Source organism: Streptomyces sp. NPDC089919 (genome assembly GCF_040684615.1).
Taxonomy (GTDB): domain Bacteria; phylum Actinomycetota; class Actinomycetes; order Streptomycetales; family Streptomycetaceae; genus Streptomyces.
Genome location: NZ_JBFBGK010000069.1, coordinates 1 through 46,044 on the forward strand (window position 1 = coordinate 1; position 46,044 = coordinate 46,044).

The 46,044-nt window shown below is 74.1% G+C and carries 41 protein-coding genes; 18 read left to right on the forward strand and 23 right to left on the reverse strand.

Going from position 1 to position 46,044, the window contains the following annotated elements:
• Positions 1–196 precede the first annotated feature (196 nt).
• Positions 197–1,249 carry an MBL fold metallo-hydrolase gene (locus AB0O40_RS24805; RefSeq protein ID WP_365045708.1) on the reverse strand — a complete coding sequence of 351 codons (1,053 nt, stop codon included), beginning with the start codon at positions 1,247–1,249 and terminating at the stop codon, positions 197–199.
• 268 nt (positions 1,250–1,517) lie between these two features.
• On the opposite strand from AB0O40_RS24805, the gene AB0O40_RS24810 reads away from it, so the two are divergent.
• Together AB0O40_RS24810 and AB0O40_RS24815 are read left to right on the forward strand one after the other, a co-directional pair.
• Positions 1,518–2,987: an aldehyde dehydrogenase gene (locus AB0O40_RS24810; RefSeq protein ID WP_365045711.1), complete on the forward strand. Its 1,470-nt coding sequence runs from the start codon at positions 1,518–1,520 to the stop codon at positions 2,985–2,987.
• Positions 2,987–3,220, forward strand: a complete 234-nt coding sequence (locus AB0O40_RS24815) for a ferredoxin (protein ID WP_365045714.1) — start codon at positions 2,987–2,989, stop codon at positions 3,218–3,220. Before AB0O40_RS24810 ends, AB0O40_RS24815 begins: the two co-directional genes overlap by 1 nt.
• A 22-nt stretch (positions 3,221–3,242) precedes the next feature.
• Here AB0O40_RS24815 and AB0O40_RS24820 read toward each other — a convergent pair whose 3' ends face one another.
• From AB0O40_RS24820 to AB0O40_RS24835, 4 genes are all read right to left on the reverse strand, one after another.
• On the reverse strand, positions 3,243–3,737 hold the full coding sequence (locus AB0O40_RS24820) for a GNAT family N-acetyltransferase (RefSeq protein ID WP_365045717.1): 495 nt from the start codon (positions 3,735–3,737) through the stop codon (positions 3,243–3,245).
• Between the two features lie 61 nt (positions 3,738–3,798).
• Positions 3,799–4,347, reverse strand: coding sequence for a flavoprotein (locus tag AB0O40_RS24825; protein ID WP_365045719.1), 549 nt, complete (start codon positions 4,345–4,347; stop codon positions 3,799–3,801).
• Between the two features lie 71 nt (positions 4,348–4,418).
• On the reverse strand, positions 4,419–5,015 hold the full coding sequence (locus tag AB0O40_RS24830) for a dihydrofolate reductase family protein (RefSeq protein ID WP_365045722.1): 597 nt from the start codon (positions 5,013–5,015) through the stop codon (positions 4,419–4,421).
• A 143-nt stretch (positions 5,016–5,158) separates the two neighbouring features.
• The gene (locus AB0O40_RS24835; protein WP_365045724.1) at positions 5,159–5,782 is read right to left on the reverse strand and encodes a TetR family transcriptional regulator; all 624 of its coding nucleotides are present in this window, start codon (positions 5,780–5,782) and stop codon (positions 5,159–5,161) included.
• A 232-nt stretch (positions 5,783–6,014) separates the two neighbouring features.
• On the opposite strand from AB0O40_RS24835, the gene AB0O40_RS24840 reads away from it, so the two are divergent.
• From AB0O40_RS24840 to AB0O40_RS24850, 3 genes are all read left to right on the forward strand, one after another.
• Complete coding sequence (locus tag AB0O40_RS24840; RefSeq protein ID WP_365045727.1) at positions 6,015–7,331, forward strand: glycosyltransferase family 4 protein; 1,317 nt, start codon at positions 6,015–6,017, stop codon at positions 7,329–7,331.
• Positions 7,332–7,446: 115 nt separating this feature from the next.
• Positions 7,447–8,190, forward strand: a complete 744-nt coding sequence (locus tag AB0O40_RS24845; RefSeq protein ID WP_365045729.1) for a class I SAM-dependent methyltransferase — start codon at positions 7,447–7,449, stop codon at positions 8,188–8,190.
• Positions 8,187–9,269 (forward strand): prenyltransferase, encoded by a 1,083-nt coding sequence (locus AB0O40_RS24850; RefSeq protein WP_365045732.1) that lies wholly within the window; start codon positions 8,187–8,189, stop codon positions 9,267–9,269. Before AB0O40_RS24845 ends, AB0O40_RS24850 begins: the two co-directional genes overlap by 4 nt.
• A 100-nt stretch (positions 9,270–9,369) precedes the next feature.
• On the opposite strand, the gene AB0O40_RS24855 is transcribed toward AB0O40_RS24850, so the two are convergent.
• The gene (locus AB0O40_RS24855) at positions 9,370–10,290 is read right to left on the reverse strand and encodes a hypothetical protein (protein ID WP_365045735.1); all 921 of its coding nucleotides are present in this window, start codon (positions 10,288–10,290) and stop codon (positions 9,370–9,372) included.
• 71 nt (positions 10,291–10,361) lie between these two features.
• Positions 10,362–10,826 (reverse strand): peptidase inhibitor family I36 protein, encoded by a 465-nt coding sequence (locus tag AB0O40_RS24860; protein WP_365045737.1) that lies wholly within the window; start codon positions 10,824–10,826, stop codon positions 10,362–10,364.
• Positions 10,827–11,071: 245 nt separating this feature from the next.
• On the opposite strand from AB0O40_RS24860, the gene AB0O40_RS24865 reads away from it, so the two are divergent.
• The gene (locus AB0O40_RS24865) at positions 11,072–11,623 is read left to right on the forward strand and encodes a hypothetical protein (RefSeq protein ID WP_365045739.1); all 552 of its coding nucleotides are present in this window, start codon (positions 11,072–11,074) and stop codon (positions 11,621–11,623) included.
• 58 nt (positions 11,624–11,681) lie between these two features.
• Here the strand turns inward: AB0O40_RS24865 and AB0O40_RS24870 are convergent, their stop codons facing one another.
• The 10 genes from AB0O40_RS24870 to AB0O40_RS24915 all read right to left on the reverse strand — a co-directional run bounded on the left by AB0O40_RS24870 (position 11,682) and on the right by AB0O40_RS24915 (position 23,011).
• Entirely contained in the window at positions 11,682–12,323 is a 642-nt protein-coding gene (locus tag AB0O40_RS24870) for a GNAT family N-acetyltransferase (RefSeq protein WP_365045741.1), read from the reverse strand.
• A gap of 93 nt (positions 12,324–12,416) precedes the next feature.
• Positions 12,417–13,427 carry an LLM class F420-dependent oxidoreductase gene (locus AB0O40_RS24875; protein WP_365045742.1) on the reverse strand — a complete coding sequence of 337 codons (1,011 nt, stop codon included), beginning with the start codon at positions 13,425–13,427 and terminating at the stop codon, positions 12,417–12,419.
• A gap of 91 nt (positions 13,428–13,518) precedes the next feature.
• Complete coding sequence (locus tag AB0O40_RS24880) at positions 13,519–16,239, reverse strand: hypothetical protein (RefSeq protein ID WP_365045745.1); 2,721 nt, start codon at positions 16,237–16,239, stop codon at positions 13,519–13,521.
• Positions 16,240–16,346: 107 nt separating this feature from the next.
• Positions 16,347–17,237, reverse strand: coding sequence for a hypothetical protein (locus tag AB0O40_RS24885; protein ID WP_365045748.1), 891 nt, complete (start codon positions 17,235–17,237; stop codon positions 16,347–16,349).
• Between the two features lie 285 nt (positions 17,238–17,522).
• Positions 17,523–19,466 carry a S53 family peptidase gene (locus AB0O40_RS24890; RefSeq protein ID WP_365045750.1) on the reverse strand — a complete coding sequence of 648 codons (1,944 nt, stop codon included), beginning with the start codon at positions 19,464–19,466 and terminating at the stop codon, positions 17,523–17,525.
• A 208-nt stretch (positions 19,467–19,674) separates the two neighbouring features.
• Positions 19,675–20,685: an N-acetylmuramoyl-L-alanine amidase gene (locus AB0O40_RS24895; protein WP_365045753.1), complete on the reverse strand. Its 1,011-nt coding sequence runs from the start codon at positions 20,683–20,685 to the stop codon at positions 19,675–19,677.
• A 165-nt stretch (positions 20,686–20,850) separates the two neighbouring features.
• Positions 20,851–21,495 (reverse strand): class I SAM-dependent methyltransferase, encoded by a 645-nt coding sequence (locus AB0O40_RS24900; protein WP_365045756.1) that lies wholly within the window; start codon positions 21,493–21,495, stop codon positions 20,851–20,853.
• Positions 21,496–21,689: 194 nt separating this feature from the next.
• Positions 21,690–22,145, reverse strand: coding sequence for a DUF1801 domain-containing protein (locus AB0O40_RS24905; RefSeq protein ID WP_365045758.1), 456 nt, complete (start codon positions 22,143–22,145; stop codon positions 21,690–21,692).
• A 51-nt stretch (positions 22,146–22,196) separates the two neighbouring features.
• Positions 22,197–22,649: a pyridoxamine 5'-phosphate oxidase family protein gene (locus AB0O40_RS24910; RefSeq protein WP_365045761.1), complete on the reverse strand. Its 453-nt coding sequence runs from the start codon at positions 22,647–22,649 to the stop codon at positions 22,197–22,199.
• Positions 22,646–23,011: a VOC family protein gene (locus tag AB0O40_RS24915; protein ID WP_365045764.1), complete on the reverse strand. Its 366-nt coding sequence runs from the start codon at positions 23,009–23,011 to the stop codon at positions 22,646–22,648. Before AB0O40_RS24915 ends, AB0O40_RS24910 begins: the two co-directional genes overlap by 4 nt.
• 180 nt (positions 23,012–23,191) lie before the next feature.
• On the opposite strand from AB0O40_RS24915, the gene AB0O40_RS24920 reads away from it, so the two are divergent.
• Positions 23,192–25,999 carry a LuxR C-terminal-related transcriptional regulator gene (locus AB0O40_RS24920; protein ID WP_365045767.1) on the forward strand — a complete coding sequence of 936 codons (2,808 nt, stop codon included), beginning with the start codon at positions 23,192–23,194 and terminating at the stop codon, positions 25,997–25,999.
• Positions 26,000–26,012: 13 nt separating this feature from the next.
• On the opposite strand, the gene AB0O40_RS24925 is transcribed toward AB0O40_RS24920, so the two are convergent.
• Positions 26,013–27,263, reverse strand: a complete 1,251-nt coding sequence (locus AB0O40_RS24925) for a serine hydrolase domain-containing protein (protein WP_365045770.1) — start codon at positions 27,261–27,263, stop codon at positions 26,013–26,015.
• Between the two features lie 46 nt (positions 27,264–27,309).
• Positions 27,310–27,750: an ATP-binding protein gene (locus AB0O40_RS24930; RefSeq protein WP_365045773.1), complete on the reverse strand. Its 441-nt coding sequence runs from the start codon at positions 27,748–27,750 to the stop codon at positions 27,310–27,312.
• Between the two features lie 85 nt (positions 27,751–27,835).
• On the opposite strand from AB0O40_RS24930, the gene AB0O40_RS24935 reads away from it, so the two are divergent.
• Genes AB0O40_RS24935 through AB0O40_RS24950 form a run of 4 tightly spaced genes read left to right on the forward strand, consistent with a single transcriptional unit; the run spans position 27,836 to position 32,065 of the window.
• Complete coding sequence (locus tag AB0O40_RS24935) at positions 27,836–28,684, forward strand: helix-turn-helix transcriptional regulator (protein WP_365045776.1); 849 nt, start codon at positions 27,836–27,838, stop codon at positions 28,682–28,684.
• Positions 28,644–28,904: a DUF397 domain-containing protein gene (locus AB0O40_RS24940; protein ID WP_365045779.1), complete on the forward strand. Its 261-nt coding sequence runs from the start codon at positions 28,644–28,646 to the stop codon at positions 28,902–28,904. The genes AB0O40_RS24935 and AB0O40_RS24940 overlap by 41 nt, the downstream gene beginning before the upstream one ends.
• Positions 28,905–28,923: 19 nt before the next feature.
• The gene (locus AB0O40_RS24945; RefSeq protein WP_365045782.1) at positions 28,924–30,447 is read left to right on the forward strand and encodes a serine/threonine-protein kinase; all 1,524 of its coding nucleotides are present in this window, start codon (positions 28,924–28,926) and stop codon (positions 30,445–30,447) included.
• A 16-nt stretch (positions 30,448–30,463) separates the two neighbouring features.
• Entirely contained in the window at positions 30,464–32,065 is a 1,602-nt protein-coding gene (locus AB0O40_RS24950) for a serine/threonine-protein kinase (RefSeq protein WP_365045785.1), read from the forward strand.
• Positions 32,066–32,544: 479 nt separating this feature from the next.
• Here the strand turns inward: AB0O40_RS24950 and AB0O40_RS24955 are convergent, their stop codons facing one another.
• Positions 32,545–34,257 carry a hypothetical protein gene (locus AB0O40_RS24955; RefSeq protein ID WP_365045788.1) on the reverse strand — a complete coding sequence of 571 codons (1,713 nt, stop codon included), beginning with the start codon at positions 34,255–34,257 and terminating at the stop codon, positions 32,545–32,547.
• Positions 34,258–34,468: 211 nt separating this feature from the next.
• Positions 34,469–34,864 carry a DUF4259 domain-containing protein gene (locus AB0O40_RS24960; protein ID WP_365045791.1) on the reverse strand — a complete coding sequence of 132 codons (396 nt, stop codon included), beginning with the start codon at positions 34,862–34,864 and terminating at the stop codon, positions 34,469–34,471.
• Between the two features lie 171 nt (positions 34,865–35,035).
• Here AB0O40_RS24960 and AB0O40_RS24965 point away from each other — a divergent pair, with 171 nt between their 5' ends.
• From AB0O40_RS24965 to AB0O40_RS24980, 4 genes are all read left to right on the forward strand, one after another.
• Positions 35,036–37,234 carry an acyl-CoA dehydrogenase gene (locus AB0O40_RS24965; protein WP_365045794.1) on the forward strand — a complete coding sequence of 733 codons (2,199 nt, stop codon included), beginning with the start codon at positions 35,036–35,038 and terminating at the stop codon, positions 37,232–37,234.
• Positions 37,235–37,254: 20 nt separating this feature from the next.
• Positions 37,255–38,442: a lipid-transfer protein gene (locus AB0O40_RS24970; RefSeq protein ID WP_365045796.1), complete on the forward strand. Its 1,188-nt coding sequence runs from the start codon at positions 37,255–37,257 to the stop codon at positions 38,440–38,442.
• A 143-nt stretch (positions 38,443–38,585) separates the two neighbouring features.
• Positions 38,586–39,347, forward strand: coding sequence for a hypothetical protein (locus AB0O40_RS24975; protein WP_365045799.1), 762 nt, complete (start codon positions 38,586–38,588; stop codon positions 39,345–39,347).
• A 67-nt stretch (positions 39,348–39,414) separates the two neighbouring features.
• The gene (locus tag AB0O40_RS24980) at positions 39,415–39,798 is read left to right on the forward strand and encodes a VOC family protein (RefSeq protein ID WP_365045801.1); all 384 of its coding nucleotides are present in this window, start codon (positions 39,415–39,417) and stop codon (positions 39,796–39,798) included.
• Between the two features lie 21 nt (positions 39,799–39,819).
• On the opposite strand, the gene AB0O40_RS24985 is transcribed toward AB0O40_RS24980, so the two are convergent.
• Both AB0O40_RS24985 and AB0O40_RS24990 read right to left on the reverse strand, forming a co-directional pair.
• A complete protein-coding gene (locus AB0O40_RS24985; protein ID WP_365045804.1) occupies positions 39,820–41,841 on the reverse strand; it encodes an MFS transporter in 2,022 nt (673 codons plus the stop codon).
• Between the two features lie 187 nt (positions 41,842–42,028).
• The gene (locus AB0O40_RS24990; RefSeq protein ID WP_365045807.1) at positions 42,029–42,382 is read right to left on the reverse strand and encodes a DNA-binding response regulator; all 354 of its coding nucleotides are present in this window, start codon (positions 42,380–42,382) and stop codon (positions 42,029–42,031) included.
• 297 nt (positions 42,383–42,679) lie between these two features.
• Here AB0O40_RS24990 and AB0O40_RS24995 point away from each other — a divergent pair, with 297 nt between their 5' ends.
• The 3 genes from AB0O40_RS24995 to AB0O40_RS25005 are packed head-to-tail and all read left to right on the forward strand — an operon-like array spanning position 42,680 to position 45,612.
• Complete coding sequence (locus tag AB0O40_RS24995) at positions 42,680–43,534, forward strand: MaoC/PaaZ C-terminal domain-containing protein (RefSeq protein WP_365045809.1); 855 nt, start codon at positions 42,680–42,682, stop codon at positions 43,532–43,534.
• A gap of 17 nt (positions 43,535–43,551) precedes the next feature.
• On the forward strand, positions 43,552–44,628 hold the full coding sequence (locus AB0O40_RS25000; protein WP_365045812.1) for a Zn-dependent alcohol dehydrogenase: 1,077 nt from the start codon (positions 43,552–43,554) through the stop codon (positions 44,626–44,628).
• A gap of 42 nt (positions 44,629–44,670) precedes the next feature.
• A complete protein-coding gene (locus tag AB0O40_RS25005; RefSeq protein WP_365045815.1) occupies positions 44,671–45,612 on the forward strand; it encodes a 3-oxoacyl-ACP reductase in 942 nt (313 codons plus the stop codon).
• Positions 45,613–46,044: the final 432 nt, after the last annotated feature.

Here is a 46,044-nt window from a genome sequence, read left to right on the forward strand (position 1 = left end):
TTCGGGGCGCCGCCCCGGACCCCGCGCCTCAATCGCCGGCGAGGCTGGATGTGCCCGGCGGGGCTGGGATGTCCCCGGCGCCGCCGGACGCAGAGGATGGGCGGGGCCCAGGTTTCGGGGCGCTGCCCCGGACCCCGCGCCTCAAGCGCCGGCGAGGCTGGATGTGCCCGGCGGGGCTGGGGTTGCCCCGGGGGCGTCAGAGTGCTCGGTAAGTCTGGGGGGTGCTGCCGGGGACCGGTTCGGCGTGGCCTTGTTTCACCAGGCGGCGGAGGTGGGCTTCGGCTTCTGAGACGGCGATGTTCCGGGAGCCGTAGGGGATCTGCTCCCAGGGCCGGTTCCACTCCATCCGCTCGGCCAGCGCCCACGGCGTGAGCGGTTCGCGCAGGAGGGCGCGCAGGTCCTCGAGCCGGTCCTCGTGGTGCCGCAGCAGGTCCCGGACCCGCCCCGCCGCATCGGTGAACGCGTGCTGGTGCGCCGGCAGCACCTCCGCCGGCCCCAGCCGCCCGATCCGTTCGAGGGAGTCGAGGTAGTCCCCGAGGGGGTCGGTGACCCGGGTGTCCTCCGGGTCCTCGTACAGCCCGATGTGCGGGGTGATGCCGGGCAGCAGGTGGTCCCCGGAGAAGAGCCGGCCGTGGCCCGGCAGCTGCGCGGGGTGCTCCTCCTCCAGGTGCAGGCAGACGTGCCCCGGGGTGTGCCCCGGGGTCCAGATGGCCCGCAGCCGCCGCCCGGCCAGCGGCAGCAGCTCGCCCGGGACGATCTCCCGGTCCGGCAGGGCGGCCCGCAGCCCCGGCAGGGTCCGCAGCCGGCCGGCCTCGCGGGCCGCGCGCAGCGGTGCGAGGTGTTCCTCCGGGGCGCCGGCCGCTTCCAGCTTGGCGGCCAGGTAGTCGAGCCAGACCGACGGTTCGGCGCTGCGGGTGCGCTGGACCACCTCGGCGTCGGCGGCGTGCATGGCGATCCAGGCGCCGGAGGCCTCCCGGACCTTGCCGGAGAGGCCGTGGTGGTCGGGGTGGTGGTGGGTGATGACCACCCCGTGCACGTCCGCGACGGCGATGCCGAGGGCGGCCAGCCCCGCGACGAGCGTGTCCCAGGAGTCCGGGTCGTCCCAGCCGGTGTCGATCAGGACCGGGCCCCGGTCGGTGTCGAGGACGTGGACGAGGGTGTGGCCGAGCGGGTTGTCGGGGATGGGCACCTTGATGGCGTGGACGCCTCCGCCGTGGTCGGTCACCTGAGTCGCCGTCGCCTGAGTCATGCGGGCCCCCTGTCGCGCCGTTTCCGCCTCCCGCTCCCGACATTTCGAGAACGGGTTTCAGTAGTAGCCCAAGTCGACCATCCTCGGCTACTCCTGAAGGGGCGTCGGCTCGCTCTTGTGATCTTCGTACGGACCTCGGCGGGGCATGGCGATCGTCGATCTCCGTACCGCCCGTGGACTCCTGGAACTAGAACTGGTATCAGTTCTGAAACAGTGTCAGGGGTGTCAGGGAGTGACACAGCGACCGGGCCGCAGGAGGCAACCAGCCATGACCGAGCTCGTGGAACACGGAAAGCTGTTCATCGGCGGCGCATGGGCCGATCCGCTGGGCGGTGACACCATCGAGATCGTCTCGCCCCATACCGAGCAGGTCATCGGGCGCGTCCCGCACGCCTCCCGCGAGGACGTGGACCGCGCCGTCGCCGCCGCCCGCCAGGCCTTCGACCAGGGCCCCTGGCCCCGGATGGCGCTCGCCGAGCGGATCGCCGTGGTGAGCCGCATCAAGGACGCCATCGCCGTCCGCCACGAGGAGATCGCCCGCTCCATCAGCTCCCAGAACGGCTCCCCGTACTCCTGGAGCGTGCTGGCCCAGGCGCTCGGCCCGATGATGGTCTACGACGCCGCGATCAAGGTCGCTGAGGCCTACCCGTACGAGGAGCACCGGGCCGGGGCGCTCGGCCCGATCCTGGTGCGCCGGGAGCCGGTCGGCGTGGTCGCCGCCGTCATCCCCTGGAACGTCCCGCAGTTCGTGGCCGCCGCCAAGCTCGCGCCCGCGCTGCTCACCGGCTCCTGCGTGATCCTCAAGCCCTCGCCCGAGTCCCCGCTGGACTCGTACATCCTCGCCGACATCGTCCGCGAGGCCGGGCTGCCGGAGGGCGTGCTGTCGATCCTGCCCGCCGACCGCGAGGTGAGCGAGTACCTGGTCGGCCACCCCGGCGTCGACAAGGTCTCCTTCACCGGCTCGGTCGCGGCCGGCAAGCGCGTCATGGAGGTCGCCGCCCGCAACCTCACCCGCGTCACCCTCGAGCTGGGCGGCAAGTCCGCCGCGGTCATCCTGCCGGACGCCGACCTGACCTCCACCGTGGCCGGGATCATCCCGGCCGCCTGGATGAACAACGGCCAGGCGTGCGTGGCCCAGACCCGGGTGCTCGCGCCGCGCAGCCGGTACGACGAGATAGCCGAGGCGCTGGCCGCCGCGGCCGGCGCGCTGGTGGTGGGCGACCCGCTGGACGCGGCCACCCAGGTCGGCCCGCTGGTGGCCCGCCGGCAGCAGCAGCGCTCCCTCGACTACATCCGCATCGGCCAGGAGGAGGGCGCCAAGGTCCTCACCGGCGGCGGGGTGCCGGCCGCGCAGGAGCAGGGCTGGTACGTGGAACCGACCCTGCTGGGCAGCGTCGACAACTCCATGCGGGTCGCCCGCGAGGAGATCTTCGGGCCGGTGGTCTGCCTGATGCCGTACGGGGACGAGGAGGAGGCCGCGCGCATCGCGAACGACTCCGACTTCGGCCTCAGCGGCAGCGTCTGGACGGCGGACGTCGAGCACGGCATCGACTTCGCGCGGCGGGTGCGGACCGGCACCTACAACGTCAACACCTTCAGCCTCGACATGATGGGGCCCTTCGGCGGCTACAAGAACAGCGGCGTGGGGCGGGAGTTCGGGCCGGAGGGCCTGTCCGAGTACCTGGAGCACAAGATGATCCACCTGCCGGCCGGCTACCAGCCCGGGGCCGGTGCCTGATGGGGGACCGCTGGCACGTCGAGGTGGACCGCGGGGTCTGCATCGGCTCGGGCATGTGCGTCAACCACGCACCGGCCGGCTTCCGCCTCGACACGGCCCGGCAGTCCCACCCGGTGACCGCCGACACGGACGCCAACGAGCCGGTCCTGACGGCCGCCGAGGGCTGCCCGGTGGAGGCCATCACGATCACGCTGCGGGAGTCGGGGGAAGCGGTCTTCCCGCCGGAGGAGTAGGGCGTGTGCGGGGGCCGGCCTGCTAGCCCTCCGCGGTGAGGTCGCGTACGAAGCGCAGGCCCGGGCGGCCGGAGAGGTCGGGGACGGTGCCGGTGGGGCGGAAGCCGGTGCGGGCCAGGACGGCCTGCGAGGCCGTGTTGTCGACGGTGGTGACGGCGTGCAGGGTGGTCAGCCCGTACGCCGTCACGGCCAGTTCGCAGACCCGGCGGACCGCGGCGGTGGCCAGGCCGCGGCCGGTGGCGTGCTCGGCGATCCGGTAGCCGAGGTCGGCGCTGCCGTCGGCCGCGTCGACGAGGTTGACCCGGCCGAGCACCTCGCCGTCGGGGCCGGTCAGGACGTGGAAGTGGCAGATCCCGGCGTCCTGTTCGGCGAGCAGGGCGGCGAGGCGCGCCTCGAACTCGGCGAAGTACGCGTCGCCGCGGTCGGGCACGGAAGCGGCGAAGTAGGCCCGGTTGGCCTTCTCGAAGGCGAGGAGGGGGCCGGCATGGTCGGGGCGCAGACGCTCGATCTCGGGCACCTGCCGACCCTACGGTGCCCGGCCGGGGCCGGCACGCGGATATCGCCCGCCGGGCCCCGGGTCAGCTCGTGAGGGGGGACACCAAGGTGTCGGCGGCGTCGAGGGCGGCGCCCCAGGGGTAGTCGGGGACGTGGTCCTGGCCGGGGGCGACCGGGACGAAGCCGCCCTCGCCGTAGAGGACGCGGACGCCCGCGTTGTGCAGGGTGGCCAGGCTCTGGTCGAACTGCGGGTGCCGGACCTGCGCGGTGTTCACGCACGGCAGCACCGCCGCCGGGATCCCCTTGCCGATGGCCTCGGCGGCCACGCCGACGGTCCAGCGGTCGGTGATGCCCAGCGCCCACGCGTTGACCGTGTTGAAGGTGGCCGGGGCGAACAGCAGCGCGTCCGGGGCCGGCCACAGGTCCGGCTCGCCGGGGCGGCGGTAGCGGGACCGCACCGGGTGGCCGGTCAGGGCCGCCAGCCCCTCGATGCCCTCCGCCACCCACTCGGCCGCGGTCGGGGTCAGTCCCAGGCACACGTCCCAGCCGCGCGCCTGCGCCTCTTCGACCACCCACGCCACGTCGAAGAGGGGCGGGGCGGCGGATCCGAAGAGGTACAGCGTGCGCGTCATGGCGTCAGTTGATCACAGGGTCGTAGGACGATCACATGGTTGGGTCGGAAACCGGCCGTTCTGTACCCGCCTCAGCCCCGCCGCGTCGCCCGCCGGTACGTGCAGACGTTGGCCCCCAGCGGGCTGGTGGTCGTGGCGACCAGTTCCAGCGTCCGCAGCCCGCCGTCGGCCGGGAAGATCGACTTGCCGCCGCCGAGCAGGACCGGCATCACGATCAGGGTCAGCTCGTCCACCAGGTCCTCCGCCAGCAGGGTGCGGACCAGGCTCGGGCTGCCCATGACGACCAGGTCGCCGCCCTCGGCCGCGGCCAGCTCCCGCAGCCGCGGCACGGCCTTGTCGCCGGGCAGCAGCGTGGAGTTCCAGGTCATGTCCGCCTCGGTGAGGGAGTCGGAGACCACGTACTTCGGCAGGGAGTTCATCAGGTCCGCGAAGGGGTCCCCGGCCCGCCCGGGCCAGGCGTCCGCCATCACCCGCCAGGTGCGGCGGCCGAAGAGCAGGCCGGCGGCCTGCTGCGTGGCCGCGGCGAAGGCCCCGCCGACCACCTCCGGGTCGAAGAAGGGGTGCGTCCAGCCGCCGTGCGCGAACCCGCCGTCGGTGTCCTCCTCGGGGCCCCCGGGGGCCTGGACGACGCCGTCGAGGCTGATGAACTCACTGATGACGATCCGCATGGGGGCTCCCCGGTCCGCTGCCGTCCGGCCGCCGCGTCGGCGGCCGGCGTTACGCAATGAAGACCGTGGGATCCTCTCCAACTCATCGCCCTCGCGCGACCCGTTGCGTGTGATCTGAGTCACACGGGGCGACGGGTGTGCGGCTAGCGGGGCGCCTCCGGGGCCGTCAGGTCGATCAGGCGGCAGACCGTCTCGATGTCGATCTTGACCTGGGCGATCGAGGCGCGGCCGGAGAGCCAGGTGATCAGGGCCGAGTGCCAGGTGTGCTCGATGACCCGGACCGCGGAGAGCTGGTCGGCGGTGGGCGGGGCGGTCAGGCCCATCGCGTCCAGGATGATCGCCGTGGTCAGCCGCGAGACGGTGTCGACCTCGGGGGAGACGCTGCGGTCGGCGAAGGTCAGGGCCCGCACCATCGCGTCGGCCAGGTGCGGCTCGCGCTGGAGCGCGCGGAAGGCCCGCATCAGGGTCTCGGCGACCCGCTCCGAGGCGGACTCGCCGGCCGGCGGGCGTTTGCGGAGCGTGGTGTGCATGTGCTGGAGCTGGTCCTGCATGGTCGCCACCAGCAGGTGCACCTTGGACGGGAAGTACCGGTAGAGCGTGCCCAGCGCCACGCTCGACGACTCGGCGACCTCGCGCATCTGGACCGCGTCGAAGCCGCCCCGGCTGGCCAGTTGGGCACTGGCGTGCAGGATGCGGCGGCGCCTGGCCTCCTGCCGCTCCGTCAGGGGCGGGGATGCCGGCGTGACGGTCGCTCTCGCTTCTGACATAAGTCCCCATCCATGGCAATCGCCGGATCTGCCCGGACCCGGCCCTGCGGCGTGCTTCGCGACGTCAGCATGTCAGGGGCTCCGGTCGTGGCGCGAATCACCTGCTCCGCCTCTTACGGTGTGGTTTCCGGCCGGTAGATTCAGTGGTCTTCGACGGATCAAGTCTGAAACTTGTTCTACATTATCCGAGCGGTTACGCTCCGGCGAAAGTGCAGTGAGAAGGGGGCCGAGAGTGTCCGCTGAGGCCATGGTGACGAGCCCTTTCGCGGGTTCCGGCACTGACGGCGACCGCCCGTTGCGCATCGCACTCCTCACCTACAAGGGGAACCCGTTCTGCGGTGGCCAGGGCGTCTACGTCCGCCACCTGGCACGGGAGCTGGCCCGCCTCGGGCACACCGTCGAGGTCATCGGAGCCCAGCCCTACCCGGTGCTCGACCCGGAGGAGGGCCAGACCCTCACCGAGCTGCCGAGCCTGGACCTGTACCGGCACCCCGACCCCTTCCGCACCCCCAAGCGGGACGAGTACCGCGACTGGGTCGACCTGCTCGAGGTCGCCACCATGTGGACCGGCGGCTTCCCGGAACCGCTCACCTTCTCCCTGCGCGCCCGCCGCCATCTGGCCGCCCGCCGGGGGCAGTTCGACGTCATCCACGACAACCAGACGCTGGGCTACGGCCTCCTGGGCGACCTGGGCGCGCCGCTGGTGACCACGATCCACCACCCCATCACCGTCGACCGCAAGCTCGACCTGGCCGCCGCCAAGGACCGCAAGAAGCGCGCCTCGGTGCGGCGTTGGTACGGCTTCACGCGCATGCAGGGCCGGGTGGCCCGCCGGCTGCCCTCCGTCCTGACCGTCTCCGGCTCCTCCCAGCAGGAGATCGCCGACCACCTCGGCGTCCGGGACGAGCGCATCCACGTCGTCCACATCGGCGCCGACACCGGCCTGTGGTCCCCGGACCCGGCCGTCGCCGAGATACCCGGCCGGATCGTCACCACCTCCAGCGCCGACGTCCCCCTCAAGGGCCTGATCCACCTCGTCGAGGCGCTGGCCAAGCTCCGCACCGAGAACCCCGAGGCCCACCTGGTCGTGGTCGGCAAGCGCGCCGAGGACGGCCCGGTCGCCCGGGCCATCGAGAGCTACGGCCTGGCCGACCACATCCGCTTCGTCAAGGGCGTCACCGACGCCGAGCTGGTCGACCTGGTCCGCTCCGCGCAGGTCGCCTGCGTCCCCAGCCTGTACGAGGGCTTCTCGCTGCCCGCCGCCGAGGCCATGGCCACCGGCACCCCGCTGGTCGCCACCACCGGCGGTGCCATCCCTGAGGTCGCCGGCCGCGACGGCGAGACCTGCCTGGCGGTGCCGCCGGGCGACGCCGGCGCACTGGCCGCCGCCCTGGGCCGGCTGCTCGGCGATCCGGAACTGCGCACCCGCCTCGGGGCCGCCGGCCGCGAGCGCGTTCTGGCCAACTTCACCTGGGCCAAGGCCGCCGAGGGCACCGTCGCCCACTACCGCGCCGCGATCGCCGCCGCCCGGGGCGCCCGTACCCGCTGACCGCACCGCGCCGCCGGCGGCGCGTCCGGCGTCCGCCGGTCCGGCGCCCGGCGGCCACCCCGCTGCTCCGTTCCCCCCGCTCCACCCCACGACCCCGCGAAAGCAGGCCGCCCCCGTGCTGACCGTCGACTTCTCCAGGTTCCCGCTCGCCGCCGGCGACCGCGTGCTCGATCTGGGCTGCGGTGCAGGCAGGCACGCCTTCGAGTGCTACCGGCGCGGCGCCCAGGTCGTCGCCCTCGACCGCAACGGCGAGGAGATCCGCGAGGTCGCCAAGTGGTTCGCCGCGATGAAGGAGGCCGGTGAGGCCCCCGCGGGCGCCACCGCCACCGCGATGGAGGGCGACGCCCTCGCGCTGCCCTTCCCCGACGACTCCTTCGACGTCGTGATCATCTCCGAGGTCATGGAGCACATCCCCGACGACAAGGGCGTGCTCGCCGAGATGGTCCGGGTCCTCAAGCCCGGCGGCCGGATCGCCATCACCGTCCCGCGCTACGGTCCCGAGAAGATCTGCTGGGCGCTCAGCGACGCCTACCACGAGGTCGAGGGCGGCCACATCCGCATCTACAAGGCGGACGAGCTGCTGGGCAAGATGGAGGCGGCCGGCCTCAAGCCCTACGGCACCCACCACGCCCACGGCCTGCACTCGCCGTACTGGTGGCTCAAGTGCGCCTTCGGCGTGGACAACGACAAGGCCCTGCCGGTCAAGGCGTACCACAAGCTGCTGGTCTGGGACATCATGAAGAAGCCGCTCGCGACCCGGCTCGCCGAGCAGGCCCTCAACCCGGTGATCGGCAAGAGCTTCGTCGCCTACGCCACCAAGCCCCACCTGCCCGTCGACGCCGCCGGCGCCGCCCAGTGAGCTCACCGGGGCGCACCGAACACCTCGTCCTGCCGGGCGTGCTGACGGCCGAGCAGGCCGGGCAGACCGTCGCCGGGATCCTGGCCGTGCAGCGCGCGGACGGCGCCATCCCGTGGTTCCGCGGCCACCACCTCGACCCGTGGGACCACACCGAGGCCGCCATGGCCCTGGACGCGGCCGGCGAGCACGAGGCCGCGGCCCGTGCCTACGAGTGGCTGGCCCGGCACCAGAACCGGGACGGCTCCTGGTACGCCGCCTACGCCGACCGGCCGGAGGGCGTGGACACCGCCGTGCCGCAGGACGCCGGCAAGGAGTCCAACTTCACCGCCTACCTCGCGGTCGGCGTCTGGCACCACTACCTCGCCACCGGCGACGACGCCTTCGTCGACCGGATGTGGCCGGCGGTCTACGCGGCGGTCGAGTTCGTCCTCGGCCTCCAGCAGCCGGGCGGCGAGATCGGCTGGAAGCGGGAGGCCGACGGCACGCCCGTCACCGACGCCCTGCTCACCGGCTCCTCCTCGATCCACCAGGCGCTGCGCTGCGCCCTGGCCATCGCCGAGCACCGCGAGGAGCCGCAGCCCGACTGGGAGCTGGCCACCGGCGCGCTGGGCCACGCGATCCGCCGCCACCCCGAGCGCTTCCTCGACAAGAACCGCTACTCGATGGACTGGTACTACCCGGTCCTGGGCGGGGCGCTCACCGGCCCGGAGGCCAAGGCGCGCATCGAGGAGCGCTGGGACGAGTTCGTCGTCCCGCAGCTGGGCGTGCGCTGCGTGCTGCCCAACCCGTGGGTGACCGGCGGCGAGAGCTGCGAACTGGCCCTGACGCTCTGGGCGATGGGCGAGTCCGACCGGGCGCTGGAGATCCTGCGCAGCATCGCCCACCTGCGCGACGACAACGGCATGTACTGGACCGGGTACGTCTTCGAGGACCGGGCGGTGTGGCCGGTGGAGCAGACGACCTGGACCGCCGGCTCGCTGCTGCTCGCGGTGGCGGCGCTCGGCGGGGACGAGGCGACCTGCGCGGTCTTCGGCGGCGAGCGGCTGCCGGTGGGCCTCGAGCCGGACTGCTGCGGCTAGCCCGTCCCGGCGTACGGGTGTACTGACGTACGGCCCCTCCGGGCGTACCCGGCCGCCGCGCCCGGACGGCTCCGCCAGGTGGCGGACCCGTCCGGGGGTCTCAGGGCCTGGGACGGGTCGCCGCGTCCTGGCGGCTCATCAACGCCGCCCAGTCGCGGGCCACGTCCGGGTGGCCGTCCAGCCAGCGCTGCTGTGCGGCCGAGAGCCGGGCGTACGCGGTCGCGAGGTAGCCCGTCGACCCTTTGCACCGCAGGTCGGCGGCGAGCGCGGGATCGGTCGCGCGGGCCTGCGCGGTGCGCGCCGAGGCGGTGAGCAGCCGCACCGGATCGCTCTTCCCGCCGAAGCCGGCCTGCTCCATGCACGCCCGCCAGCGGCCGTTCAGGGCTTGGAAAGCGGGGTCCTTCTCCAGGTCGTCGCGCGACTGCTCCTGGCCCTCGAAGAGCAGGATCCGGACCTGCAGCCAACGCATCCGGCCGTCGCCGAGGACCGTGTTCTCGGCCTCGGCCAGGCAGCCGTGTCCCGGCCGGGACACGGACATCCGCAGGCCCTTGGCGGTCACCCGGTCGGCAGGGTCGCCGAAAAGGGCCCGCCCGTACGCCTTCGTGGTCTCGGGGCTCCCGGGCACGGGCGGCTGCTCGGCGGGCGGCGCGGCCGCGTCGGGGGCCGTCGCGGACTCGCGGCCGAAGGGCTCCGGCCGCTGGTCGGCGCCCGTCCCGGGCCGGGGGGTCGCGGCCGGCGCGTACCGGTAGCCCTGCCGGGCCATGCATGCGATGGCGTACCGCCGCTGGGCGTCGGCGCTGCGGTAGTCGACCTCGGTCCAGGCGAAGAGGCGCTCGGTGACGGGCAGTACCGCGGGTGTCGCGGCCGCGGCGGCCGCTCGCTGCGGGGCACCGGAGGCTGCGGCAGCCGGTGGCCGGGCGTCGGAGGGTGCGGCGAGGGTCCAGCCGCCGATGACGGCCGCCGCGCCGGCGAGGAGGGCGGCGAGGCTGAGCGCGGTGCGGCGGGGGCGGGGACCGGGCATCGGGGGGGCTGGCCTTTCTCGGCCGGGCCCGGCGGCGGCTCGCACCGTCGGGCCCGTGCGCGCGGGGCGGATCAGAAGCAGTGGACGGTGGTCGTGCCGCGCAGCAGCAGGGAGCTGGCCACGTTCTTCTGGTCGGCCGACATCTGCGAGCCGGTCACCATGCTGCCGGGGTTGACGCAGAAGGCCAGGCCGCCGCCGTAGTTGATGTCGCGGTAGTAGTGGCTCTCGTACCCGGCGGTGCTGGCGTTCTCGGCTCCCGACACGTGGTCGTTCACGTTCAGGCCGAGTCCCCAGCCCTCGTGGGGGCCGCGGACGTCGAAGTAGTCGTTGGTGAAGTTGGCGTCGCTGTTGAAGTAGTGGTGGGAGGCGCCACCGAAGGGGGTCTCGTAGAAGGCGCAGTGGTAGCCGGCGGGGCAGGCGTAGCCGTCTCCCGCCGCCGTCGACATCTGTGCCGTGGCGACTCCCGCGCCGAAGAGGAGGGCGGTGGACGCGGCGACCGCCGCGAGCCTTCTGCGGAGTCCGGTGTTCTTGCTCATGGTGTGAAGCAGCCCTTCGTGGTCCCGTACCGCCCGGAGTGCTTCCGGGTGTGCCGCCCACCTTCGGTCGCGGCGGAGCGCAGGTGCCAGGGGTCCCGGCGTCCCTGAGAAGACCGGGGACGGCCCGGGACGGCCTGGGACGGGCGGGACGGGCGGGTGCCCGGATGGGGGTGTCCCGGTGGCGGACGGCGCGCGGCCGGGTGAGGCTGGGGCCACAGTCCCAGGAAGGTCCCGGAGGTTTTGCCGTGCCCGTCTTCAGAACCGCATCGCTGCGCCGCTCGCTGGTGGCGCTGCTCCTGTCCGGCGCGCTGCTGGCCGGGGCGACCGCCTGCAACGACGACAAGAAGGACACCGGTTCGGCGGCGTCGGCGAGCGCATCGGCCGAACAGCAGAAGTTCGCCAAGACCCGCTTCGTGGCCAACGCGGGCCTGGCGGCCGGCGCCACCTACCAGTGGATCATCAAGCCGTACCGCGACGGCAAGTTCAAGCAGGGCGCCGACGGCCGGAAGTTCGCCCTCGTCAAGGCGGGCCTGGCGGGCGCCTTCACGTACAACCGGCTGAAGGCGGCGGTCAACAACGCCAAGGGCGACGAACTGCTCTCCAAGGCCGTGGCCCCGCTGTCGGCAGGCATCGACTCGCTCAAGGACCTGGGCACCAAGCTCCGCAAGGGCGAGGCCAGCGACGCGGACATCGGCTCCTTCGAGAAGGTCATCAACAGCGTCAAGGACGCGGGCAAGAGCGCCGGCGCCGAGGTCAAGGACCAGGTCCCCAGCGCCTCCCAGCTCAGCGGCGGCTGATCCCCCGATTCCGCCCCGGCTGCCGCCTGCGGCAGCCGGGGCGTTCGGCCGTGCGTCCTCAGTCCCCCCGCCGCACCAGGCTCACCATCGGGGACCGCAGGGTCCAGCCCAGGGCTTCGTACAGCGCCTTGCCCTCCGGGGTGCCGACCAGGACGGCCTCGCGGGCGCCGGTCTGCCAGGCGAGGTGCTGGAGGGTGCGCATCACCAGGCCGCCCAGGCCGCGGCGGCGCTGGTCCGGGGCGGTCTCGATCTGGTCCGCCACCGCCGTGCGGCCGGCCAGGCCCATCTGGCCGCGGGCGGCCAGCCGGCCGTCCTCGGTGCGCACCAGCACCTTGATGATCCCGCCCCGGTTCCAGGACGTCACCGTGTACCCGGCCGGCGGCGGTCCGGCCGGCGCGTCGGTGAGGGGCAGGGTCATCAGGAAGCCGGCGAGGTCCGACTCCCACCCCTCGCCCACCCACGGCATGACCACCTCGTCCTCGGCGAAGAGCTTGAGCCAGGTGGCCGGCGGCGCGGTGGCGGCCAGCTTCCGGACGTCGCCCTCCGCGGGCACCGGCAGGACGTGCCGGCCGACCTCCTTGGTCAGCCCGACGGCGATGGTCCACCCCCAGGGCTCCTCGACCGGGTCGGCGGCCCCGCGCGAGACGGTCCAGCCGTCGATCCACTGCTTGACCCAGCCGGTGATCTGCTCCTCGGACACGTTTCCCCCTGGTGATGTAATGGCCTCGTAGCGACAAGGATCATTACATCACCTCGGTCCGACAATGCGCCCCGCATCCGGCCACGGCTACGGCTAGGAGTTCAACTCGGCCAGCACCCGCAGCGTCTGGAGGTCCGGCGCGGTCACCAGCAGGTCGGTCACCGGGCCCTTGCGCCACAGCTCCAGCCGCTCCGCGATCCGCTCCCGCGGGCCGACCAGGGAGATCTCGTCGGCGAAGGCGTCCGGGACGGCCAGCACCGCCTCCTGCTTGCGGCCGGCCAGGAAGAGCTCCTGGATGTGCCGCGCCTCCGCCTCGTACCCCATCCGGGCCATCAGGTCGGCGTGGAAGTTGCGGGCCGCGTGCCCCATGCCGCCGATGTAGAAGCCGAGCATGGCCTTCACCGGCAGCAGACCCTCCGCGACGTCCGCGCAGACCTGCGCCCGGGCCATCGGCGCGATCATGAAGCCGTCCGGCAGCTCGGTGAGCGAGGCCTGGTAGACGTCCGTCCGGCTCGGTGACCAGTACAGCGGCAGCCAGCCGTCCGCGATCCGGGTGGTCTGGGCGATGTTCTTCGGGCCCTCCGCGCCCAGCAGCACCGGCAGGTCCGCCCGCAGCGGATGGGTGATCGGCTTGAGCGGCTTGCCGAGGCCGGTGCCGTCCGGCCCGGTGTACGGGTGCGCATGGAAGCGCCCGGCCACCTCCACCGGCCCTTCCCGGCGCAGCACCTGCCGGATGACCTCCACGTACTCCCGCGTCGCGGTGAGCGGGCTGGCCGGGAAGGGCCGCCCGTACCAGCCCTCGACCACCTGCGGCCCCGACAGCCCGAGGCCGAGCATCATCCGCCCGCCCGAGAGGTGGTCCAGGGTGAGCGCCTGCATCGCGGTGGCGGTCGGCGTCCGGGCGGCCATCTGCGCGATGGCCGTGCCCAGCCGGATCCGCGAGGTGTGCGCGGCGATCCAGGTCAGCGGGGTGAAGGCGTCCGAGCCCCAGGCCTCGGCGGTCCACACCGAGTCGTAGCCGAGCCGTTCGGCCTCGACGGCGAGGTCGAGGTGGGCCGGGTTGGGCCCCCGCCCCCAGTACCCGAGTGCGAGTCCGAGCCGCATGTCCGCCCCCTCCGTACGACCGCCACCGCGACGGCCCATATCTGACGACCAGTCAGCGGACGGTAGCCCAACCCCGCCCCGCCCGGAAGCCCTACACCCCCGGCGGGTCCAGCTCCGGCAGGTCCCAGGCTCGGCGGACGCGGCCGATCAGGAGGAGGGCGCTGTAGGGGGAGACGGCCAACTGGGCGCGCATGTCGGCCAGTCGCTGGCCGGAGCCGTCCGGGGAGCGGGCCGCGACCTGTTCGCTGCGCTGCTCGAAGCCGGCGGGGGTGAAGACCTCCAGCAGCGTGAGGACGTACGCCGCGTAGGCGCGGCCCTCGTCGACCGTCTGGCGGGCCGCCGCCGCGGGCTCCTCGGTCGGCGATCCGATGGCCGGTGTCACGAACTCCCGTAGAGCCGCGACCAGTTCGTCGTACCCGGCGGGGTCGGCCGCGTCCAGCCGCTCGGTGAGCAGCTGGTAGCCGAGCAGTACGGACGCCGACCCGGGCGTCCACGGGTGGGCCGCCAGCAGCACCCGGAAGCCGGCGAGGGTGTCGGACAGCTCCTCGGCCAGCATCAGCAGGGCGATGTCCCGCAGCTCCACGTACGGCGTGCTCTCCCGCAGCTCGACCAGCCCGAGCGCGTACCGGATCAGATCGCGCGGTATCCCGCCGGAGAGCGCGTGCGCCAGGACCGCGTACGGCCCGGGCAGCCCCTTGACGCGCGCGTCGAGCACTTCCTTGGACTCGGCGAGCGTCAGCGGACGGACGTGCACCACGTCGTCGAAGGTGCTGTCCGTGGTGTCCCGGTGCGGCATCCCCCGCCGCACGAACCCGGCACTGACGTCCTCCGCCACCGACACCAGGCAGTACACCTTGGGCACGCCCAGCACCGCCTTGATCTCCGCCAGGAACGTCCGCGCCTGCTCGGGCGTCCCCATCCGGTCCAGCTCGTCGACGCACAGGAAGACCCGGCCGGGGTCCGGCTCGTCCCCGAGCTCCTGTGCGACGGCCCCCACCAAATCCCGGAACTCGGCCACGAGCTGCGGGAAGTTGGGCGCCACGCTGGTGAGGGACGAGGCGTGCGCGCTGCCGAAGAGGGGTGCCGGGGCCAGGTTGAGGGTGGCGGAGGTGCCCTGCACGGTCCGCAGCCGGTAGAGCTGGTTCAGGCAGCGGCGGGCCAGGTCCTGATTGCCGGTGCGGCGGCCGGGCGGACCCCGCCACGCGGCCGCGACCAGGGCCCAGCCCGTGACGAACACGGCCAGCCGGGCCGGGTTCTGGGCGTCGAAGACGTAGGGCCGGGTCACGTCCACGGTCAGCCAGGCCAGGGCGACGCACAGGGCCGCCCCGGCCGTGTTCTTCAGCAACCAGGGCGGAGTCACGGCCGGCCATTCCGACATGGCGGAGACCAACAGGAAAGGCGGGATGAAGAAGGGGAGGCACACGACCAGCACGGCGTATTTGCCGAGCCTGACGGGGGGTGGGATGAAGAGCTCCCGGAGGAGGTGGGCGTACTCGCTCACGCAGGTGGCGGCCGCCAGCAGGACCAGGAGGAACCCGAGCGCGCCGACCAGCACACGGCCGATCCGCCGGATGCCCACCGGCCGCCGGTAGGGGTGCAGCAGACCGGCCGGCCGGAGCCCCCACAGCAGCGCGCCCAGGCTCACTGCGACGGCACAGGCGAGCACCCACCGGCCCTGCCAGAGGGCCGTCGCCTCCCGGGCCAGCGGCCGGGCGGCATGCTGCGTCGTGTCGAGGAGGAAGTCCGGGCCGTAGCCCTCCGCCCACCACGCCCGCGCACCCGCGGCGGCCCCCAGCACCAGCAGGCCGAGGGCCGGGAGAGCGAACAGCAGCCACCGTCCGGCCCGCCGTACGGTCCCGGCCGCGTGCTGCCGCAGCCGGGCGAAGCCCGACAGCCGGCTGAAGTCCGGTACGGGACGCCCCGCCCGCCGCAGGTACTCCTCGGTGACCCCGACCAGCGCCGACAGCACGAAGTCGTACGGGGTGTAGGCGGCGGGCACCGCGACGTGGATCACCAGGTCCGGGCCGTCCGCGTCCTGTGGTTCGTCCGGCCGTAGCAACCCGCTCGCCGCGTTGAGCAAGGTGGTCTTGCCCACGCCCCGGGGCCCGCTCAGCGCGATCGTGCCGCTGTCGATCAGCGCCAGCTTGCGCGCAAGTTGCCCGGCGCACGCGCTCTGGACGAAGAAGCGGGCATCCCGGCGTGCCCGTAGCCCTTGGTACCCGTCGTAGACCAGGACCGAGCGCGGGTCCTCGCCGAGCAGCGCCTCGATGACCTCCAGGGTCACCTGGCGCACCGGGCCCGTGGAGAGTTCGTCGGCCAGCCGCAGCAGCCAGCGGTTGCCCCGCAGATGGAGCGCCCAGAGGTGGAGCCCCGCGTACAGGACGATGCTGACGGAGACGATCTGCTCGGAGAGGAGCCGGCCGATGGTGCGGAGGGCGCCGAGCGGGCCGTGCGGGTCGTCCGGCGCTGCCTGCGGCTGCGCGAGCCGCGACCGGGCGTCCCTTATCTCTGCGGCCAGTTGCCGGTGCCGTTCGAGGGTGCGGCCCGCAAGCCCGTGGACGCGCGGCGCGAGTTCCAGTGTCCGTTCCACGGCCGCTCGGGCCTGCATGGCCGTCCGGACGGCCCCGGCCGTCACCTCGGGGCGGCTCTCCAGCCGGCTCACGACCACCGGGTCGGTCAGCACTTGGTCCACGGCGGTCAGATAGACCGCCCCCTCCTCCGCGAACCGCCATTCATAGAGGTCGGGCGAGGGCTGGGGCGCCCTCGGCTCAGGCGAGAGCGCCTGGACGGGGAAGTGCGATGGCCGCGGCACCAGCCGAGGGTAGGACCCGCCCCCCCGCCCCCGCAGCCAAAACGCCCGATCCCCGCACCGGCGGACCGGTGCGGGGATCGGGAGAGAGCCCTGAGCGCAGGGGCGGATCAGCCGCGCTGGATGCCGCTCGTGTCCTGGAGGAGGCCGCGGCGGCCGTCCTGGGTCTGGGCGATCAGGGACGGGCCGCGCTGGTCCACCGCGAGGTACCAGGTACCGGGGGCCAGTTCGGCGATCGGGGTCGAGGAGCCGTCCTCGGCGAAGAGGGGACGGGCCACCGGGACCGCGAACCAGAACGGGGTGAAGTCCCCGGCCGGCTGGTCGGCGGGCGCACCCGCGCCGGAAACCGGACCGGTCGCACCCGTCGCGCCGTGCGCCTCGGGGGCGTGCGGCTGACCCTGGGCCGCCGGCTGGCCGTGCTCCTGGCCGCCGAAGGGCGAGCCGCCCTGGGCGCCGTACGCGCTCTGGCCCGGGTAGCCGTACTGGGCGTCCTGCTGGCCGGGCTGTCCGGGCTGGCCCGGCTGGCCGCCGAACGGCGTGGCCGGCTTGGGGGCGGGCATCAGCGGGCCCTTGAGGGCGGGCACCTGCGCGCCGAAGACGGCGACACCGGCCAGCGCCAGGACGGCGATGAAGGAGATGATCGCGCCCGCGCCCAGGTCCGCGTTGCCCACGAGCAGCGACCACAGCGACGACCACAGCGCCGCGACGGAGAGGACGACGCCCCACTGCTCCAGCGGGTAGCCCAGGAACTTCGGGGCGTTGGGCAGCGACCGGCCGAGGGTGATCAGCGCGGCCGCCGCGATCCCGGTGAGGAAGACGGCGGGCAGGACGAGGCCCGTCATGTCCGTGTCCCACGCGCTCGGCAGGTCGATGGAGTTGCAGAGGCGGGCGGAGGCCGCTCCGCAGTCGACGGAATAGAAATCGAGGAACGAGGCGATGAACAGCAGCGCCGCTGCTCCGATCACCACGCCGTCGCCTCGAGTGAGGGAGCGGATGTTCACTTGGGTGTGTCCTTCTCGGTCTCGGGTCGTCTCGTGGTGCCGCGGTCGCGCCGGAGGTGCGGCCACCATGGTACGGATGGATCGTACGGATGGTCTGCTGGTCGCACAGCTTCCGGGTCCCTCAGACATCGATCGGGGGGCCGGTGGTTCCCGTTCCACGGAAACGTCTCACGGACCGAGACGCACAGCGCCCTTGAGAACGCACAGCGCCCCTGAGAACGCGAAGAGCCCGTGGGGCGGCCCGGAACCGGACCGCCCCACGGGCGTACCTGCCTGGTGCGAGGACTAGCGGCGGTAGGACGAGACGTAGCCCGGGGCCGGCGAACCGACGCCCGTCACCACGTCGTAGCCGCGCACCGCGCGCAGCGAGCTGTCACGGCCGAGGGTGCGGACCGAGCTGGCCAGGCCCTTCGACTTGTCGACGCCGTTGATGAAGTCGGTCCGGGCCACGGCCAGGCCCTGGGCGCCCAGCGGGCGGTCGGTGACGTCGTGGTACAGCTTCGTGTCGAAGCGGGAGTACAGGACCGGGTTGGCGAAGCCGAGCGGGTGCCGGGCGGCCTGCTGGGCGAGCGCCTGGATGCCGGCGATGACCGGGGCGGCCAGCGAGGTGCCGCCGATGCGGTACTCGTCGTAGTAGACCTTGCCGCTCGGCCAGGTCTGCGTCTGGCCCACCAGGAAGCCGGTGTTGGGGTCGGCGACCGCGGCGACGTCCGGGACGGTGCGCATCCGCTTGGTGCCGTTGGCCTTGGCGAGCGAGTCCGGCACGACGTGGCGCTGGTACGAGGGCTGCGCGACGGTGGTGCTGGTGCCGCCGCCGGCGCCGCTGGTGAAGGCGCCCGGGAAGTCGGTCCAGGTCTTGCCGTCCGTGGACAGGCCGGCCTTCAGGGTGCCCCAGCCGGTCTCGAACTTGTACGTGTCGCCCTTGCCGACCGCGAGGGAGGTGCCGCCGACGGCGGTGACCCAGGCGGAGTTGGCGGGGGTGTCGACCTGCTTCTTGCCGGTGTTGGCGACCTCGTCGCCGTTGTCGCCGGAGGAGAAGTAGAAGCCGATGCCCTCGACCGCACCCATCTTGAAGGTGTGGTCGTACGCCTTGGCGACGTCCGGGGTCTCGTTGGCCTCGATGTCGCCCCACGAGTTGGAGACGATGTCGGCGAGGCGCTTGTCGACGACCTTGTTCAGGGCGTCGAGCAGGTCGGGGTCGTTGCAGGAGGCGCCGGCGACGTAGACGACGTTCGCCTGCGGCGCGACCGCGTGCACGGCCTCGACGTCCAGGGTCTCCTCGCCGTACCAGCCGGAGGCGTCGCAGTCCTTGGTGTGGGTGTACTTGGCGGGGGTGACCTGGCGCAGCTGGCCGGTCTTCCAGGCCGCGTCGCCGTTGCGGGAGGCGTAGATCCGCGCGTCCTTGGCGATGGTCGGCGAGGCGAAGGCGTCGGTGATCGCGACCGTCACGCCCTTGCCGGTGTACTTGCCGGCGCCGTAGGCGGCGCGCAGCTGCTTGCCCGTGTAGCCCTTGATGGCGTACGGGACCTTGTGGCCGTAGGCCTTGGGCAGCGAGGTCGCGGTCTTCGAGCCGAAGTACGAGGAGAACGGGCCGGCGTTGCGGAAGCCGGCGCCGGGGCCGGGCAGCGTGTCCTTGTGGCCGACGCGGTGCGGGGCGTCGTCCAGGCCGCTGACGGTCAGCACGGCGTCGGCGACGGAGGCGGGCGCCGAGGCGTCCTTGGCCGGGGCGCGGTAGCTGCGGCCGTCCTTGCGGTAGGTGTGCAGCTGGGTGGCGAAGGCCTTCTGGGTGGCCTCGACGCTGCCCGTGACGGTGATGTAGTGGTCGTTGACCTCCACCACGGTCAGGCCGGCGCCGCGGAGCCAGTTCGCGACGGCGGTCTTCTGGGCGTCGGTGGCGCCGAAGCGTGCGCGGGCCTGGGCCGGGGTCAGGTACTTGCCGTAGAGCGGCGAGTGCGGGTCCGAGACCGCGGTGGCGTAGGCGGTGAGCGCCTTGACGTCACGGCCGGCGAGGTAGACCCGGGCGGTGACGGGGGCGGCCGCGGCGGCGCTGCCCTGGTCGGCGGCACCGGTCGCCCAGGCCGGCTGGGTGCCCTGGAGCGCGACGCGTCCGGGGGCCGGGTCGGCGGCCTGGGCGGACGGGACGCCGAGTGCGAGCGCGCCGGCGAGGGCGGGCAGCACGGCGGCGACGGCGATCAGCGAGCGCGACGGCCGTATGCGTCGTCGATTCAATGTGTGTCCCTGGCGTGAGGTGGGGGTGGCCCCGCCGCCGGTGGTCGACCGGTGAGCGGGCGGTACCGCGCCATGCTTGTCAGGAACGGTTCACGCGAGGGGCAGCGGTTGATCAAAAATCGCCAAAGGTATGCCCAGGAACAGGAATTGAGCCACCGGCATTTCGGACGCGGCGGGTCGGTTCCGGTCAGACGGGCGGAGCGCGGGCTTATCCGCCCAGGAAGCCCCGGATCCCGTCGGCGATGCCCTGTGCGGCCTTCTGCCGCCAGGCCGGGCTGGTCAGCAGCGCGGCGTCGGTGGCGTCGCGCATGTTGCCGCACTCGATGAAGACCTTGGGCCGGGTCGAGAGGTTCAGTCCGCCCAGGTCCTCGCGGACCACCAGGCCGGTGCCGCCGCCCACGTAGTTGGAGGGCCGCATTCCGGTCACCCGGGCGAAGTTGCCCGCGATCCGGGTGCCCAGGACCCGGGAGGGGCCGGTGATGGGCGTGGTGTCGGCCGCGCCGGCGTGCACCTTGGCCGGCAGGATCACGTGGAAGCCGCGGTTGCCCGCCGAGGAGCCGTCGGCGTGGATCGAGACCACCGCGTCGGCGTGCGCCGTGTTGCCGATCCGGGCCCGCTCGTCGATGCAGGGGCCCCAGGCCCGGTCGGTGGCGGTGTGCGTGACGACCACCTTCGCGCCCTGCGCGGCCAGGACGGCCTTGAGCCGGGCCGTCACGTCCAGGGTGAACTGCGCCTCCTGGTAACCGGCGTTGGTGGTGGTGCCGGTGGTGTCGCATTCCTTGCGGTTCGTCCCGATGTCCACCCGCCGGTTGATCTCGGTGGTGTGCCGGAAGTTGCCCGGGTTGTGCCCGGGGTCGAGCACGACCGTGCGGCCGGCCAGCGGACCCCGCGGCCGGGGATCGGGCCCGGCCGCCTCCGCGGACGGGTCCACCGGCGGCGGGGTGGCGGTGCCCGGCGCGGCCTTGGCGTCGCCGTGGGTCGGGGCCGCGCCGTGGCTCGCGGCGGTACCGGACGACGGCAGGGGCGCGCCCTGCACCGTCTCGGCCGCGGCGCCGGAGCCGGACCCGCTGAGGACGTTGACCAGCACCCACCCGGCCAGGCAGGTGGGCGCGAGCACCGCGGCGGCCACGGCCAGCGTGGACCGGCGCAGCAGGCGCGGCCGGTCCGGGCTGATGGCGTCGGAGGATTCGGGGCGCGGGGCACTGTCGTCGTACGGCACGGGCCGATGCTAGTGCGGCCCGGGGGAGGCGCCCCGGCCTTCCGGCCGGACACGCTCCCTTCGGTCCTATTTTGTGATTCTTGTACGCCGACGGGGCTGCTGGGGTTGCGGGCCGGTCCGCGGTGTCCTAGAGGAGACGGCCCGGCCCCGCTCCCGGGGCCGGGCTCAGATCCCCGGGCCGGTCCGCTTGAGCACCCGCATCGAGTCCGTCACCGACACCTCCGTGAAGGCCCCCGACTCCAGCGCCCGGCAGTAGATCCGGTAGGGCGCCTGGCCCCCGTCGGCCGGGTCCGGGAAGACGTCGTGGATGACCAGCGTGCCGCCCTCGGCCAGGTGCGGGGCCCAGCCCTCGTAGTCCCCGGTGGCGTGCTCGTCGGTGTGCCCGCCGTCGATGAAGACGAAGCCGAGCTTCCCGCCCCAGACCGCCGCCACCTGCGGGGACCGGCCCACCACCGCCAGGACGTGCTCCTCCAGGCCTGCCTTGTGCAGGGTCCGGCGGAAGGTCGGCAGGGTGTCCATGACCCCGAGCTCCGGGTCCACCACCGTCGGGTCGTGGTACTCCCAGCCCGGCTGCTGCTCCTCGCTGCCGCGGTGGTGGTCCACGGTGATCGCGGTCAGTCCCGCCTCCCGGGCCGCGTCGGCCAGCAGGATGGTGGAGCGCCCGCAGTACGTGCCCACCTCCAGCAGCGGCAGCCCGAGCACGGCGGCCTCGGCCGCGGCCGCGTACAGGGCCAGGCCCTCGTTGACGGGCATGAAGCCCTTGGCCGCCTCGAAGGCGGCGAGGGTCTCCGGCTTGGGGGCCGCGGCCATGGGGTTCCTCCGGGCTGGTGCGTGCTGCGTGGCCCGCGCGGACTGCGCGGGAACGGCCATCGTGCCGTACCCGGCGCGCGTTGTTACCGGCGGGTCGGAGTGCTCCGCGTCACGCGCCCGCGGGGCCGGTCGTGGTGCGCGGGTCCCCACGCACCACGACCGCCCCGTACCCGCCGGACCCGGACGCCCGCGCCTCAGCCCACCGCCCGCTTCACCAGGTCGGCGATCCGCTCCTCCACCTCGGCCGTCACCGCGGTCAGCGCGAAGCCGGCCGCCCACATCGGGCCGTCGTCCAGCTGCGCCTGGTCGCTGAAGCCGAGGGTCGCGTAGCGGGCCTTGAACTTCTCCGCGCACTGGAAGAAGCAGACGATCTTGCCGTCCAGCGCATAGGCGGGCATCCCGTACCAGAGCTTCGGCGCGAGCTGCGGGGCCGTGGCGGTGACCACGGCGTGCACCCGCTCGGCCATCTCGCGGTCCGAGCCCTGCATCTCGGCGATCTTCTCGAGCACGTCCTGGAGCGCCTGCGCGGCCTTCTCCGCCTTCGAACCGCCGCGCGAGGCCTCCTTCTTGAGCGCCTTCGCGTGGTCCTTCATCGCGGCCCGCTCCTCGGCGGTGAAGCCCTGGTGCGCGGTGTTGTCGGCGTTGCTCATGGTGGATCTCCCTTGAAAAGTAAGGATGTCGGATGGAGGGGGCGGCCGGCGTCAGACCAGCCAGGCGCCGTCGCGCATCAGCTCGCGGCCGGGAAGCTCGTCGGCCTCCCGCCAGGCCTGGACGCGGCGGGGGGTGATGCGGAAATAGCGGTACGGGGTGGCCAGCGTGCGCGGGTCGAAGCCGGTACGGGCCGCGAACCGGTCGCCCACCTGCGGCGGCAGCGCGTCGACGGCCAGGACCTCGACCTCCCCCTCGATCATGGTCACGTCGCGGGTGGGGCCCAGGGCCAGCCGGGCGGTCCCGGTGGCGGCCAGGTTCCGGCCGGTGGGGCTCTTCGCCGGGGTGGCCACCAGCAGCGCCTCGCCGTCCCAGTCGAAGGAGAGCGGCACCAGGTACGGGGCGCCGTCCGGGGAGGCGGTGGCCACCCAGACGTCGACCTCCTGGGCCAGCCGGTGCTCGGTGTCGCGGCGGCGCTCGGCGCGGCTGCGCGGGGCCGTGCTCACTGGTCCTGCACCAGACCGAGCAGGTTGCCGTCCGGGTCGATGACGGTGGCCACCAGCCGGCCCTCGCCCACGTCGCGCGGGGCGTCCTTGAGGGTGGCACCGGCCGCGGTCACCTCGGCGACCTTCGCCTCGATGTCCGCGACGTGCCAGTAGGCCGTCGGCCCGGTCAGCCCCTGCGGCCCGCCGCCCGGCAGCAGGCCGATGTGCTGCCCGGCCACGTCGAAGCCCACGTAGTACGGCCCGTCGGTGCCCGGCTCGACCCCCAGCAGCGCGGCGTACACGGCCTTGGCCTGGGCGAGGTCGGACACGGGGTGCAGCACGGTCTTGATCCCCTGCACGGAAGGGCTGGAAGCGCTGGTCACGGTCACTCCTGTCGTCGCGGGTCCCGGTCGGCCCGGTGCTCTCACCGGCCCGTTCCCCCTGTGCTCACAGCTTCCCGCGGCAGGGGTGCCCGGCGCCTCCGTGCTCACCACGGAAAGACCACGGAAAGCCCACGGACGGGCCACGGAACGCCCCCGCACCCGGCTCCGCATAATGACCCGGTGTCCACTCCAGTGATCTCCGCCCGGGAAGCCGACGTCCTCGCCCTGCTGGGCGAGCACCTGAGCAACGCGGAGATAGCCGCCCGGCTGTTCATCTCCGTCCGCACGGTCGAGTCGCACGTCTCCTCGCTGCTGCGGAAGCTGGAACTGCCCGACCGCCGGGCCCTGTCCCGCCGGGCCGCCCCGGCCGCCGCCCCCGCTCCGGCCGAACGCCCGCTCCCGGCAGTCGCGTTGCCCGTACCGCTGACGGCCTTCGTGGGCCGCGCCCGTGAACGCGAGGAGCTGGCGGCGGCCGTGACGGACCGTCGGCTGGTCACCGCCGTCGGCCTCGGCGGCGTCGGCAAGACCCGGCTCGCCCTGGCGGTCGCCGCCCAGGTGGCCGGGGACTTCCCCGACGGGGTCGGCTTCGTCGACCTGGTCCCGGTCACCGACCCGGAGCGGGTGGGCGCGGCGGTCGCGGCGGCCCTGGGCGTGGGCGAGCAGCCCGGCCGCGGCGTCGACGACGCGCTGACCGCCGCCCTCGCGGACCGCCGCACGCTGCTGGTACTCGACAACTGCGAGCACGTCCGCGACGGGGTGGCCCCCTTCCTGGAACGCCTCCTGGTGGCCTGCCCCGGCGTCCGGGTGCTCGCCACCAGCCGGGCCCGCCTGATGGTGCCCTTCGAATGGGTCTTCCCGGTGCAGCCGCTCTCCCGGGTCGGCGGCGGCACCTCGGAGGCGGTGGCCCTCTTCCTGGAGCGGGCCGCGGCCGTCGGCCGGGCCCCGGCCCCCGAGGAACACCAGCGGATCGCCGCCCTCTGCGAACGCCTCGACGGCATGGCGCTGGCCATCGAACTGGCCGCCGCGCGCTGGTCCACCCTCGGCCTCGACGGCCTGACCGCCGGCCTCTCCGACCAATTGAGGATCCTCGCCGGCGGCCCCCGCGCCGACGGCCGGCACCGCTCCGTGCGGGCCGTCCTGGACTGGAGCCACGACCTGCTCGAACCGGAGGACCGGGCGGTGCTGCGGCGGGTCTCGGCCTTCGTCGCCCCCTTCACCGCCGAAGCCGCCGCCGAGGTCGCCGGCTTCGCCCCGCTGGCACCGGCCGCGGTCGCCGACGGCCTGGGCCGGCTCGCCGAGCAGAGCCTGCTGGCCGTGACGCACTCCGCGACCGGCACCCGCTACCAGGCCCTGGAGACCCTGCGCCAGTACGGCGCCGAGCGGCTGGCCGAGACCGGCGAGGCCACCGAGGCCGGCGCCCGCCACCTGGCCTGGTGCCTGGCCGGTGCGGCCCGCCTGGGGGAGAGCGACGACGCGCAGTGGCGGGCCCGTTTCGACGCGGTCGCCGAGGACCTGCGGGCCGCCCTGGCCTGGGCCGCGGACCGCCCCGAACAGCGCGCCGATGCCTGCCGCCTCGCGCTCGACCTGGCCGGACTGGCCTTCACCCGCAACCTGTTGGGCGAGTCCCAGCAGCGCTACGAGCAGGCCGCCCGGCTCGCCGCCACCGACGCCGAGGCCGCCGCAGCCCTGCGCCGGGCCGCCGGGGTGGCCGGCTGCCGCCGGCTCGGCGACGACATCCACCGCCTGCACCTTGCCGCCGCCGAGGCCGCCCGCCGGGCCGGGGACACCGCCGGGGCCGCCCGCGACCTGGCGGCCGCCGCCACCGCCGCGTACCGCTTCTCCAGTACGTTCCTCCGGGTCCCGGCCGCGGCCGAGGTCATGGACCTGCTCCGCGAGGCGCGCGAGCTGGCCGGTCCGGGCGACCCGGCCGCCGCGGCGGCCCTCGCGCTGGCCGAGGCGGCCGTGGTCGCGGACGCCTTCGGCGCGGTCCAGGGCGCCCCGGACAACTCCGCCCCCGACACCGTCGCCTGCGCCGAGCGGGCCGTCGAACTGGCCCGGCTCGCCGGCGACCCGGTGGCCCGGTCCGCCGCCCTCGACGCCCTCTCCGGCGCCCAGAGCTGGGCCGGTGAGACCTTCGCCGCCGCCGAGGCGGCCCGGGACCGGATCGCCGTCCTGGCCTCCGCCCCCGACACCCCCGCCCGCACCCACGAACTCGTCGACGCCCTCGCCATGGCCGCCGCCACCGCCGTGGGCGCCGGGGAGCTGCGGGCCGCCCGCCGCTGGGGCGCAGAGCTGGCGGCCCAGCCCCAGCTCGCCGACGTGGGCGACCACGCCACCTCCTGGCTGCTGGTCGCGGACGCCTTCGCGGGCCGCGCCGAGGACGTGCTCACCGGCAGCCTGCGCTTCCGGGACGCCTGGATGCGGACCGGCCGTCAGCGGTCCTTCTCCCTGGGCCCGGCCGCCTCGGCCGTCGCGATGGTCCACGGCCTGCGCGGCGACCGGGAGGCCCGGGAGGCCTGGCTCGCCATCACCGACCGGTCCGGCGGCGCCGACGACAACCGGCACGGCCACGGCGCCGTCTTCGACGCCCTGGTCCTGCTCCACCACGGCGACCCCCTCGAAGCCCTGGACCGGCTGGCCCCCGAACCCGCACAGGTGTGGAAGTGGGTCTGCTGGGTCTGGCTGCACTGGTACCAGGCGCTGCGGGCCGAGGCCTCGGTCCTGGCCGGCCACCCCGACGCCCGGGCCCGCCTGGCCGCCGCCCGGTCCACGGTCGCCGGGAACCCGGTCGCCACCGCCCTGGTGGAGCGCGCCCAGGGGCTGCTGGACGGCGACCCGGCCGCGGTACTGGCCAGCGCCCCCGCCTTCGAGGCGGCCGGCTGCCGCTACCAGTGGGCCCGCACGCTGCTGCTGTCCGGCGGCGAGCACGCCGCGGCCGGGGCGGCCGCGCTGGCCGCCCTCGGACTGGCGCCGATGGCGGTCCGCTAGGCGGGGAGCCCGCCTACCGCGGGTGCAGCAGCGACTCGTGCCCCGGGTACTCGTGCGCCGGGGAGACGATCCCGGTGACCGCCTGCCCGAAGAAGGCGGTCGGCTCCCGCCCGGCGGTCAGCACGTCCGTGTTGAGCAGCACCACCATCGTGGCCCGCGCCTGGGGCAGGTAGACCACCAGCGACTCGAATCCCGGGATCGACCCGTCGTGCCCGATCCAGCCCTGCACGTCGAAGATCCCGAGCCCGTAGCTCGCCCCGGGCTTCCCGATCGGCTGCATCTCCAGCCGCGCCTGCTGCGTGGCGGGCGTCAGCAGCGTCCCGGTCGCCAGGGTCCTCGCCCAGCTCCGCAGGTCCTGGAGGTCGGAGATGATCGCCCCGGCCGACCAGCCCCAGGAGGGCGTGATGTAGGTCGAGTCCTCGGTCTTCCCCGAGGTCGTCTGCTCCGTGTAGCCCTGCGCGTGCGGCTTCGGGAACTCGGTCCCGGTGGCGGGGAAGCTGGTGTGCCGCAGCCCGGCCGGCCTCAGCACCTGTTCCTTCAGGACCTGGGCGAAGGGCTTCCCGGTGGCCTTCTCCATGGCCAGCCCCAACAGGATGATGTTGGTGTTGGAGTACTCGAACTTCGCGCCCGGCTCGAACTGCACCGGGTGCGCGAAGGCGTACTCCAGCAGCCGCTGCGGCGGTATCGGCTCCGTCGGCAGCGTGTCCAGCCACCTGTTGAAGGCCGGGTCGTCGGCGTAGTTGTACAACCCGCTGCGCATCCCGGCCAGTTGCCGCAGCGTGATCCGGTCGCCGTTCGGCACCCCGGAGACGTACCGGTCGATGGTGTCGTCCAGCTTCAGCTTCCCCTGGTCCACCAGCCGCAGCAGGGCCGTCACCGTGAAGGTCTTGGTCTCGCTGCCGATCCGCATGTAGAGGCCGGTGGACATGGGGGCACCGGTCGCCTTGTCGGCCACCCCGAAGGCCTTCACGTAACTGCCCTTGTCAGGGGTCCACACGCCCACGATCACGCCGGGGGTCCGGGTCTCGGTCATGGTCCGCCGGATCGCCGCGTCCAGCTGGGCGGCCACGGCCGGGGTCAGCTCGCGGAAGACGCCGGTGCCGGTGCCGGTGCCGGTGCCGTCCGGGCTGGGGGAGGGGGCGGCCGCCGCCACCGTCGGCGGCGCACCGTACGCGGCTCCGGCCAGGACCGGCGCGGTCAGGACGCTCACGGCCGCGGCGGCCACACAGGCCCGCCGCAACCGGCTTCGGCTGGGCTGCTTCACGGGTGCCCTCCCGTCTCGTCGTACGAGGACCTGGACACGGGCGACATCACCAGCCTAGGCCGGGTCCCGGGCCGTCGCACTCGAACCAGATCGTCTTGCCGCCGCCGGTGTGCGGGCTGGGGTCGACGCCCCACCGGTCGGTGACCGCCTCGACGAGGAGGAGGCCGCGGCCGGTCTCGGCGAGCGGGTCGCCGCCCCGCACCGGCCCGGGGCAGGCGGCCACCCCGTCGTACACCTCCACCCGCAACCCCTCCGGCCGCCGCAGGATGAGCACCGCGCACCGCCGGTCCGGCACGTGCCGCACCACGTTCGCCACCAGCTCGGTCAGCGCGAGCCCGGCCCCGTCCACCAGTTCGGGCAGTCCCCAACTGTGGAGGAAGGTGTGGAGGATGGCCCGGATGTGGCGGGCGGAGTGCTCACCCACGGTGATGCTCATCCGGTACGTGCCGCCAAGTTCTGGCATCAGCGGCTCAGTTGCGTGATTCATGCCACCAGGCTGCGGCGGAATGGTTACGCTCGGCTACGGATTGAAACCCACGCCGTACCCGGTTGGAACTGGGGGTGACCACCTCATGGTCAACGTCCGCGATCTCGATCCCAGCGCGTCGCCGCTGGATTACTACGGGTCTGAACTGCGTCGCCTGAGAGAGGAGGCGAAGCTGACTCAGGGCCAGTTGGGCGGCATCGTCTTCTGCACCGCCTCGCTGATCGGGCAGATCGAGACCGCCAAGAAGGTACCGACGCGGGAGTTCTCGGAACGGGTGGACGCGGCCTTGGGGACCGGCGGGTTCTTCTCCCGGCTGGTCGGGCTGGTTTTGCGGAGCCAACTGCCGACGTGGTTCCAGCCGTACGCGGAGATGGAGGCCAAGGCCACGTACATCTCCACGTACCAGGCGCAGCTGGTGCACGGCCTTCTCCAGACCGAGGATTACGCGCGTGCCGTCCTCGGCGCGTGGAAGACGGAAGGTGTCGATGCCCAAGTTGCGGCCCGGATGGACCGACAGCGGATTCTCGACCGCCCTACTCCGCCTCTGCTGTGGGTCGTGCTGGCCGAGGCGGTGCTGCATCAGGAGATCGGAGGCCCTGAGGTCATGCGAGCCCAACTCGCGCATCTGTTGGGTCTCCAGAAGCGTGATTGGGTGAAGATCCAGATCCTTCCGTTCGCCTCAGGCGCACATGCGGGCCTTCCGGGGACGTTCACCTTGTTGCGCTTCGAGGATGATCCAGACCTCGTCTACACCGAGGACTTCGTGCAAGGGCACATGACGGCCAATCCAGACGCCGTCAGGGAGGGCTCGCTCCGATACGATCACTTGCAGGCCGCCGCGCTGTCCGTGGAGGACTCGGCGGCGCTGATCGCCCGCGTGATGGAGGAGCGTTATGAGCACCAATCAGTGTCTGACGGGCGCGAATTGGCGTAAGTCCACCTACAGCTCTGACACCGGTGGCGAATGCGTCGAGTGCGCCCCACTCGGCAACGCCACCTGGCAGAAGTCCACGCACAGCGGGGACACCGGCGGCCAGTGCATCGAGGTAGCCGCACAGGCATGCCAGGTAGCCGTCCGGGACTCCAAGAACCTCACCCTCGGCACCTTCACCGTCAGCCCGGCCGCCTTCGCCGCCTTCGTCCGGAGCCTGTGACGCCGGGCGGGGGCCGCGTATGAGACCGATAGCGGCCGGTGGGCCCGACTCCGACGGGATCGGGCCCTACCGGCCGTTCGCCGAGCTAGGGGCCGGCGGCATGGGCAGGGTCCTGCTCGCCGCCGGGCCCGACGGACGGTTCGTCGCCGTCAAGCAGATCCACGCCGAGTACGCCGACGAGGACGGCTTCCGGGCGCGGTTCCGGCGGGAGGTGGCGGCCTCCCGGGCCGTCTCGGGGGCCTGTACCGCGCCCGTGCTCGACGCCGACCCGGACGCCGAAACCCCTTGGCTGGCCTCGGCCTTCGTGCCGGGACCGGCCCTCGACCAGGCCCTCGCCACGACCGGGCCGCTCCCCGAGGAGGCGGTCCGGCGGCTGGCGGCCGGGCTGGCCACCGCGCTCGCGGACATCCACCGGGCCGGGCTGGTGCACCGCGATCTCAAGCCCTCCAACGTCCTCCTCGCCGAGGACGGCGTCCGGGTCATCGACTTCGGCATCGCCCGGGCCGTCGAGGGCGGGACCCGGATCACCCACACCGGTTCGCTGATCGGCTCGCCCGCGTACATGGCGCCCGAACAGGCCTCGGGCGGGCGGGTCTCGGCGGCCACCGACGTCTTCGCGCTCGGCTCCACGCTGGTCGCGGCCTGCACCGGTAGGCCGCCCTTCGCCGCCGCCTCCGTACCGGCGCTGCTGTACGAGGTCCTGCACGCCGAGCCGGACCTGACGGGGGTACCGGCCGGGCTCCGGCCGCTCATCGCGTCCTGCCTCGCCAAGGACCCGGAGCGGCGGCCCGCGCCCGCCGGGATCCTGGCGGCCCTCGGCACGGTCGAGCCGACCGCCCGGCCCTGGCCGGGGGCGGTCGGGGCGCTCGCCGCCGGCCAGCGGGCCGAGGCCGAGGCGCTGGCCGCGACCCTGCCCGCCGTACCAGCCGTCGTACCCGCCCCCGCCCCGGGAGGGCGCAGACGGTGGCGGCGGACCGCGATGGCCACCGGGGCGGTGGCCCTGCTCGCGGGCGGCGCGCTCGGCGTCCGGGCGTACCTCGCGGACCCGCCGCTGTCCGAGGTGCCCGACGAGTACCGGGCCAAGGCCATGACCTGCCGGGACGTGGGCGGGGAGATGCAGGTCCCGGTCGGGTTCACCGGGCCGGGCGGGGCGGGGATCGCGCGGCGCGACGGGTCCTGGGCCGATCCGAACAACACCTGCGGCTGGGCGAGCTTCGACTCGTCCGCCGGTACGTCCGCAACCGTCACCGTCTATTGGGGCCTCTACGAGAAGGGCGGCGGCCGCGGCTCCGGAGCCGAACAGGCCGACAAGGCCCAGGAGGAGGTCCGGGCGGACGGCGGGCGGTCGGCCTCGGTCGGACTCGGTGAGGAGGCCGCCTGGGCCAAGGCCGAGGAGGGGACGGCCTGCGAGTTGTCAGTGCGGGATGTCAACCTTCGAGTGGTGGTGACCGTGACGGGGACGCGGTACGCGGCGGGGGCCGAGTGCGAGTCGATGGCGAAGTACTTCGCCAGGTCCGGGCTGCGGATCCCGCCGAAGGCCTGACGGGGGAGGGTGAGGGGTGAGGGATCTCAAGGCGGCCGATCCGCGGGCGATCGGGCCGTACCGGCTGCTGGCCGAGCTGGGGCGGGGCGGCATGGGCCGGGTGCTGCTCGGGGCCGGACCGGACGGGCGGCTGGCCGCGGTCAAGCAGGTGCATGCGCGGATCGCGGCGGACGAGGAGTTCCGGGCCCGGTTCCGGCGCGAGGTCGCGGCCTCCCGGAAGGTCTCGGGTGCCTTCACGGCCGCCGTGCTGGACGCCGACGCGGAGGCCGCCACGCCCTGGCTGGCCTCGGTGTTCGTGACCGGGCCGTCGCTCGGGGCGGTGGTCGACCGGGTGGGGCCGCTGCCGGAGGAGACCGTCCGGCGGCTGGCGGCCGGGCTGGCCACCGCGCTGGTGGAGATCCACCGGGCGGGGCTGGTCCACCGCGACCTCAAGCCGGACAACGTCCTCCTCGCCGAGGACGGGGTCCGCGTCATCGACTTCGGCATCGCGCGGGCCGACGACGGGCGGGCCACCGAGCTGACGCAGTCGGGGGTGGTGGTCGGCTCGCCGGCCTTCATGTCGCCCGAGCAGGCCGAGGCCGGCGAACTGACCGCGGCCAGCGACGTCTTCGCCCTCGGGTCGGTGCTGGCCTTCGCGGCGACGGGGCGCAGTCCGTTCGCCCGCGGGTCCGTGCTCCAGACGCTGTACGACCTGGTGCACGAAGAGCCGGACCTGTCCGGCGTACCGGCGGGGCTGCGGGAGCTGGTCACCGCCTGCCTGACCAAGGACCCGGCCGGGCGGCCGACGCCGCAGGGCGTGCTGGAGCTGCTGGGCTCCGCCCCGCCGGCCGGCCCCTGGCCCCCGGCGGTCCGGGACCTGGTCGCCGCCCAACAGGCCGAGGTGGACCGGGTACTGGGGTCGCCGGAGCGGACGGTGCTGGACGGGGTGCCGTCGGTTGGTGGGTCGGCCGTGGCGGCGGGCGGGGTGCCGGTGGCCGGTGGGTCGGCCGGCGGGGGCACGGTCGTCGCGCCGGGCGGGGCGGCCGGGCCGGACCGGGGGCGGCGGATCCGCCGTGTGACGGCGGTGGCCGGGGCGGTGGTGGTGCTCGGCGTGCTCGCCGCGGGCGGGCGGCTCCTCTGGGGCGGATCCGGGGGCGGATCCGGGGGCGGAGGTGGGACGGCGGGGGTCCGGACCGCGGACTACGCCACCATGCCGACCTGCGAGGAGATGGCCGACGGTTCGCTGCTGGGGCCCCGCGACGCGACGCAGGACTACCACGTCCAGGACGGCAAGACCGCCCAGACCTCCTGTACGTGGCACTCCGCGGACCCCGGCAGCGACGAGGTCGTCGACTGGAGCCTGAACCGGGCCGCCGGGGCGACGTCGGCGGTGGTGATGGCCCAGCGGGACTTCGCGCGCCGGGTCGCGGACCTGGAGGCCGAGCGGGACGGGAAGGGCATCGCGGACGAGCAGGCCGTTGCCGTGGGCATGTCCGACGGCACGGGCTGCCGGCTGGGCGTCCGCTCGGCCAACCTGACGATCTGGGTGATCTACCGAGGCCGGGCCCACCCGGCCTCCGGCTGCCGCGCCGAAGCCCTCCGCACCCTGCGGGGCGCCCTGGCCTCAATGCCCCACTGACCCCGGCGTACGTCTTGTAGGGCGGCCTACCTCCGCCCCCGTCCAGCCCGAGCGGGGCTTGAGCGGGCCCGGCGGGGCCCCGGCGTACGGCTTGGAGGGGCCTACCTCCGCCCCCTTCCAGCCCGAGCGGCGCTTGAGCGGGCCCAGCCGGGCTGGGCGTACGGGTTGAACCGGGCCTACCTCCAGCCCGAGCGGCGTTTGAGCGGGCCCAGCCGGGCTCGGCGTACCGGGCAAGGCGGGCCTGCGGCGCTGTCCCCTACCCGCCCTTCCCCGGGCTCCGCCCGGACCCGGTCCTCAAACGCCGGACGGGCTGGGAAGGCGGGCGGGGTGGAGGGGCGGGCTCCGCCCGGGCCCGGTCCTCAAGCGCCGGACGGGCTGGGAGGGGTGGGCGGGGTGGAGGGGCCCGGTCCGGCCCGAGCCCGGGCCGGCAAGGCCAGACCGGGCCGAAGCCGGGCCGGGCCGGCCGGGCCCGGGCCGGGTCAGATGGTGATGGTGGCGAAGGACCTGGTCGGTTCGAGGGCGGTCCAGTACTCACGGTCCGTACGGCCGTTGAACAGGTGCTCGTCCCACCAGTAGCCGCCGGTCTTCTTCGTGTTGGTGCTGCTCAGCGCGATCTCGTAGGTCCCCGGCTCCAGGTCGGTGATCAGTACGTCCACCCGGAAGTGCCCGTTCGAGAAGTGCCCGCCGGAGAAGTCGGCGTACTTCAGGAAGTTCTTGTCCGACGGCTTCGTGATCCACAGCGTGCCCCGGTCCACCCAGACCTTCGAGAAGCGGGTGCCGCCGTCCCGGTACCACCACCAGCCCCAGTAGTACTCGGCGACCGCGTCCCAGGTTGCGATGACCGCCTTCTTGCCGTCCTTGAGCGTGGCGGGGGTCAGCGCGACGTCGTGGCGCAGGCGGCTCCAGCCTCCCCGCCCGTAGTCGGAGACCGTCCGTCCGGTGACGGTGGTGCCCCGGCTGACCACGTCCGCGATGCTCGGCGGGGCGGGCGGCGCCGGCGGGACGGGCGCCACGTACCGGTCCACGCCCCGGTGCACCAGCAGCAGCACCTCCCGCTCGGCCCCGTCCGGCCCCTCCTTGAACGCCACCAGGGCCGGGGTGTTGTTGGAGTCGTGGCCCTCCAGGACGACCGGTCGGGTCCAGCCGCCCTCCTCGGTCCAGGTGCCGTGCCGCAGGGCGTCGTCCTCGCCTCCCGGGTAGACGGCGTGCAGCTTCCCGTCGTAGGAGGCGAGGGCTGCGGTCCGCCGGGAGAAGGCGGCGTCGAAGCCCTCGCCCTCCTTGACCGGGACGGGGCCGGGCAGGGCCCGGCCACCCGTCCACGTGCTGCCGTCGAACACGAAGTGGTAGAGGATCCCGAAGCCGTTCTGGATCAGGTGCAGCTTGCCGTCGTGGGCGGTCAGCGAGAGGTTGGCCCGCAGGCCCTCCTTGGACTGCTGCCACTCCCGGCGCATCCGCCCGGAGTCGAAATAGGGGGTCTCCAGCGGCTCGTCCTTCTCGTCCAGGACGGGGGCCCAGTCCCCTTCGGAGTCGCGGACCAGGTGGACGAGCCGGTCCTGCGAGAGGTCCATGTGCACCAGGTGGACCGTGCCGTCGAGGACGGCCAGGGCGGGGGCGAGGGCCACCCCGCCCGGCTGGTCGAGCGGCCGGGGCTCGTCCCAGTCGGCGTCGCCCTCCTTCACGCGCAGCTGCGTCTCGTACAGCTGAGTGCTGCGCTCGTCGCCGTACCAGGAGTCCGAGCCGGTGAACACCATCCGCAGGGTGCCGCCGTCGTTGACGACGGCGGGCGTCTCGAAGCTCGCTATCCCGTAGGAGTACGCGTCCGGCGTCCACCTGCGGGCCGCCTCCAGCGCCTCGGCCGCGGCCTGGACCTTCGTCTGCCAGGCGGCGGTCTGCTCCTCCGTCGCGTCCTTCGGCAGCGCCGCCGCGGCCTCGTCGAGCGCGGCGACGAGGGGCCGGAGGGAGGCGGGGGTGAAGGAGGTCCACCGCACGGGCAGGACCTTGCCGCCCTCACCCTCCTCGCGGGCGCCCCGGTGGACGCAGTAGAGGGTTCCGGCCACCTCGGCCAGGGCGGGCGCGGCGAAGCTGAGGTGGTCGGCGAAGGCCACGCCCGGGCTCCAGCCCCCGTCGGGCGTGTACATCGCCCGCCACAGGTTCTGGTCGTCTTCCTGAGCCGTGCTGGTGCTGTCGGTCACGTGCCGTCTCCCTTGCGCGGGCTCCGTGGGCGGCGGAGCCATCCGTCCGGATGCCACGCACGGTAGGCAGGGGGTGACGGACACCGGGGGCCGTTCGTGATCATCCGGCCGGAAGCCGCGCCCATGCGACCGGAACCGACCCGGTCCCGGACCGGCGGCCACCCTCGACTCCGCTGCGGGGCGCCCGCGTCGGCGCCCGGCCGCCTCGCGGCTACGGCCGGAGCGTCCTGCGCAGTCGGTCGACGGAGGTCCGCCACGGGCCGCCCTCCGCCTCCTCCCACAGCTCCAGGAGCTCGGACGGTTCCGCGGTGACGCGGTCCAGGGCCCGGCCGGCCAGCTCCCGCAGGCCGGTCAGGTCGGGGAGGGCACCCTCGGGGCCGTAGGGGGAGTCGGCGGCCTCGCCGCCGGGGCACTGCGCCGCGACGAGGGCCGCCGCGGCGACCGCCTCCTGGGCGTCGTCGGCGTCGAGGTAGCCGGTGGTCCCCACCGTCCGGGCCAGCGCTTCGAGCACCAGGCCCGGTCGGGTGCCGGCCGGTACGTCGTCCAGTGCGCCGCACCAGTCCGCCGCCGTGTCGTTCTCGAAGGCCCCGACGCCCCAAGTCCCCATCTTCGCTCCCCGATCCGTACCGATGCCCGTGCATCCTCCCACCCACCACCGACACCACCCGTACCCCAGGCGGTTCCCTGGCCGCCCGCAACCGGGGGCCGTCGCCGGCCGGACCCGAAAGTCCAGGACCTGACCTTCCGTCAGATTGGAACGTGTTCTAGTCTGCGCGCCATGGGCATCGGACTCACGCAAGAGCAGCAAGACCTGGCCCGGGCCGTGCGCGGCTGGCTGGCGCGGGCCGTACCGCCGCAGGAGGTGCGCAAGCTCCTCGACGCGCCGCCCGACGGGCGCGGCAGGCCCGGTTACTGGGACGGGCTCGCGCAGCAGGGGCTGCTCGCGCCGCATCAGGACGGCGGCGGGCTGCTCGAGCTGGCCGTGGTCGTGGAGGAGGCCGCGTACGGCGCGCTGCCGGGGCCGTTCCTGCCCAGCGTGCTGGCCTCCGTACTGCTCCAGCGGGCCGGCCGGGACGACCTCGCCGCCGCGCTCGGCGGCGGCGAGCGGATCGGCTCGGTCGCCCTCGGGCCCGGCGGGCTGACCGCCGTCGCCGTGGAGGACGGCGGCTACCTCCTCGACGGCACCGCGCCCCCCGTGCTCGGCGCCGCCGAGGCCGACCTGGTGGTGCTGGCCGCCGAGGCCGCCCACGGCACGCTCTGGTTCGCGGTGGACGCCGCCGCCCTGGAGGTGCGCGCCCAGGAGTCCGCCGACCCCACCCGCGGCACCGCCGAGGTCGCCGCCCGCGGCGCCGCCGTGCCGGCCGGCCGGCTGCTCGCCCTCGACTCCTCGCTGGTGCGCGACCTGGCCTGCGTACTCTTCGCCGCCGACGCCTGCGGCACCGCCGCCTGGGCGCTGCGCACGGCCGCCGAGTACGCCAAGGTCCGCGAGCAGTTCGGCCGGCCGATCGGCCAGTTCCAGGGCATCAAGCACCTGTGCGCCGACATGCTCGTCCGCGTCGAGCAGTCCCGCGCCCTCGTCTGGGACGCCGCCACCTGCGCCGACGAACCCCCGCCCACCCCGCCGGCCCCCGCCCCGGACGCGGACCCCACCGCCGCCCCCGGCCCCCGCTCCCTCACCGCCGCCCTCGCCGCCGGTACCGCCCTGGACGCCGCGTACTCCTGCGCCAAGGACTGCATCCAGGTCCTCGGCGGCATCGGCTTCACCTGGGAGCACGACGCGCACGTCTACCTGCGCCGCGCGCTGGTCGCGCGGCAGTTGCTCGGGGCCGGGGACGGGCACCGGGCCCGGGCGGTGCGGCTGGCCGCCGACGGGGTCCGGCGCGAGCTGCGGCTGGAGCTGCCGCCCGAGGCCGCCGCCCACCGCGAGCGGGCCCGGACCGTGCTGGACGGCGTACGCGGGCTCGGCCCGGCCGCGGTCCGCCGGGCGCTCGCCCCCACCGGGTACGCCGCCCCGTACCTGCCGGCACCGTACGGCCTCGGCGCCGGGCCGGTCGAACAGCTCGCCGTACAGCAGGAGATGGCCGCCGCCGGGATCCGCATCAGCGACCTCGGCATCGCCACCTGGGTCGTGCCCTCCCTGCTCGCGTACGGCAGCCCTGAGCAACAGGAGCGGTACCTGCTGCCGACCCTGCGCGGGGACCTCACCTGGTGCCAGCTCTTCTCCGAGCCGGGCGCCGGCTCCGACCTGGCCTCGCTGCGCACCCGCGCCGAGCGCGCCCCGGACGGCACCTGGCGGATCAACGGCCAGAAGGTGTGGACCAGTTCGGCCCAGAGCGCCGACTTCGGCATCCTGCTCGCCCGCACCGACCCGGCGGCCCCCAAGCACAAGGGCCTCAGCTACTTCGTCGTCGACATGCGGAGCACCCCGGGGATCGACGTCCGCCCCCTCAAGGAGATCACCGGCGAGGCGCTCTTCAACGAGGTCTACTTCGACGACGTGCCGCTGCCCGCCGACGCCGTCGTGGGCCGGGTCGACGACGGCTGGCGGGTGGCCCGCAACACCCTCGGCAACGAACGCGTCCACATGGCCGACCAGATGAGCTTCGACACCGGCCTCGAAGCCCTGATCGCCCGCTCGGCCACCCTCGACGGCGCGCTGCGCGCCCGGATCGGCGCCCTCGCCGCCGAGGCGCACGCCCTGGCCTGCATCGGGCTGCGCACCACCCTCCAGCAGGTCTCCGGACTGGAGCCGGGTGCCGGGGCCTCCGTCCGCAAGCTCGTCCAGACCCCGCACCAGCAGCGCACCGCCGAACTCGCCCTCGAACTGCTCGGCCCGGCGGGCGCGGTGTGCGAGGGCCCGGGACAGCGGGCGGTCCACGGGATGCTCATGTCCCGCTGCCTGACCATCGCCGGGGGCACCACGCAGGTCCAGCTCAACGTCGTCGCCGAGCGCATCCTCGGCCTCCCGCGGGACTGACTCAAGGGGTAGTGAAGGTCATGAAGGCATACATCGTCGGCGTCGGGATGACGAGGTTCGAGAAGCCCGAGTCGCGCGACTGGCAGTACTGGGACATGGCGAAGGAGGCCGGCGGCGCGGCCCTGACCGACGCCGGGATCCCGTACGAACTGGTGGAGCAAGTGCCCGTCGGTTACTGCTTCCAGGCCTCGACGGCCGGCCAGCGGGCCGTCTACGAGCTGGGGCTGACCGGGGTGCCGGTCTACAACGTCAACAACAACTGCGCGACCGGCGCCACCGCGCTGATGATGGCCCGGCAGTTCGTCGAGGGCGGCCTCAACGACTGTGTGCTGGCGCTCGGCTTCGAGAAGATGAAGAAGGGCGCGCTGGGCGGCGGCGCCGACGGCGGCGACTTCAAGACCTCGCCGGTGGCCCGGCACTACGGCATCATGGCCGCCGGCCACGGCTTCGAGATGTCCCCGCCCACCGCGCAGATCTTCGGCAACGCCGCCCGCGAGCACATGGACCGCTACGGCACCACCGCCGAACAGCTCGCCATGGTGGGGGAGAAGAACCACCGGCACTCGGCGCACAACCCCAACGCGCAGTTCCGGGACGTCTACACGACCGGGGAGATCCTGGCCGCGAAGGAGATCCACCGGCCGCTGACCAAGCTCCAGTGCTCCCCGACCTCGGACGGCGCGGCGGCCGCGGTGGTCGTCTCCGAGCGCTTCGTCGCCGAACACGGCCTCCAGGACAAGGCGGTGGAGATCGTCGCCCAGGCCATGACCACCGACACCGCGGACTCCTTCGCCTCCGGCTCCTGCATCGACGCGGTCGGCCGCCCGATGTCCGCCGCGGCCGCCCGGCAGGTCTACGAGAGCTCCGGGCTCGGCATCGAGGACGTGGACGTGATCGAGCTGCACGACTGCTTCTCCGTCAACGAACTCCTCACCTACGAGGCGCTGGGCATGTGCCCGGAGGGCGGCTCCGGCAAGCTGATCGCCTCCGGCGCGACCACGTACGGCGGCCGCTGGGTGGTCAACCCCTCCGGCGGCCTGATCTCCAAGGGCCACCCGCTCGGCGCCACCGGCCTGGCCCAGGCCGCCGAACTCACCTGGCAGCTCCGCGGCGAGGCCGGCCCCCGCCAGGTCGAGAACGCCCACGTCGCCCTCGCCCACAACATCGGCCTCGGCGGCGCCGCCGTCGTCACCCTCCTGCGCCGCTAGAGCCGGGGTCCCGGCCGCTTCCGCGGCGGCGGGCGGCGTGGGATCCTCCCCGCGCACGGGCGGGTCACGGGGTGGGGGACGGGATGGGTCAGGAGCAGGCTTCGGGGTTAGCCGGGCCCGGGGGCGGGGAGCGCCGGGGGCTGTTGCGCGAGATCGCGGTCGGGGTGGGCATCGGGACGGCGCTGCTGGCCGTCGGGGTGCCGTTCGGACTGCTGGACACGGTGCTCCAGCGGGTGGTGGCCGACCAGGGCGTGGGCGTGTCCGTGACGGCCCGGTACGAGGCCGGGGACGGGCCGGACCGGGCGGCGCTCTTCCGCGGGGCCCGGGAGCTGCCCGCCGGGGTCGGCCCGGAGACCGGCTGCGCGGGCCGCGCCGTGGCCCGCGGGGCGGTGGACTTCCGGGTGACGCCGGTCCGGGTCCAGGTCACCGGCGAGCCCGGCCACACCGTGGCGATCGAGGACATCCGGGCCCGCCGGACCCGGGTCGGCCGGCCCGGCCCGGGCGTGGTCCTGGCCTGCCCGGGCCAGGGCGGGGCGGCCGTGCCGGCCATGGCCCTGGAGCTGGACGACCCGCGGCCGCGGGCCCTGCGGGTGACCGAGCCGGACGGCGCGCAGGTGATCACCCGCACCCCCTACTTCCAGCGCACCGTCCACTACGTCGAGGACGGCCGGCCCGAGGCCTTCGAGATCGCCGCCTACGCCCGGACCGCCGACTGCGAGTGGGTCATCGAGGTGGTGGGCAGCGTGGACGGCAAGCCGCACGTGTGGACGGCGGACGACGGCGGCCGGCCGTTCCGGACCGCGGGGGAGCTGCCCGGCGGGCGCTACCGGGTCTACCCGGTCGGGCCCCGGTACGCCTTCCGCGAGCGCTCCGGCCTCCCCTGGCTGACCCCGCCGCCGACGTAGCCCCGGCCCGCCACGCCCGTCAACTGGACTCGGCCGCAAGCCGGTTGCCTGCTCCTATACTCCCGCCATGGCATGCCGCATCAGTGAACTGGTCATCGACTGCGCCGGGCCCGAACGGCTCGCGGCGTTCTGGAGCGAGGTCCTCGGCTACGTGGAGCTGGGGCGGGAGGACGACGGCAGCATCGAGATCGGACCGCCCGGGGACGGCTTCGGCGGCCCCCAGCCCACCCTCGTGCTCAGCCCCACCGCGGAACCCCGGGCGGCGAAGCTGCGCCTGCACATCGACGTCAGCCCCACCGACCGCGACCAGGACGCGGAACTGGAACGCCTGCTGGCGCTGGGCGCCAAGCCGGTGGACATCGGCCAGACCGGCAGCGAATCCTGGCACGTCCTGACGGACCCCGAGGGGAACGAGTTCTGCCTGCTGCGCCGCCGGATCGCGCCCGCCTAGCGGTTCACGGGCCCTGGCGGTTCACCATTCCAGCCAGCCCAGGTTCGTGAGCAGGGCGACCGCGCCGACGTTGGCCAGGGCGGCCGCCAGGGCGTACCAGCGGGGCGGCCCGACCGGGGGTCCGGTCGGCGGGAGGAGTGCCCCGGCCGTCCGGGTCTGGCGCAGCAGGAAGGCCGGGACCAGGACCCCGGCGACCGCGGGCAGCAGGATGAACCGGCCCTTGTAGAGCGGGAAGCACCCGGTGAGGACGACCGCGGCGGCTGCGCCCAGGAGCAGGCCGACCGGGTCGGGCCGGGCGCCGAGACCGCCCGGCCGGTCGTGGACGAGGAGCACCACCATGGCCAGGGCGGCCAGGGCCAGCGGGACCTCGAAGGCCAGGCACGCGCGCCAGAACAGGTCGAACGGGCCGAGCCAGGAGACCAGCAGGACGAGCGCCGGGGCCGTGCCCGTGACCAGCAGGGACGTCCCGGACGCCGTGCGGCGCTCCCGTCCGTCCGGGAAGGACCGGGCGACCAGGACGGGCGCCGAGGAGACGATCAGCGCGGCGAAGCCGCCGGCCAGCACCCGGGCGATGCTCATCGTGCCGGGAGCGACCGCCACGAAGGCGCCGTACGCGGTCCCGACGGTCAGCCCCGCCAGACCGATGACCAGCGTCTTCTTGCGGCCCACCCGGTCCGTGATCCGGGTGCCGAACACCAGCGTCAGCAGGAACGCGACGACGTAGACGAGGGGCAGCAGGTCCACGTCCGTGTCCCCCAGCAGCGGCAGCGGCTCGGCGGCCACGTGCGTGGCCACGGGGCCGCCGTAGTACGTGGTCAGCCCCGCGAAGGTCGCGTCCAGCAGCACCACCAGCTGGGCCAGGACCAGCGCCACCAGGCCCCACCACCGCCGGGGCCCGGCCACGGCCGGTTCCGGACGGGGGGCCGGCGGCCGGGTGGTGGCCGAGGGGTCCGGCTGCGGGTCCGGCGGCGGACCGAAGCCGGCCCCGGGGGAGTGTGCGCGCGCCGTCGGGGCGTACCCGGGCGGTGCGGGCGCCGGCCGGGCGGCCGGGACCCGCGGGTCCTGGCGGGCGTCGGCAGCCGCGGCGGCGTCGGCGGACGGGCCGGCGGCGTCGGCGGACGGGCCGGGGGCTTCGGCGGGCAGGACGGGGGCGTAGTCCAGCAGGTGCGCGGCGCGGCGGCCGAGCTGGGCCAGGACCGCCCCGGGCAGCCACTCGCCGCTCTCCTCGGCCGCCGTGCGGTCGGCGACCTCCTGCGGGGTGGGCCGCTTCGCCGGGTCCTTCTCCAGGCAGGCGCGCACCAGCCCGGCCAGTGGCTCCGGCACCCCGGTCAGGTCCGGCTCCTCCTCAGCGACCCGGAAGAGGTGGGCGTTGAGCCCGGTCTCGGTGGCGCCGAAGAGCAGCCGGCCGGTGGCCGCGTACACGAGCACCGCGCCCAGGCAGAACACGTCCGAGGCCGGGGTGAGTTCCAGGCCGCGCACCTGTTCGGGGGACATGAAGCCCGGGGAGCCGATCAGCATGCCGGTCCGGGTGTGCAGGCTGTCCGTACCGAGGCCGTCCATGGCCCGTGCGATGCCGAAGTCGATGACCCGGGGCCCGTCGACGGTCACCAGGACGTTGGAGGGCTTGAGGTCACGGTGGATCAGACCGGCGCCGTGCACCGCCGCCAGGGCCAGCGCCAGCCGGTTGGCGAGGACCCGTACCGACCGCTCGGGCAGCGGCCCGAAGTCCCGGGCCACCACGCTCGTGAGGTCGGGGCCCGGGATGTACTGCGTCGCCACCCACGGCACCGCCGCCCCGGTGTCGGCGTCCAGGACGTCGGCGGTCCAGCTGCCGCCCACCCGCCGGGCCGCGGCCACCTCGCGGGCGAACCGCACCCGGAACTCGGGGTGCTGGGCGTGCTCGGCCTGGACGACCTTGACGGCGACGGTCCGGCCCAGGTCGGAGCGGCCCAGGTACACCAGGCCCATCCCGCCCGCGCCGAGCCGGGCGATCAGCCGGTACGGGCCTATGCGGACGGGGTCCTCCGCGGTCAGTTGGTCCACGGCAGGAGTGCCCTTCCGTTCCGGGACGAGCCCGTCCCGGCCCGTACGACGGTCCTGATTGGACGGTGCGCGGGACTCAACATAGAACACCGTGCGCGGTGTTCGGGGCGGATCAGCGGGATCGGACCCGCCGCTCGCCCCCCCGCCGCCGGAGGCCGCAGGCCGCCAGGACCGCCGCCCGGCCCCGCTACGCCTCCAGGGCCGGGTCCACCACCGTCTCCCCGTACAGCGTCCGCCGGATGGCCGCCGCCAGGTCGGAGACCGGGCCGTCGCGCAGGACGTAGCCCGCCGCGCCCGCGGCCAGGGCGGCCGCCACCGCACCGGGATGGGCGGAGGTGGCTAGGACCAGGGTGCGGCAGTCCGGGGCCTCCGCCAGCAGCGCGCGGACCGCGGCCACGTCCGACACCAGGGCCACCTCGGGGCAGGCCGTCAGCGCCGCCGCCCCCAGGTCGTCCCCGGCCGGTACCTGGGCCACCACCATCAGGTCCGGCTCCAGGCCGAGCAGGACGGCCAGCGCCGGATCCGGCGGGGAGAGCAGCACCCGAAGAGACCGGGCAGATCGGAAATCCCTGGGCATTTCGTCCATCCGTCCAGCCTAGGGCCGAATGCGGCCTGACGCACTGTCAGGAGTCTTCCCAAGTGCTGGGGGGTGCGTTATACATAGGGCTCACCGGCCCCTAGAACGCGTTCTAGAAGTGCCCGCCCCGCAGGGCGGACGCGGCGGCCGGCCCCGCAGGCGACCTCGGTGCGGCCGACGGTGCGGACGGCCGCGCCGAGGTCTTCCACGGCCCGGCCATCCCGGCCACGGGCACAGGCAACAGCAAGGAGTCGCGTCCCCATGCCGATCGACGCCGCAAAGGCCCTCGCCGCCGACCCCAGGAAGAGTGAGATCAGCTGGGACCACAAGGACGTCCAGCTGTACCACCTCGGCCTCGGCGCGGGCATTCCGGCCAACGACCCCGACGAACTCCGCTACACCCTCGAGTCCAAGCTGCACGTGCTGCCCAGCTTCGCCACCGTCGCGGGCGCGGGCATGGCCATGCTCGGCGGCCTCGGCGCCCCCGGCATCGAGGTGAACCTCGCACACGTCCTGCACGGCGGCCACGCCGTCACCCTGCACCGCCCCATCCCGGTCAAGGGCAGCGCCGAGTCGCGGTCCCACGTCGCCGCCGTCTACGACAAGGGCAAGGCGGCCGTCATCGTGCTCCGCTCCGAGGTCGCCGACGCCGACGGCCCGCTGTGGACCAGCGACGCGCAGATCTTCATCCGCGGCGAGGGCGGCTTCGGCGGCGACCGGGGCCCCTCCGACCGGCCCGAGATGCCCGAGCGCGCCCCCGAGAAGACCGTGGAGCGCACCATCCGCGAGGAGCAGGCGCTGCTCTACCGGCTCTCCGGGGACTGGAACCCGCTGCACGCCGACCCCGAGTTCGCCAAGATGGCCGGCTTCGAGAAGCCGATCCTGCACGGCCTGTGCTCGTACGGCATGACCCTCAAGGCCGTGGTGGACACCCTCCTGGACGGCGACGTCTCCCGGGTCCGCTCGTACCGCACGCGCTTCGCCGGGATCGTCTTCCCCGGCGAGACCCTGCGCATCCGGATGTGGCAGGAGCCCGGCCGCGTCCTGGTGACCGTCACGGCCGCCGACCGGGAGGACGCCCCGGTCCTGGCCGACACGATCGTCGAACACGCCTAATCACAAGGAGCCGCACCGTGCGCGCAGCACTGCAGAGCGAGATAGGCCAGGACAAGCTCGAGGTCGTCGACGACATGGAGACCGTGGGCTTCGGCCCCGGCAAGGTCCGGATCCGCATCAAGGCGACCGGGCTGTGCCACTCCGACCTCTCCGCGATGAGCGGCGTACTGCCGCAGCCCGCGCCCTTCATCCCGGGCCACGAGGGCTCCGGCGAGATCGTGGACGTCGGCGACGGCGTGACCAGTCACAAGATCGGTGACCGGGTGCTGGTCTGCTGGCTGCCGCCGTGCGGCCACTGCCCCTCCTGCAAGCGCGGCCAGGGCCACCTGTGCCTGGAGGCCTTCGGCAACGTCGCCACCCCCAACTTCCGCCGGCCGGGCGGCGAGGTCTTCGGCTTCGCGGGCACCGGCACCTTCGCCGAGGAGCTGGTGGTGCCGGCCGCCTGCGCCGTGCCGATCCCCGACGACGTGCCGTACGACATCGCCGCGCTGATCGGCTGCGGCGTGACCACCGGCCTGGGTGCGGCCATCAACACCGCCAAGGTCGAGGCCGGTTCCTCGGTGGCCGTGATCGGCTGCGGCGGCGTCGGGATCTCCGTGATCCAGGGCGCCAAGGTGCAGGGCGCCGCGCAGATCGTCGCGGTGGACCCGGTCGAGTCCCGGCGGGAGGCGGCGCTGCGCTTCGGGGCGACCGAGGCGGTCTCGCCCGACGCCTTCGGCGACGCCAAGAACCGCATCACCGCCGGCGAGGGCTTCGACTACGTCTTCGAGGTGGTCGGCAAGTCCGCCACCGCCCACAAGGCGTACGAGATGACCCGGCGCGGCGGGTCGGTGGTCGTGGTCGGCGCGGGCGCGCTGGACGACAACTACCAGATCAACATGTTCTCGCTGTTCTTCGACGAGAAGAAGATCCTGCCCTCGATGTACGGCGGCGGGGACGTGCTCCGCTCCTACGACCGCACCATCGCCCTGTGGCGGGCCGGCCGGATCGACCTCGCGGGCCTGATCACCCACCGGGTGCAGCTGGCGGAGGTCAACGACGCCCTCGACCAGATGCGCACCGGCGTCGCGCTGCGCACCTGCATCGAACTCTGACGTCGTCCCCCGACCCCGAAATTCCGGAGAGGAACCTGCCTGATGTCACTGCCACTTGAGGGTCTGTCCGCGATCGTGACGGGCGCCGGCCGCGGCCTGGGCCGGGCCGAGGCGATCGAACTCGCCCGGCTCGGCGCGAGCGTGGTCGTCAACGACTTCGGGCAGCCCGGCCGCGACGGCTCCGGGGAGGCCTCGGCCGCCCCGGCCGAGGAGGTGGCCGCGGAGATCCGCGCGGCCGGCGGGCAGGCCGTCGCCCACCTCGGCGACGTGGCGGACTTTGACCAGGCGCGGGAGCTGGTCCAGAAGGCCGTGGACAGCTTCGGGAAGCTGGACGTCCTGGTCAACAACGCGGGCATCCTGCGGGACCGGATGGTCTTCTCGATGTCGGAGGAGGAGTGGGACTCGGTGATCCGGGTCCACCTCAAGGGGCACTTCAACACCACCCACTTCGCCGCCGTGCACTGGCGCGAGCGCTCCAAGGCGGCGGGCGGGCCGGTCTACGGGCGGATCGTCAACACGTCCTCGGAGGCGTACCTCGGCGGCTCGGCGGGCCAGCCGAACTACGCCGCGGCCAAGGGCGGCATCGTCGGCCTGACCACCTCCACCGCGCTGGCGCTGGCCAAGTACGGGGTCACCGCCAACGCCATCTGCCCGCGGGCCCGCACCCGGATGACCGAGGACGTCTTCGCGGGCTTCCAGGTCCCGGAGGAGGGCAAGCTCGACCCGCTGGCCCCCGAGCACGTCTCCCCGCTGGTCGGCTACCTCGCCTCGCCGGCGGCGGCCAAGGCCAACGGGCAGCTGTTCGTGGTGCACGGCGGGATCGTGGTGGTGATGGAACGCCCGCGGGTGGCGGCCAAGTTCGACACCGCCAAGGAGGCCTTCTCCTACGAGGAGCTGGACGGCCTCCTCACCCCGCACTACGACGCCCGCCCGGCCGGCGAGACCTTCGCCGCCACGGAGGTCCTGGGCCTCAAGCACGACTGACCCGGCCCCGCCGCGACACCCCGAAGACCCGGCCCGCCGCCCGGCGGCCCGGGCCTCCGGCACGCCCCGGCCCGCGCCGGCCGGCCCGACTGCCCCGGCGCGCCGGTCAGCCCAGCTGCTCCGCCGCCCAGCGCGCCCACTCCTGCCGCATCGCGTTGAACCGCAGCCCGTACTCCAGCGCGATCCGCCCGTGCCGGGCCTACCCGGCCGCGGCCCTGGGCGCGCCGCCGACCCGGCCGAGCTGGCCGCGCTCGACCCCGGGCTGGCCCGGGAGCTGCTGGCGGCCTCGCCGGCGTTTGAGGAGACCGTCGCGGAGCGGCGGTGCAGGGGCTCCGGGGCGGAGCCCACCGGTCTCGGGATGGGGAGGGCTTTGAAGCGGTCACCCCGGCGGCGCTGGCCCGGCACTTCGGCGTGCAGACGGCCAGCCTGTAC

What these genes read in the sequence shown, in the direction of transcription:
- AB0O40_RS24940 (WP_365045779.1), top strand. Translation starts at nt 28,644, where the DNA reads ATGAGCACCAATCAGTGTCTGACGGGCGCGAATTGGCGTAAGTCCACC.
- AB0O40_RS24830 (WP_365045722.1), bottom strand. Translation starts at nt 5,015, where the DNA reads ATGCGGATCGTCATCAGTGAGTTCATCAGCCTCGACGGCGTCGTCCAG.
- AB0O40_RS24835 (WP_365045724.1), bottom strand. Translation starts at nt 5,782, where the DNA reads ATGTCAGAAGCGAGAGCGACCGTCACGCCGGCATCCCCGCCCCTGACG.
- AB0O40_RS24935 (WP_365045776.1), top strand. Translation starts at nt 27,836, where the DNA reads ATGGTCAACGTCCGCGATCTCGATCCCAGCGCGTCGCCGCTGGATTAC.
- AB0O40_RS24815 (WP_365045714.1), top strand. Translation starts at nt 2,987, where the DNA reads ATGGGGGACCGCTGGCACGTCGAGGTGGACCGCGGGGTCTGCATCGGC.
- AB0O40_RS24825 (WP_365045719.1), bottom strand. Translation starts at nt 4,347, where the DNA reads ATGACGCGCACGCTGTACCTCTTCGGATCCGCCGCCCCGCCCCTCTTC.
- AB0O40_RS24945 (WP_365045782.1), top strand. Translation starts at nt 28,924, where the DNA reads ATGAGACCGATAGCGGCCGGTGGGCCCGACTCCGACGGGATCGGGCCC.
- AB0O40_RS24970 (WP_365045796.1), top strand. Translation starts at nt 37,255, where the DNA reads ATGAAGGCATACATCGTCGGCGTCGGGATGACGAGGTTCGAGAAGCCC.
- AB0O40_RS24995 (WP_365045809.1), top strand. Translation starts at nt 42,680, where the DNA reads ATGCCGATCGACGCCGCAAAGGCCCTCGCCGCCGACCCCAGGAAGAGT.
- AB0O40_RS24860 (WP_365045737.1), bottom strand. Translation starts at nt 10,826, where the DNA reads ATGAGCAAGAACACCGGACTCCGCAGAAGGCTCGCGGCGGTCGCCGCG.
- AB0O40_RS24980 (WP_365045801.1), top strand. Translation starts at nt 39,415, where the DNA reads ATGGCATGCCGCATCAGTGAACTGGTCATCGACTGCGCCGGGCCCGAA.
- AB0O40_RS24805 (WP_365045708.1), bottom strand. Translation starts at nt 1,249, where the DNA reads ATGACTCAGGCGACGGCGACTCAGGTGACCGACCACGGCGGAGGCGTC.
- AB0O40_RS24900 (WP_365045756.1), bottom strand. Translation starts at nt 21,495, where the DNA reads ATGGCCGCGGCCCCCAAGCCGGAGACCCTCGCCGCCTTCGAGGCGGCC.
- AB0O40_RS25005 (WP_365045815.1), top strand. Translation starts at nt 44,671, where the DNA reads ATGTCACTGCCACTTGAGGGTCTGTCCGCGATCGTGACGGGCGCCGGC.
- AB0O40_RS24875 (WP_365045742.1), bottom strand. Translation starts at nt 13,427, where the DNA reads ATGCGGCTCGGACTCGCACTCGGGTACTGGGGGCGGGGGCCCAACCCG.
- AB0O40_RS24960 (WP_365045791.1), bottom strand. Translation starts at nt 34,864, where the DNA reads ATGGGGACTTGGGGCGTCGGGGCCTTCGAGAACGACACGGCGGCGGAC.
- AB0O40_RS24810 (WP_365045711.1), top strand. Translation starts at nt 1,518, where the DNA reads ATGACCGAGCTCGTGGAACACGGAAAGCTGTTCATCGGCGGCGCATGG.
- AB0O40_RS24965 (WP_365045794.1), top strand. Translation starts at nt 35,036, where the DNA reads ATGGGCATCGGACTCACGCAAGAGCAGCAAGACCTGGCCCGGGCCGTG.
- AB0O40_RS24930 (WP_365045773.1), bottom strand. Translation starts at nt 27,750, where the DNA reads ATGAATCACGCAACTGAGCCGCTGATGCCAGAACTTGGCGGCACGTAC.
- AB0O40_RS24905 (WP_365045758.1), bottom strand. Translation starts at nt 22,145, where the DNA reads ATGAGCAACGCCGACAACACCGCGCACCAGGGCTTCACCGCCGAGGAG.
- AB0O40_RS24855 (WP_365045735.1), bottom strand. Translation starts at nt 10,290, where the DNA reads ATGCCCGGTCCCCGCCCCCGCCGCACCGCGCTCAGCCTCGCCGCCCTC.